The organism is Mucilaginibacter myungsuensis (genome assembly GCF_015222005.1).
In the GTDB taxonomy this organism is placed as follows: domain Bacteria; phylum Bacteroidota; class Bacteroidia; order Sphingobacteriales; family Sphingobacteriaceae; genus Mucilaginibacter; species Mucilaginibacter myungsuensis.
Genome location: NZ_JADFFL010000010.1, coordinates 115,343 through 169,366, shown reverse-complemented (window position 1 = coordinate 169,366; position 54,024 = coordinate 115,343). Strand labels below are relative to the sequence as shown.

The 54,024-nt window shown below is 46.5% G+C and carries 52 protein-coding genes (1 of these 52 running past the window's edge); 32 read left to right on the top strand and 20 right to left on the bottom strand.

Annotated features, from left to right (window positions below):
• Positions 1 to 144 precede the first annotated feature (144 nt).
• The 3 genes from IRJ16_RS20615 to IRJ16_RS20605 all read right to left on the bottom strand — a co-directional run bounded on the left by IRJ16_RS20615 (position 145) and on the right by IRJ16_RS20605 (position 2,386).
• Entirely contained in the window at positions 145 to 783 is a 639-nt protein-coding gene (locus tag IRJ16_RS20615) for a DsbA family oxidoreductase (protein ID WP_194113536.1), read from the bottom strand.
• A gap of 118 nt (positions 784 to 901) precedes the next feature.
• Positions 902 to 1,267 carry a hypothetical protein gene (locus IRJ16_RS20610; protein ID WP_194113535.1) on the bottom strand — a complete coding sequence of 122 codons (366 nt, stop codon included), beginning with the start codon at positions 1,265 to 1,267 and terminating at the stop codon, positions 902 to 904.
• Between the two features lie 210 nt (positions 1,268 to 1,477).
• Positions 1,478 to 2,386, bottom strand: coding sequence for a hypothetical protein (locus tag IRJ16_RS20605; RefSeq protein ID WP_194113534.1), 909 nt, complete (start codon positions 2,384 to 2,386; stop codon positions 1,478 to 1,480).
• A 156-nt stretch (positions 2,387 to 2,542) separates the two neighbouring features.
• Between IRJ16_RS20605 and IRJ16_RS20600 the strand changes: the two genes are divergently transcribed.
• Positions 2,543 to 2,737, top strand: a complete 195-nt coding sequence (locus IRJ16_RS20600; RefSeq protein WP_194113533.1) for a hypothetical protein — start codon at positions 2,543 to 2,545, stop codon at positions 2,735 to 2,737.
• A gap of 3 nt (positions 2,738 to 2,740) precedes the next feature.
• Here the strand turns inward: IRJ16_RS20600 and IRJ16_RS20595 are convergent, their stop codons facing one another.
• Both IRJ16_RS20595 and IRJ16_RS20590 read right to left on the bottom strand, forming a co-directional pair.
• Positions 2,741 to 3,745 carry an aldose epimerase family protein gene (locus IRJ16_RS20595; RefSeq protein WP_194113532.1) on the bottom strand — a complete coding sequence of 335 codons (1,005 nt, stop codon included), beginning with the start codon at positions 3,743 to 3,745 and terminating at the stop codon, positions 2,741 to 2,743.
• 39 nt (positions 3,746 to 3,784) lie between these two features.
• Positions 3,785 to 4,831 (bottom strand): LacI family DNA-binding transcriptional regulator, encoded by a 1,047-nt coding sequence (locus tag IRJ16_RS20590; protein ID WP_194113531.1) that lies wholly within the window; start codon positions 4,829 to 4,831, stop codon positions 3,785 to 3,787.
• Between the two features lie 147 nt (positions 4,832 to 4,978).
• On the opposite strand from IRJ16_RS20590, the gene IRJ16_RS20585 reads away from it, so the two are divergent.
• Positions 4,979 to 6,463, top strand: a complete 1,485-nt coding sequence (locus tag IRJ16_RS20585) for a xylulokinase (protein ID WP_194113530.1) — start codon at positions 4,979 to 4,981, stop codon at positions 6,461 to 6,463.
• Positions 6,464 to 6,609: 146 nt separating this feature from the next.
• Positions 6,610 to 7,935 carry a xylose isomerase gene (xylA, locus tag IRJ16_RS20580; protein WP_194113529.1) on the top strand — a complete coding sequence of 442 codons (1,326 nt, stop codon included), beginning with the start codon at positions 6,610 to 6,612 and terminating at the stop codon, positions 7,933 to 7,935.
• 173 nt (positions 7,936 to 8,108) lie between these two features.
• Here xylA and IRJ16_RS20575 read toward each other — a convergent pair whose 3' ends face one another.
• The 3 genes from IRJ16_RS20575 to IRJ16_RS20565 form a co-directional block, all read right to left on the bottom strand.
• The gene (locus tag IRJ16_RS20575) at positions 8,109 to 8,900 is read right to left on the bottom strand and encodes a DUF1835 domain-containing protein (RefSeq protein ID WP_194113528.1); all 792 of its coding nucleotides are present in this window, start codon (positions 8,898 to 8,900) and stop codon (positions 8,109 to 8,111) included.
• Between the two features lie 101 nt (positions 8,901 to 9,001).
• Positions 9,002 to 10,039 carry a DUF2157 domain-containing protein gene (locus IRJ16_RS20570; protein WP_194113527.1) on the bottom strand — a complete coding sequence of 346 codons (1,038 nt, stop codon included), beginning with the start codon at positions 10,037 to 10,039 and terminating at the stop codon, positions 9,002 to 9,004.
• Positions 10,040 to 10,184: 145 nt separating this feature from the next.
• Positions 10,185 to 10,520, bottom strand: coding sequence for a MerR family transcriptional regulator (locus IRJ16_RS20565; RefSeq protein ID WP_194113526.1), 336 nt, complete (start codon positions 10,518 to 10,520; stop codon positions 10,185 to 10,187).
• Positions 10,521 to 10,799: 279 nt separating this feature from the next.
• On the opposite strand from IRJ16_RS20565, the gene gatB reads away from it, so the two are divergent.
• The 3 genes from gatB (at position 10,800) to IRJ16_RS20550 (ending at position 14,161) form a co-directional block, all read left to right on the top strand.
• Entirely contained in the window at positions 10,800 to 12,245 is a 1,446-nt protein-coding gene (gatB, locus tag IRJ16_RS20560; RefSeq protein WP_194113525.1) for an Asp-tRNA(Asn)/Glu-tRNA(Gln) amidotransferase subunit GatB, read from the top strand.
• Positions 12,246 to 12,248: 3 nt separating this feature from the next.
• On the top strand, positions 12,249 to 13,370 hold the full coding sequence (locus IRJ16_RS20555; protein ID WP_194113524.1) for a TlpA disulfide reductase family protein: 1,122 nt from the start codon (positions 12,249 to 12,251) through the stop codon (positions 13,368 to 13,370).
• Between the two features lie 98 nt (positions 13,371 to 13,468).
• The gene (locus IRJ16_RS20550) at positions 13,469 to 14,161 is read left to right on the top strand and encodes a response regulator transcription factor (RefSeq protein ID WP_194113523.1); all 693 of its coding nucleotides are present in this window, start codon (positions 13,469 to 13,471) and stop codon (positions 14,159 to 14,161) included.
• A gap of 162 nt (positions 14,162 to 14,323) precedes the next feature.
• Here IRJ16_RS20550 and IRJ16_RS20545 read toward each other — a convergent pair whose 3' ends face one another.
• The 3 genes from IRJ16_RS20545 to uxaC all read right to left on the bottom strand — a co-directional run bounded on the left by IRJ16_RS20545 (position 14,324) and on the right by uxaC (position 16,600).
• Positions 14,324 to 14,674, bottom strand: coding sequence for a VOC family protein (locus IRJ16_RS20545; RefSeq protein WP_194113522.1), 351 nt, complete (start codon positions 14,672 to 14,674; stop codon positions 14,324 to 14,326).
• Positions 14,675 to 14,681: 7 nt separating this feature from the next.
• Entirely contained in the window at positions 14,682 to 15,074 is a 393-nt protein-coding gene (locus tag IRJ16_RS20540) for a hypothetical protein (protein WP_194113521.1), read from the bottom strand.
• A gap of 119 nt (positions 15,075 to 15,193) precedes the next feature.
• A complete protein-coding gene (gene uxaC / locus IRJ16_RS20535) occupies positions 15,194 to 16,600 on the bottom strand; it encodes a glucuronate isomerase (RefSeq protein WP_194113520.1) in 1,407 nt (468 codons plus the stop codon).
• Positions 16,601 to 16,788: 188 nt separating this feature from the next.
• On the opposite strand from uxaC, the gene IRJ16_RS20530 reads away from it, so the two are divergent.
• On the top strand, positions 16,789 to 17,952 hold the full coding sequence (locus tag IRJ16_RS20530) for an MFS transporter (protein ID WP_194113519.1): 1,164 nt from the start codon (positions 16,789 to 16,791) through the stop codon (positions 17,950 to 17,952).
• On the opposite strand, the gene IRJ16_RS20525 is transcribed toward IRJ16_RS20530, so the two are convergent.
• The 4 genes from IRJ16_RS20525 to IRJ16_RS20510 all read right to left on the bottom strand — a co-directional run bounded on the left by IRJ16_RS20525 (position 17,953) and on the right by IRJ16_RS20510 (position 21,747).
• A complete protein-coding gene (locus IRJ16_RS20525) occupies positions 17,953 to 18,174 on the bottom strand; it encodes a PspC domain-containing protein (RefSeq protein WP_194113518.1) in 222 nt (73 codons plus the stop codon).
• A gap of 1 nt (position 18,175) precedes the next feature.
• Positions 18,176 to 19,465: a DUF2851 family protein gene (locus IRJ16_RS20520; RefSeq protein WP_194113517.1), complete on the bottom strand. Its 1,290-nt coding sequence runs from the start codon at positions 19,463 to 19,465 to the stop codon at positions 18,176 to 18,178.
• A 135-nt stretch (positions 19,466 to 19,600) separates the two neighbouring features.
• The gene (locus tag IRJ16_RS20515) at positions 19,601 to 20,677 is read right to left on the bottom strand and encodes an Ldh family oxidoreductase (protein WP_194113516.1); all 1,077 of its coding nucleotides are present in this window, start codon (positions 20,675 to 20,677) and stop codon (positions 19,601 to 19,603) included.
• Positions 20,678 to 20,820: 143 nt separating this feature from the next.
• Positions 20,821 to 21,747: a cobalamin-binding protein gene (locus tag IRJ16_RS20510; protein ID WP_194113515.1), complete on the bottom strand. Its 927-nt coding sequence runs from the start codon at positions 21,745 to 21,747 to the stop codon at positions 20,821 to 20,823.
• A gap of 55 nt (positions 21,748 to 21,802) precedes the next feature.
• On the opposite strand from IRJ16_RS20510, the gene IRJ16_RS20505 reads away from it, so the two are divergent.
• The 6 genes from IRJ16_RS20505 (at position 21,803) to IRJ16_RS20480 (ending at position 28,796) form a co-directional block, all read left to right on the top strand.
• Positions 21,803 to 22,456: a LysE family translocator gene (locus IRJ16_RS20505; protein WP_228080365.1), complete on the top strand. Its 654-nt coding sequence runs from the start codon at positions 21,803 to 21,805 to the stop codon at positions 22,454 to 22,456.
• A 223-nt stretch (positions 22,457 to 22,679) separates the two neighbouring features.
• Positions 22,680 to 23,231, top strand: a complete 552-nt coding sequence (locus IRJ16_RS20500) for an RNA polymerase sigma factor (RefSeq protein WP_228080364.1) — start codon at positions 22,680 to 22,682, stop codon at positions 23,229 to 23,231.
• A 12-nt stretch (positions 23,232 to 23,243) separates the two neighbouring features.
• Positions 23,244 to 24,047, top strand: coding sequence for a zf-HC2 domain-containing protein (locus IRJ16_RS20495; protein ID WP_194113547.1), 804 nt, complete (start codon positions 23,244 to 23,246; stop codon positions 24,045 to 24,047).
• A 12-nt stretch (positions 24,048 to 24,059) separates the two neighbouring features.
• Positions 24,060 to 24,926, top strand: coding sequence for a DUF4097 family beta strand repeat-containing protein (locus IRJ16_RS20490; protein ID WP_194113514.1), 867 nt, complete (start codon positions 24,060 to 24,062; stop codon positions 24,924 to 24,926).
• Between the two features lie 18 nt (positions 24,927 to 24,944).
• Positions 24,945 to 25,754, top strand: a complete 810-nt coding sequence (locus tag IRJ16_RS20485; protein WP_194113513.1) for a DUF4097 family beta strand repeat-containing protein — start codon at positions 24,945 to 24,947, stop codon at positions 25,752 to 25,754.
• 513 nt (positions 25,755 to 26,267) lie between these two features.
• On the top strand, positions 26,268 to 28,796 hold the full coding sequence (locus IRJ16_RS20480; RefSeq protein ID WP_194113512.1) for a hypothetical protein: 2,529 nt from the start codon (positions 26,268 to 26,270) through the stop codon (positions 28,794 to 28,796).
• Positions 28,797 to 28,801: 5 nt separating this feature from the next.
• Here the strand turns inward: IRJ16_RS20480 and IRJ16_RS20475 are convergent, their stop codons facing one another.
• Positions 28,802 to 29,809 (bottom strand): chitinase, encoded by a 1,008-nt coding sequence (locus tag IRJ16_RS20475; protein WP_194113511.1) that lies wholly within the window; start codon positions 29,807 to 29,809, stop codon positions 28,802 to 28,804.
• Between the two features lie 114 nt (positions 29,810 to 29,923).
• On the opposite strand from IRJ16_RS20475, the gene IRJ16_RS20470 reads away from it, so the two are divergent.
• The 3 genes from IRJ16_RS20470 to IRJ16_RS20460 all read left to right on the top strand — a co-directional run bounded on the left by IRJ16_RS20470 (position 29,924) and on the right by IRJ16_RS20460 (position 31,057).
• Complete coding sequence (locus IRJ16_RS20470; RefSeq protein WP_194113510.1) at positions 29,924 to 30,472, top strand: cob(I)yrinic acid a,c-diamide adenosyltransferase; 549 nt, start codon at positions 29,924 to 29,926, stop codon at positions 30,470 to 30,472.
• An 86-nt stretch (positions 30,473 to 30,558) separates the two neighbouring features.
• Complete coding sequence (locus IRJ16_RS20465; protein WP_002996718.1) at positions 30,559 to 30,780, top strand: DUF2795 domain-containing protein; 222 nt, start codon at positions 30,559 to 30,561, stop codon at positions 30,778 to 30,780.
• A gap of 130 nt (positions 30,781 to 30,910) precedes the next feature.
• Positions 30,911 to 31,057: a lmo0937 family membrane protein gene (locus IRJ16_RS20460; RefSeq protein WP_194113509.1), complete on the top strand. Its 147-nt coding sequence runs from the start codon at positions 30,911 to 30,913 to the stop codon at positions 31,055 to 31,057.
• Between the two features lie 72 nt (positions 31,058 to 31,129).
• On the opposite strand, the gene IRJ16_RS20455 is transcribed toward IRJ16_RS20460, so the two are convergent.
• Positions 31,130 to 34,063: a T9SS type B sorting domain-containing protein gene (locus tag IRJ16_RS20455; protein ID WP_194113508.1), complete on the bottom strand. Its 2,934-nt coding sequence runs from the start codon at positions 34,061 to 34,063 to the stop codon at positions 31,130 to 31,132.
• A 292-nt stretch (positions 34,064 to 34,355) separates the two neighbouring features.
• Between IRJ16_RS20455 and IRJ16_RS20450 the strand changes: the two genes are divergently transcribed.
• The 15 genes from IRJ16_RS20450 to IRJ16_RS20380 all read left to right on the top strand — a co-directional run bounded on the left by IRJ16_RS20450 (position 34,356) and on the right by IRJ16_RS20380 (position 49,717).
• Entirely contained in the window at positions 34,356 to 35,675 is a 1,320-nt protein-coding gene (locus tag IRJ16_RS20450; RefSeq protein WP_194113507.1) for an MFS transporter, read from the top strand.
• A 10-nt stretch (positions 35,676 to 35,685) separates the two neighbouring features.
• Entirely contained in the window at positions 35,686 to 36,414 is a 729-nt protein-coding gene (locus IRJ16_RS20445) for a (Fe-S)-binding protein (RefSeq protein WP_194113506.1), read from the top strand.
• Positions 36,415 to 36,624: 210 nt separating this feature from the next.
• Positions 36,625 to 37,236: a fumarylacetoacetate hydrolase family protein gene (locus IRJ16_RS20440; RefSeq protein WP_194113505.1), complete on the top strand. Its 612-nt coding sequence runs from the start codon at positions 36,625 to 36,627 to the stop codon at positions 37,234 to 37,236.
• A 127-nt stretch (positions 37,237 to 37,363) separates the two neighbouring features.
• Positions 37,364 to 39,106, top strand: coding sequence for a M23 family metallopeptidase (locus tag IRJ16_RS20435; protein ID WP_194113504.1), 1,743 nt, complete (start codon positions 37,364 to 37,366; stop codon positions 39,104 to 39,106).
• Positions 39,106 to 39,567 carry a thioredoxin-dependent thiol peroxidase gene (gene bcp, locus IRJ16_RS20430; protein WP_194113503.1) on the top strand — a complete coding sequence of 154 codons (462 nt, stop codon included), beginning with the start codon at positions 39,106 to 39,108 and terminating at the stop codon, positions 39,565 to 39,567. The genes IRJ16_RS20435 and bcp overlap by 1 nt, the downstream gene beginning before the upstream one ends.
• Before the next feature lie 45 nt (positions 39,568 to 39,612).
• The gene (locus IRJ16_RS20425; RefSeq protein ID WP_194113502.1) at positions 39,613 to 40,458 is read left to right on the top strand and encodes a transketolase; all 846 of its coding nucleotides are present in this window, start codon (positions 39,613 to 39,615) and stop codon (positions 40,456 to 40,458) included.
• Between the two features lie 99 nt (positions 40,459 to 40,557).
• Positions 40,558 to 41,514, top strand: a complete 957-nt coding sequence (locus tag IRJ16_RS20420) for a transketolase family protein (protein WP_194113501.1) — start codon at positions 40,558 to 40,560, stop codon at positions 41,512 to 41,514.
• Positions 41,515 to 41,618: 104 nt separating this feature from the next.
• Positions 41,619 to 42,431 carry a hypothetical protein gene (locus IRJ16_RS20415; protein WP_194113500.1) on the top strand — a complete coding sequence of 271 codons (813 nt, stop codon included), beginning with the start codon at positions 41,619 to 41,621 and terminating at the stop codon, positions 42,429 to 42,431.
• Positions 42,432 to 42,632: 201 nt separating this feature from the next.
• Positions 42,633 to 43,187, top strand: coding sequence for an RNA polymerase sigma factor (locus IRJ16_RS20410; protein WP_194113499.1), 555 nt, complete (start codon positions 42,633 to 42,635; stop codon positions 43,185 to 43,187).
• 51 nt (positions 43,188 to 43,238) lie between these two features.
• Positions 43,239 to 44,261, top strand: a complete 1,023-nt coding sequence (locus IRJ16_RS20405; RefSeq protein ID WP_194113498.1) for a hypothetical protein — start codon at positions 43,239 to 43,241, stop codon at positions 44,259 to 44,261.
• A 1-nt stretch (position 44,262) separates the two neighbouring features.
• The gene (locus tag IRJ16_RS20400; RefSeq protein WP_194113497.1) at positions 44,263 to 44,760 is read left to right on the top strand and encodes a hypothetical protein; all 498 of its coding nucleotides are present in this window, start codon (positions 44,263 to 44,265) and stop codon (positions 44,758 to 44,760) included.
• A gap of 309 nt (positions 44,761 to 45,069) precedes the next feature.
• Positions 45,070 to 47,364, top strand: coding sequence for a glycosyltransferase family 4 protein (locus IRJ16_RS20395; protein ID WP_194113496.1), 2,295 nt, complete (start codon positions 45,070 to 45,072; stop codon positions 47,362 to 47,364).
• Positions 47,365 to 47,520: 156 nt separating this feature from the next.
• On the top strand, positions 47,521 to 48,522 hold the full coding sequence (locus tag IRJ16_RS20390) for a glycosyltransferase family 4 protein (protein WP_194113495.1): 1,002 nt from the start codon (positions 47,521 to 47,523) through the stop codon (positions 48,520 to 48,522).
• Between the two features lie 69 nt (positions 48,523 to 48,591).
• The gene (locus IRJ16_RS20385) at positions 48,592 to 49,176 is read left to right on the top strand and encodes a hypothetical protein (protein ID WP_194113494.1); all 585 of its coding nucleotides are present in this window, start codon (positions 48,592 to 48,594) and stop codon (positions 49,174 to 49,176) included.
• Between the two features lie 136 nt (positions 49,177 to 49,312).
• Positions 49,313 to 49,717: an EVE domain-containing protein gene (locus IRJ16_RS20380; protein ID WP_194113493.1), complete on the top strand. Its 405-nt coding sequence runs from the start codon at positions 49,313 to 49,315 to the stop codon at positions 49,715 to 49,717.
• A gap of 128 nt (positions 49,718 to 49,845) precedes the next feature.
• Here IRJ16_RS20380 and IRJ16_RS20375 read toward each other — a convergent pair whose 3' ends face one another.
• The 3 genes from IRJ16_RS20375 to IRJ16_RS20365 all read right to left on the bottom strand — a co-directional run bounded on the left by IRJ16_RS20375 (position 49,846) and on the right by IRJ16_RS20365 (position 53,352).
• Entirely contained in the window at positions 49,846 to 50,367 is a 522-nt protein-coding gene (locus IRJ16_RS20375; RefSeq protein ID WP_194113492.1) for an acyl-CoA thioesterase, read from the bottom strand.
• A 123-nt stretch (positions 50,368 to 50,490) separates the two neighbouring features.
• Entirely contained in the window at positions 50,491 to 51,753 is a 1,263-nt protein-coding gene (locus IRJ16_RS20370; RefSeq protein WP_194113491.1) for a type IX secretion system plug protein, read from the bottom strand.
• 90 nt (positions 51,754 to 51,843) lie between these two features.
• Complete coding sequence (locus IRJ16_RS20365; RefSeq protein WP_194113490.1) at positions 51,844 to 53,352, bottom strand: glycoside hydrolase family 130 protein; 1,509 nt, start codon at positions 53,350 to 53,352, stop codon at positions 51,844 to 51,846.
• 106 nt (positions 53,353 to 53,458) lie between these two features.
• Between IRJ16_RS20365 and IRJ16_RS20360 the strand changes: the two genes are divergently transcribed.
• Positions 53,459 to 54,024, top strand: partial view of a response regulator transcription factor gene (locus IRJ16_RS20360; protein ID WP_194113489.1) — the 5' portion only. It continues 112 nt past the right edge of the window; the window shows 566 of its 678 coding nt (coding positions 1-566); it begins with the start codon at positions 53,459 to 53,461; its stop codon lies off the right edge, out of view.

Genomic DNA, 54,024 nt, shown 5'->3' with positions numbered 1-54,024 from the left:
TACTATAATTGGGAGAGGCCACATCAAGGTATCAATGGTAAAAAACCTATCGACATGGCAGCCCTAAACAACAAATAAACACACCTGATTCTATTGCTGAATTACCTAACCCTTACAGCAATGACAAGTTTTATAATTTACTCCTTAAAACTCTTCTCCTTTCGCCTTCTCCAAAGTCTGTAAAAATAACTCCATCGGTTGCGCGCCCGATACCGCGTATTTACGGTCGAACACAAAGAACGGCACACCACGTACCCCTATCTGACCGGCTTCTAAAATATCTTGTTTGACCTCATCAGCGTATTTGTCTGATGCCAATACTCCCTCGATCTCTTCGGCCTTCAAACTGATGCTTACACCCAGTTGAGTAAGTACTTTAATGTCATCAGTATTTTTGCCATCAGTAAAATAAGCTTTAAACAGGGCCTCTTCGGCGGCATCGCCTAAGCCATTGGCCGTGGCCAGGTGCGAAAAGCGGTGCGCGTTAAAACTGTTAGCCACTACGGCGTTATCCATGTTAAATGTCAACCCCACACCAGCTGCCATTTCGGTCACCTGCGCGGCCATTTGTTTGGCGTAGTCTAACTGCCAGCCTTTGGCATCGGCCAGGTACTGGTGGATACTGATGGATGGATCGGTCACCATCTCGGGGTTCAGTTGGAAACTTTTCCAGGTGATCTCTACCTCATCGGCATTAGGGAATTTTGCTAATGCTTCTTCAAAACGGCGTTTGCCGATATAACAGAACGGACACATCACATCCGACCAGATCTCTACTTTCATATTGTAAATGTAGGTAACCGCCCCGCGCCTGCAACCTATGTCCTGCTGATATGACCTTAACTTAACAAAAAGCCCCGCCGTTACGGGCAGGGCATCCTGTGCCGCTATGCGATCTTAATTATTTTTTCTCTACCACTCGGGTAAGCACGGCATGTAAACGCTTCTCGTTCACTACCGCATCGATGGTGATGGAGTCACCGTAAAACTTGCCTACGTTCTTTAGTGGTGCACCATTATAATTCATGGTAAATACAAACTCGTTCCCGCTGATCTTACCGTCGGTCAGGGGTAATTGCCCTTGGCCGGTACTCATGGCACCGGTCAAGCTTTCGCCGTCAACCTTAAACAAGTATTCAACCGGATGATCGCCGCTCGGGGTTTTGTAAGCGCCCTTCCATCGGCCCGAAATATCGGCCATAAAAGCCAGGCAAACCAAAGCAGTGCAACACAGCAGCGCAATGGATAATAATATCTTCTTTTTCATGATCTTAAGTTTTTGCCCTAAGAGTAAAAGAGATATTTTGTAAGAAAGGTTTTAGGAAAGTGGAGATAGAGTATTGTTGAATTAACCACAAAGTGCACATTGGTTTTCAGAAAGGTCACAAAACTTTTGCTATCTACCAGGAGTGTTTCGGGGATACTGGCGATAAAATTATTGGCCAAGGCCCACAGTTAACTCACAAAGCCAACTAATCTACGGCACCTTATAATAGTAAATTGGCTGATCAAGCCCTTCGCTGGCCGTGTAATAGCCTTTACCGTCGTTAGTAAAACCTATAGCTTCGCCTTGCTTTTCTTTTTTGTAGTAAAGTTTCAGCGGTTTTTGGGTCATGGTTTCCCAGATCGGCATATCGCCGGTACGTTTCCAGTAAAATACCCGGTTGTAATTACGGAGCAGGATCTGGCTGCCATCCTTCGATATACTCCCGCCAGTGATCCACTTGAACGGCGGGATGCCGCCAAAGTGAAGGGTGGTGCGTTTGTCTAACGTAACGGTATCACCGGTTTTGTAGTTGAGTGGCGTAGTATAAACGATCACCGAGTTATTGCGCTTGGATACGATGTAGATCAGCTGACCTACCGGGTCTACCATCATGGTCTCGGCATCTTTGGGCTTATCAGGATATTTAAGATACAGCTGTTCGGCGGTTAAGCGCTTAGTAGGCTCCTCTACATCTAACTTCGGCTCCTCTATCCTGTAAATGGTAATGTACTTATGGCTGGCAGCGTTATCGCCAATATCGCCCAAGTAAACATAGTTTTTATCTTTCTCGGGGCCAGGACCAACGGCAATATCTTCCATATCCCGCACGCCATAAGGTGATCCTGAATGCGGTTCGGGGTTAAAGTTATACGTGGCCTTTAAAGTACCATCCGTGCTGATCGCAAAGAACCTGCTGGTATCGCCGCTATCGTTATGGATATAGAAGACACCGTTGTTAAGCGTAGATGCGGCAATACCCGATGTTTCGTCCATTATATCACCTTTGATATAACCGGTAATGATCTCTTTATCGCGAAATTTCTTTTGAGCGTAAGCAAAGATCAGCATAACACCAATGGCAATAACAGACAACGTGATCTTTCTTATCAAGGACATCATTCGGCGTTAATTAGAGAGCTGCAAATTTAATCTTTTTTAATACCCTACTAAGCGTATAGATATTCACAACACTCCGTTTTGTGTTAATAACTCCAAAAAAATAAATCAATTGCAGTGCCAAATGGTTATTACTGTACACCGTTAAAGCAAAACCTTATGAAAACGGATAGCAAACACTACCAGTTCGTCAACAGCCAAACCGGCAATACTATCTACTATCACTCGTTAAGCATTAGCTTTACCGAGGATGAATTGCGTGCCGAATTAGACAAAATAAAAGGCCAGGTAGCCACGCAGAACGGGCTACCCATAGGCATTATATATTGGGAAGAGGTTAAAAACGCTAATTAAAGCTTACGCCACGCCAAAACGATACTCGGTGGTCGACCTGAATTCGTCGCCATGTTTTAACACCGTCGACGGGAAATCGGGCTGATTTGGCGAATCGGGAAAATGCTGGGTCTCTAAACAAAAGCAGGTACGGCGGATATCTTTTGCGCCACCTTTAAATGTATTTTGCCCATCCATAAAATTACCGGTGTAGAGTTGCATCCCCGGTTCTGTGGTGAAAACTTCCACACTTATGCCCGTTATGTCGCCAATGGCTTTGGCAGCAAAGCTCAGTTCGTCTTCGCTCGTCTTGTTCAGCACATAATTATGATCGTAACCCTGACCAAAGCGGAGTTGCTCGTCATCAGCGTTAATATCCTGCCCGATAGCTTTAGCCGAACGGAAATCAAAAACACTTCCATCCAAACTTGCCAATTCGCCTGTCGGGATCAAATTGCCGGTGATCGGCGTAAAGCGATCGGCATTGATCTGCATGCTGTGCCCTAAAATATCGCCTTCACCCTCACCATTCAGGTTAAAAAAGGCGTGGTTAGTGAGGTTAATGATCGTGTCCTTATTCGTGGTCGCTTCATAGTCTATGCGCAAAGTAGCACCATCTATGGTGAACACTACTACCACTTTCATATCGCCGGGATAACCATCCTCCATATCTTCAGAATGATGCTGCATTACTGCGTACTGCTCATCCGAATCAATGATATCCCAAACCTTATTGTTGAATCCGCTTCCGCCATGCAAAGCATTCTCTCCATTGTTGATCGGCAGTTGATACTGCTCGCCATTTAAAGTAAACTGGCCTTTAGCTATCCGATTGGCAAAACGGCCAATGGTAGCCCCGTAGTAGGGTGCTTTAGCGTTCAGGTTATCATCAACGGTGGCAAAGCCCGCTACAACATCAACAGGGTTACCGGCTTTATCTTTAGTGATCAGTCCGGTGATACGTGCGCCGTAATTGGTGAGGTTTACTTGCAGGTGCTCGTTCTCGAGCGTAAGGATCTGTGCTTCCATAAGGTTTATTTATTCGGGTAGATGTTAATTGGTCGGTTTCTAAGTGGCGGTATTGGCCGGCCCGGCGGTTGACGGCCTGATGATCAGTTGCGGCTTAATGCTAACGACCTTGGGCTGCTCGGCAGTATCTTTTTTGCTGATACTGTTAAAATAAAGTTCGGCAATGGTCTTCCCGATCTCGGCACTATGCTGGTCGACGGTTGATATGGACGGACTGGTAATGCTTGTGAACGACTCGTTAGAATAGCCACAGATGCCCAATTGCTCGGGCACTTTAATACCCATATCATTAGCCACCTCCAACACCCGCAGAGCAGAAAAATCATCCCGCGACGCAAATACTGCATCCGGCGGGTTGGAAGAACTTAGCAAGGCACGTATCCGGTCGGCACTCTCTTCCCTATCCCAGCTGTTCGGGATGATCAGATCATGATCCAGATCTATTTTATTTTCCCACAGGGCCTTTACATAGCCCGCGTTACGCCGCTGGAAAATACCCAGATTCTGCGGGCCTTCTAATAGCGCGATACGGCGATACCCCTGCCCTATCATGTGCGATACGGCTTCCATCGCAGCCAGCTCGTTATCGTTCACCACTTTAAAAGTGTCCAGTTCATCAACCACACGATCAAACTGGATCAGCTGGATATTGTGATCGATCACGTTCTGTAAATGTGAGTGATCCGCACCGTCATCGGCAGCAACCGATACGATGATACAATCTACATGTTGATTGATGAGCGCGCTGATGCACTTCACTTCTTTCTCGTGCAACTCGTTAGATTGACAGATCACCAGGTTATAGCCTTTTTGATAGGTGACCTCCTCTATACCGGCGATCACGTTGGCAAAAAAGTTTTGATTGATACGGGGGACAACGATACCAATGGTTTGCGATCTGCCTTTACGCAGATTGGATGCCATGATATTTTGCTTGTAATTCATTTCGGCAGCGGTCTTCAGGATCAGCTGCTTGGTGTTCTCGTTCACATGGCTGCTGTTGTTCAGCGCGCGCGAAACGGATGAAGCGGTCAAGTTCAACCTTTCGGCAATGTCGTAAATGGTGACCCGTTTTTTCTGCTTCATAGATAAGTTGGCTAATATGGTAAAAAAGATGTGAAAATTTATTTCTGCAATCGATTGCCAAATAAAGAAATTAAATTTACTTTCGTTGAGTTGGATCACGATATTGACCAACCCTTAAAAACCAGTTGACCATTATTTTATCGCTATATGTTGTTAATAGGCATTGATGTAGGCACCTCTTCGGTTAAAGTTTCCGTTGTTGACGCGGCCACGCAGCGGGCCATCGTATCGGCGCAATATCCCGATACCGAGTCGCCCATAACCGCCCTTAAACCCGGCTGGGCCGAGCAATCGCCCGATATGTGGTGGGAGCAGGCACAACAGGCTATTAAACAATGCAATAACAGCGATAAGTACGATCCGCAAGATATTGCCGCTATTGGTATCGCCTATCAAATGCATGGTTTAGTATTGGTTGATAAAGATCAGAACGCTTTACGCGATAGCATCATTTGGTGCGATAGCCGCGCGGTACCTTATGGTGATAAGGCTTATAATACTTTAGGTCACGAATACTGCCTTGCCCATTATCTCAACTCGCCCGGAAACTTCACTGCCGCCAAATTAGCCTGGGTAAAGGCAAACGAGCCTGAGACCTACAGCAAAATAGATAAACTGATGCTTCCCGGCGACTACATCGCCATGAAATTGACCGGCGAGGTGACCACTTCGGCATCGGCATTATCTGAAGGGATCTTTTACGATTTTTTAAGCGACGGTCTATCGACCGAACTGCTTAGTTATTTCGGATTCGATAAAAGCTTTTTTGGCGATATCAAACCGCTGTTCTCTGAACATGGCAAGGTATCGACAGAAATGGCATCGCAACTTGGATTGAAAGCCGGTATCCCGGTAGCTTATAAAGCAGGGGACCAGCCTAACAATGCCTTATCATTAAATGTGTTGAAAGCCGGAGAGGTAGCCGCCACAGCAGGCACATCAGGCGTGATATACGGCGTGAGCGATCAATTAGCTTACGATCCGGAGTCGAGGGTGAACACATTCGCGCACGTTAACCATGCGGCCGATGATAAGCACCTTGGCGTACTGCTTTGCATTAATGGCACCGGCAGTATGAATCGCTGGGCTAAAAACACTTTCGGCACAGATCTTAACTATCAGCAGATGAACGACCTTGCCGCATCAGCACCTATCGGTAGCGCAGGTATCCGCATCCTGCCATTTGGTAACGGTGCCGAGCGTATGCTAAACAATAAAGAGGTCGGTGCGCATATCCATAATTTAGATCTTAACCTGCACGATCGCTCGCACGTGTTCCGAGCCGTGCAGGAGGGCATTGCCTGTTCGTTCCGCTATGGCTTGGATATTATGCGCAGCAATGGCATGAACCCAACTGTGATCCGTGCCGGACGCAGCAATATGTTCCTGAGCGATCTGTTCACCGAGGCTTTTGTAAATGTGACCGGCGTACCGGTAGAGCTATACGAGAACGATGGCAGTGTCGGCGCGGCTTTAGGTGCAGGTATTGGGAGTAGAATTTTTGCTAATGAGGCGGAGGCTTTTGCAAATATTGAGAGTTTGAAGACGGTTAGCCCGACGACGGATGCTTATGAGGGCGTTTATGCCGATTGGAAGGAATTGTTGTCGCAGCGGTTGGCGGTAACGAAATAAAAATTTGTCATTGCGAGGTACGAAGCAACCGCACACCCAAAGAGCGGCTCTGCTTATTCGCGGTTGCTTCGTTCCTCGCAATGACAAACTGTAATATAAAAAGTAAAATACATCTCCGGATCTTCCGGATCAAAAACTATAATTGAATGATAACCTTAGGACAAAAAGAATTTTTTAGCGGCATAAATCAAATCAAATTTGAGGGCCTGGAGAGCGATAACCCGATGGCGTTCCGCTGGTATGACGAGAACCGTGTGGTGGGTGGCAAGACCATGAAAGATCACCTGCGTTTTGCGTGTGCCTATTGGCATAGCTTTGTAGGCAATGGCGGTGACCCTTTTGGTGGCCCGACGCATGTTTTCCCTTGGGATGCTAAGGCCGATGCGGTAGAACGCGCGAAGGATAAGATGGACGCGGCTTTTGAGTTCATCACCAAAATGAATATCCCTTACTACTGTTTCCACGATGTCGACGTGGTGGACTATGGTGATGATATCAACGAGAACGACCGTCGCTTGCAGGCATTGGTGGATTATGCCAAACAAAAACAAGCCGAAAGTGGCGTGAAATTATTATGGGGTACAGCTAATCTGTTCTCGCACAAACGCTACATGAACGGCGCGGCTACTAATCCTGATTTCCATGTGTTAGCTCACGGAGCAGCCCAAGTGAAAGCTGCTTTAGATGCGACTATCGCTTTAGGTGGCGAGAACTACGTTTTTTGGGGCGGACGCGAAGGTTACATGAGTTTGCTGAACACAAACATGAAGCGTGAACAGGAACACCTGGCCAAATTTCTGCACACTGCTAAGGATTATGCCCGCAAGCAGGGTTTCAAGGGTACGTTCTTCATCGAACCGAAACCTTGCGAGCCTACCAAGCACCAATATGATTATGACGCAGCTACTGTTTCCGGCTTTTTGCAGAAATATGATCTGTTAGGCGATTTTAAGCTGAATTTAGAGGTGAACCACGCTACTTTGGCCGGTCACAGCTTCCAGCACGAGTTGCAAGTGGCTGCGGATAGCGGATTGTTAGGCTCGATAGATGCTAATCGTGGTGACCTACAGAACGGCTGGGATACCGACCAGTTTCCGACCGATATCAATGAAATTACCGAATCGATGTTAATTATTTTGCAAGCCGGTGGTTTTCAGGGTGGTGGCATCAATTTTGATGCTAAGATCCGCAGGAACTCTACCGATCCGGCAGATCTGTTCTACGCCCACATTGGCGGTATGGATACGTTTGCCCGCGGACTGATCACGGCGGATAATATCCTGCAAAAGTCGGACTTTACAAAGGTCCGCACCGACAGGTATGCATCTTACGATTCGGGTAAAGGAAAAGAGTTTGAAGAAGGGAAATTATCGCTTGAGGACCTGCGCGAATACGCGATCCAACAAGGCGAACCTGCAGCCATCAGCGGCCGTCAGGAATACCTGGAGAATACCATCAACAGGTATATATAAGGGTCTCCCTAAACCGATTTTTTTTACGGTGGCCGCCCATAGCGGTCACCGTATTTTGTTTTAGTGAGCGTTACCCCGCCCCCTGTCATCCTGAACGCAGTGAAGGACCTTCGCTACTATGCAAAAAGCCCTTCATATCGGATTTACTCAATGGTGAAGGTCCTTCACTGCGTTCAGGATGACATTGGTTTAAGATGTCCCTTCCCCCTCAACCCTTCCATATAAATATCCAGCTCCGTATCGCCAAAGCCGTAGATCTTTTCGGTATTCCAAAAGGTGCGATACAATTCGCCACGGTCGGTGATGCCGCTGTTATAAATATGTAGCAATTGTTGCTCGATATAGTTAAGTCCGAGCGCGTTGGTTTGTAAACGTTTTAGTTGAGCTGCGAGCGCGTCTTTCAAACAATGCAGGCTGCCCCAAAAGGTATTGGTGTTCAGATAGCGTTGCAGGTCGGCAGCGTTGCCATTTACGTATAACTCCCAGGCTTCGGCGGCTATAACAAAGTCGGCCTCACTCAATTGCACGCGGATGTTATCGTACAGATATTCTAATTCTTCGCCATTGAGTTCTCCCATACCGCGGAAATCGGGTTTATTAGGATATTCAGCCGGACAGATCAAACAAATAGCCGGAGAGGATAGGCTGCTGAGTTGGTTAAAGTAATTCATCACCCCTAACATATTCACCTGGCAATGCAGATCAAATTCGAACCAAAGGTTCACTTCATCATAAGCTTCGCTCAGCATGGCCAGCTGATCGATCATATCCTGCTGATAGGTGTCGGCCTTAAAAACATCGCGGATAAACTCAGCCCGCGTACGCCAAAAATCAGCAGAGGTGATCTTGGTACTCAACGGCCCTTGCGACAATACCTCGCGCCAGACCATGGTGTCGCCATCGATGTCGGTCTGTTTGAAACTGTAAAGCGTAGAATCGCCGTTGAGGATATGCAGTATGCTCATAGTGGTCGTTTGTTAATATACTCTGGGTTTAAAGAGAGAACAGGTAAAGGGCAGAAAGTTCTGTGCCAGCGTACTCCTTTTCGCCATCCTGAAGAAAATTGTTACTTTTTTAAATTCCAGATCTTTTCCGCCTTTCGGCCGATCACCCAAAACGAGAGCGCCAGAATAGTGAAAAATACCGCCGTGTTGGTATGCCGCCAAAAGTACTCGAAGTATTTGGTGTAGAGGAATATCAGCAGGAAAGTGATCCCGAATTCGCGGGCGATAACGTCGTTGCTTTTCAACCCGTAGAAAAGGAAACCTCCGGCCACAGCGGCAGATATGATACCCCAATAAAACAGGCTGATCTGCTTCACCTGCCACCAAACCTCCAGTTCGCCCAAGTTGCCGAAAACGGTCAGCATCCAAAGAGATAGGAACAGGTACAGCAAACCTACCACATAGGTAAGTTCCCAAAAGTAGCCGATCCATTTTTTGTCTTTCAGCAGGTAGCAAGCGGCAAGCAGGAGCACGCCAAAAGCTACAAAACGCAAAGGGTAATTCATCCCTAAAAAGTAATTGCTCCATTGGGTTTGGTAGCCTGTCTCGGTACCGAACCAGCTACCTAAGGATATCAGCGCGAACAGCCAGATCAACCGCGAATTGAACTTGTAAGCCAAAAAACCGTACACAAATACCGATAGCAAAAAAAGTATAGAAAAATGCCCGGAGCCATTATCAAAGGTCTTGCCCAGGTAAGCTATGCAAACAGCCGTGAACAGTATCCCGGTAAATCTCAGTGCTTCGTTACTGAACACCCGTTCGGGGTTCTTTTGCTGCATACGCCTGCCATAATAGTACATCACAGCAGCCAACAACCCTGAACCAATGCTGATCACAATATCCGGCGTATCGTATAAACTCCGGATCCATTTAATAATGCTATCGTTAATGATCATGGATCCGAAAGCGATTGCTCCGCAAACCAGCGCTATCCAGAACGAATACTTGGCCAACCGCATCCAGTCGAAACCTTTCACCTCAATAGTGCCGCGCAACTTTTCAGCGGTATCAGCATCAAGCACACCGTCAGCCTCCCATTGCCCAATGGTTCTGGTCAAAAATTCGCCTTCTTGTTTATCTATGTTCAGTTTAGACATGGTGGTTCGCTACAGCCATGGATCACCATCGATAGCTCATGGCCTGTCAATATAGAGATAATTCGGAAATAGCGGTTTTGTTCTGTTTTTGAAACGAGAGGTAAAAGAAAGGATAGCAATGACCCCGAAATCATCCGAAATTTGCCTACAACTCGTCCCTAACCTCTAACAGAAACTTCTTCAGGTTCTCTAAAGATGAGATAACCGTTTGGGTATCCTTGGTCTCGTTGCCGTTGCTTTTCAGGTGTTCTTTGGCACCGGCAAGGGTAAAGCCTTTGTCGCGGATGAGGTGGAAGATCACCTTCAGGTTCTCTACATCCTCGGGGGTGAAATAGCGGTTGCCTTTTTTATTCTTTTTAGGTTGCAGCACATCAAACTCGCGCTCGTAGTAACGCAGCAGCGACTGGTTCACATCAAACATGGCCGATACCTCGCCCATGGTGTAATACATTTTGCTGATCTCCCTTTCCTTATAAGGCATAATACAAATGTATATTTTTAGACCGAAAGTCGGAAAGACCGCAAGTGAGAAAGTTTTCTTTTACTATCCAATGGTTTTGAAAATGAACGTTCTACATTTCATCGGTACCGGCGGTCCCGCTATCTGTCCAAGTTTTGCCCCTCGCACAAGCCAACGCTTCGCAAAAGCTTCCCGTCTATCGGGTTTAGGGTGAGCGGTCTGCTTATAAAGCGAATTAAACACTTCTTACCCAAAAAAATTCTATTTTTGGCTTTGGTACAAACAAACATCTAAACTATAATGGAAATTTCGGGGATAGATAAGTACGAACTGGTGGTTGGTTTAGAGGTCCACGCGCAGTTATCTACTCAAAGTAAAATATTCTCGGCCGATTCGGCCGCATTTGGTGGTGGGCCTAACCAGCACATCAGCATGGTGTCCTTAGGTCACCCCGGCACGCTACCTTTTCTGAATAAAAAGGCGGTAAGCTACGCCGTTAAAATGGGCTTGGCCTGCAATTGCACCATCAATCTGAATAACCATTTTGCCCGTAAAAATTACTTCTACGCCGATCTGCCTAAGGGTTACCAGATCAGTCAGGATCAGGCACCGATATGCCTTGGCGGACGTGTCCCGGTAAAATTAAGCGACGGCACTAAAAAAGACATCGCCATACACCACATCCACTTAGAAGAAGATGCGGGTAAAAGCATGCACGACCAGCATGAAGCTAACTCGCTGATCGACCTTAACCGTGCCGGTGTCCCCCTGATCGAGATCGTATCCGAACCCGACCTGCGCAGCGCCGAAGAAGCCGGCCAATACCTGACGGAGATACGCAAACTTGTACGTTACCTGGATGTATGCGACGGCAATATGGAAGAGGGTAGCTTGCGTTGCGATGCCAATATCTCTGTAAGATTGAAAGGTGCGCCCGAATACGGTAACCGTTGCGAGGTGAAAAACCTGAACTCGATTCGTAACGTGCAGCGCGCCATAGAGCATGAGTTTAAACGCCAGGTAAGCGTGATCGAGGCTGGTGGCCGCATAGATCAGAACACTTTGAACTTTGATGCTGATACCGGCGAAACATCGGTACTGCGCAGCAAAGAGATGGCTAACGATTACCGCTACTTCCCCGAGCCGGATCTGCCGCCTTTGGTGTTGACGCAAGAATATATCGACGGTATACGTGCAGAGATGCCCGCCTTGCCTGCCGAACTATATCAAAAATATACGGCCCAATTTGGCCTGTCTGAATATGATGCAAGTGTACTCACCAATGATTACCACGTTGCCCATTATTACGAGCAGGTGATCAAACATACCAACAATTATAAAGCTGCAGCCAACTGGTTGATGGGGTCGTTAAAATCAGCGGTTGATCATAGCGACACTTTCGTATTAAAGCCTGAGGCCCTTGCCGGGATGATCGCTTTGGTAGATACAGGCAAGATCAACCACACCACCGCGTCGCACAAATTACTGCCCGAATTATTAAAGGGCGGCGACAAGACCGCCGAACAGGTAGCTACCGAGCTGAACCTGTTCATCAGCGATAGCGGTGATGAGCTTGACGAATTTATAGCCCAAGCCTTAGCCAAATTCCCTGATAAGGTAGCGGAATACAAAAAAGGCAAAAAAGGCGTTCTTGGTTTGTTCATGGGCGAGATCATGAAAAGATCAAAAGGCAAAATAGATCCGCAAAAAACCAATCAATTGCTTATCAAAGCATTAGAAAAATAATTTATGAAGAACCGTTTTATTGGCGCCGCGGCGCTGCTTTCTTTAGCTATCGCATCATGCGGCGATAAAGATAATTTCCACATCAACGGCGAGTTGCAAAACCCCGGCGAAGTAAAAAAAGTGTATTTGTTAGAAGCTGACAGCGCCCGCGTTAATGTGGTAGATTCTACCAATCTGAGTGAGGATGGCAAATTCAGCTTTAAACGCCCAAGCTTGTTTGCCAATTTATACAAGTTGCGCATTGGCAACGCGGTGTTTGACATGATCGCGGAGAACGGTGATGATATTAAATTTAAGACCGACCTGAAAGACGAGAAACACGCTTATGAGATATCGGGATCTAAGGAGTCTGAAAAGATACAGGAGTTTAATAAGATCAATAGTTCGTTCGGGGCCAAGCTGGAGAAAATATCGACCGATTATCAGGCTGCTGCCGAAAAGGTCGGCGGCGAGTCGGACTCACTTATCAACATCTATAAACCGCAATTTATGGCTTTGATGGATGAGCAGAGCAAGGAGATACTAAAATTTGTTAACGAAAATAAAACCTCGTTGGCGGCTTTTTACGCAGCTACTTCGCTTAATCCTACACGTTACGAGAAAGAGCTGGTGACCTATGCCGATGATATCAAGGACGAGTTTAAGACCAATAAAGGCGTGCAAAGCTTTATAAAGCAAATGGAACTGATCAAGCCGATATCGGTAGGGCATAAAGCGCCTGATTTTGAGATACCAGGGCTGAATAACAAGCCGTTGAAGTTATCTGACTATAAAGGTAAATACGTACTGATCGACTTTTGGGCATCATGGTGTGCACCCTGCCGTGCCGAAATGCCTAACGTGGTTAAGCAGTACAATAAGTTTAAAAGCAAAGGTCTGGAAGTGATCGGCGTATCGTTGGATAAAGAGAAAGCCCCTTGGGAAGCATCGGTAAAAACCATGAATATGACCTGGCCGCAAGGCTCGGAGCTGTTGGAGTGGGAAGGCCCGACATCCCGCGCTTACATGGTTCAAGCTATCCCTGCTAACTTTTTGTTAGACCCTCAGGGTAACATCGTTGCGAAGAATTTGGTAGGTACCGACCTTGAAGATTTCTTAAACAAAACGTTCAGCAAAGGTGAATAACAAGTTACGTAAAAGTAACGTTTAACAATTTGTTAATATTTCTTTAACCGCCAAGTGTGGTTAAGCACATACTTTTACGTCAAAATTCAACCGCAAAGATGAGCACAACAGCAAAGCAGAAGATACTGATCGTAGATGACGAACCGGATATCCTGGAACTTATCGAGTATAATCTGAAGAAAGAAGGCTACCAGGTTTACACCGCCCGTAACGGGCAGGAGGCCGTTGCCGAAGCTAAAAAAGTTCAGCCCGATCTGATCGTGCTGGATATTATGATGCCCAAGATGGACGGCATTGAGGCTTGCCGCATTATGCGTACCATGCCCGAGTTCAAGAGCACTTTTATGGTGTTCCTGACCGCCCGCAGCGAGGAATATTCAGAAATTGCCGGCTTCAACGTAGGTGCCGACGACTACATAGCTAAGCCTATCAAGCCGCGTGCCTTGGTAAGCCGGATCAACGCCATCCTGCGCCGTAACGCGACTCCAGAAGAGGTGACCGATAACAAGCTTGAAATAGGCGACCTGGTGATAGACCGCGAAGCTTACCTGGTTTACCAGGGCGGCAACAAAGTGGTGTTAGCTAAAAAAGAATTTGAATTACTGTACCTATTGGCTTCGAAACCCGGCAAGGTTTACACCCGCGAAGTGATCCTGAAAAACATTTGGGAAGACTCGGTAGTAGTGACCAACCGTACCATCGACGTCCACATCCGCAAGATCCGCGAAAAACTGGGTGAAACTTATGTATCTACTGTTAAAGGGGTAGGATATAAGTTTGAACTTAGTTAATTAGAGGTTAGGAATAACCTTGAGATATAAACGATTAGAGGAGGCTTAGGCCTCCTTTATTCGTTTATAGGTTGTCTGAAATGCTGATTAAATGATTATTTTGAACTCGCTGATCGCCGACTTTGCCACCGCGATCAGCGAAAATCAACGGTTCAGACAACCTTACTCGTGCAAACTCAACTCATTACCATCGGGGTCAATGATCTTGGCAAATTTACCCCAAGGCATTTTCTCTATTGGGCCAACATCAACGCCTTTGGCTTTTATAGCCTCGACCGACGCTTCAATATCATCCACATCTATCACCAAACCGCGTAAACTCCCGGCCTGCATTTGCGGGAACCAGTTAACCAGTGTGACAGAAGTTTTGGCACCGGGGATACCTAATTGTATCCAGGTTTGGTTGGGGCCGATCGCACTTTCTACCCTCAGTTCAAAACCAACTTTCAGGTAAAAATCTTTGGCCCGTTGCGGATCGGTAACGGGGATGGAGACGATGCTGATATGTTTCATAAAAGTCTTATCGTTTACGGAAAACCAATAACCAGATCAACAAGAAGTAAAACACAGCAAAGCCGATGTTGACCGCAATAGTCAGCAAATAGCTTTGAAGATGCAGAATAAGTACACAAACCTTGCTGACCAGATTAAACGTTACAGCCGCTAATAAAATGTAAGCGATGCCTAAAGGCTTTCGGTAGTTCAGGAAGTTTTTACCTTCCATTAGTGCGTAAAGCGTAAGTGCACCTACCGGGATAAGCACTAACCCGGCGTACAGGAACGGCCATACAATAAATGAACCGAAGAACATGATCCCGAACAAGTATATGATCCAGATCATCCGCATCTTATTCCGCACCCGGATATTCCGACTGCTGTCTATATCAAAGTAATTTTTGATGCTAATTGCCATGCCCTAATATAGTGCTAACGCTACGCCTTCAACAAGTAAAAAGTCAAAATTAAAAAGTAAAAATCCCTGCTACTGCCACTCGCCACGGTTACTTCCTATCTGCCAACTCAAACTGCTAACTAAACCTGCCACCCAAAATACTCGCGGGCATTGTAGAAACAGATATCCTGTACGATCTTGCCTATCCACTCAATATCGTTAGGCAACTCACCGTTCTCTACATCATCGCCGAACAGGTTACATAATATTCTGCGGAAATATTCGTGACGAGGATACGACAGGAAACTACGCGAATCCGTCAGCATACCTACTAAACGGCTCAGCAATCCCATGTTAGACAGCGCGTTCAGTTGCTTGATCATTCCATCCTTTTGATCCAAAAACCACCAGGCCGAACCGAACTGGACCTTGCCCGCTACCGAACCATCGTTAAAGTTACCGATCATGGCGGCTATCATTTCGTTATCGGCCGGGTTGAGGTTATAGATGATGGTCTTTGCCAGTTTATCTTCAGTATCCAACCTGTTCAGGAATTTGGAAATGGCCCGGGCCTGACAAAAATCGCCTATCGAATCCCAGCCCGTATCAGGACCAAGCATCGACAGCATCCTGGTATTATTATTACGTAAAGCACCTAAGTGATACTGTTGCACCCAACTTTTCTCGTGCCCCCATTTGGCAAAGTACACCAGCATGGCCGACTTAAACTTGGTTACCTCGTGCGGTAACAAAACACCGTGTGCACGAATGGTACGGAAATAGCCCGACACCTCCGCTTCGGTATAGTCTTCAGCATAGATCTGCTCCAGGCCATGGTCGGACAGGGCGCAACCGTGCTCGGCAAAGTAATCGTGGCGCGCCTTAAGGGCTTCCAGATATTCATCAAAAGTATCGATGCTGGTATTGGTGATCGTACCCAGCTTATCAATATAAGCGTTCAGCGCGTTAAGGTCGTCGGCCGCCATGGCTTTGTCGGGGCGGAAGGTGGGTAATACCTTTACTTCAAAGCCATCGGAAGCTATCTGTTTATGGTATTCCAGGCTATCCAGCGGATCATCGGTAGTGCCGATCACCTTCACATTCATGCGGGTGATCAGATTGCGCGTTCTGTATTCGGGTTTTTGCAGTTTGGCCGTACACTCATCGTAAATGGCCTTAGCCGTCTTGGGCGACAGGATCTCGTGTATATCAAAATAACGTTGCAGTTCCAAATGCGTCCAATGGTACAGCGGGTTGCGCATGGTGTAGGGCACAGTGGCTGCCCAGGCCTCAAATTTCTCGTAGTCGGTCCCGTTACCGGTGATGAATTTCTCGTTCACGCCGTTGGCACGCATGGCACGCCATTTATAGTGATCACCGTATAGCCAGATCTGTGTAAGGTTGGCAAAGTTGCCGTTAGCCGCAATCTGATCGGGCGGCAAGTGGCAATGGTAATCTATAATAGGCATCTGTTTGGCATAGTCGTGATAAAGCCGACGCGCCGTTTCGGTATGCAGTAAAAAATTCTCGTCTAAAAATTGAGCCATATTAGGTTGGTGCAGGGGCGGGATATACATGCCCCGTGTAAGGCTAAGGTATTAATTATTCTTTTGGATAGCATGTGCAGGAGCTTGCGCACGGCGGGATTATTTACGGTAACGTTCCCGAAGATCTCAATTACACTAATAAATTCTTTTATCGATAGCATCTGACCTTGATACCTTATTTTTGCCCCATGCCGCACGATGCTGTCATCCGTTACCGAACGCCGCGCCGCACGCGTATCTCGGGGATCGTTTTCTACTTTATTTCGGGTTTTGGTTATGCCGCCTGGGCATCAAGGATACCCTCGGTGCAGCACCAACTGGGCCTTAACGAGGCCGAACTTGGCGGTGTACTGTTCGCCATGCCCGTTGGCATGATGCTCACCATGCCGCTGACGGGCCATTTGCTCACCCGCTTTTCCAGCAAAAGCATTATGCTGTTCGGTGCTACCATATTTTCGGTGATGCTGGGGATGCTGGCCTTCGCTACCAAGACCTGGCATCTGGTGGCTATACTGCTATTCCTGGGTTCGTCGCGTAATTTGTATAATCTGTCGGTCAATTCGCAAGCGGTGAGCATCCAATCGCTGTACGATCGTTCCATTATGACCTTTTTCCATGGCGTATGGAGCATGGCAGGCTTTGCCGGAGCCGCCCTGGGTTATGTTCTCATCCGTAATAATGTACCCATCGGTTGGCACTTGCCGTTGGTGAGTGCGTTAATGATCGTCACCACATTTATTTTTTACCCCGATGCGATCTACCACCGCCCATCGGCGCAGCAGAAACGACCTGTATTCTCTCTGCCCGATAGTTCGCTGATCAAATTCGCGCTGATCTGTTTTGCATCTATGGCATGCGAAAACACCATGTACGATTGGGCGGGTATTTATTTTGAGAAAGCTTTGCACGTAAGTAAGGAGTCGGCCACTACGGGGTTCGTGTTCTACATGGTGGCCATGACCATCGGCCGCTTTGCCGGCGACCCGTTGGTTAACCGTATCGGCATTAAAAAGATATTGAACTACAGTGGTTGGCTGGTATTGTCCGGGCTGATGATCGCTGCTGTTGTCCCTCACCCTATTGCCGCCGTTATCGGCTTTGTATTGACGGGCGCAGGGGTATCGTGTGTGGTGCCGTTGGTATTCAGCATGGCTGGTAAATCAAAAACGATGAGCGGGGCCTCGGCACTGGCTGCTATATCTACCGTTGGTTACTTAGGCTTTTTGGTGATACCTCCATTTGTTGGTTTCATCGCACACTGGGCGGGATTAAAAGTAGCGTTCGGACTGGTAGCTTTATTGGGTGGACTGATCGTTTGGATGGTGCGGGGGATAGAGGAGGATGGTGTCTGATCACAGATCCGTAACCCCACGCCGCATACGTTTAACGTAATTGCGGATATCCAGCACAATGCCGGCGAAGAAGTAAAATACCAACGGGAAACCCACCGCCAAAAACGACGAGTAGATAAAGAACAGCCTGATCTTGTTGATAGAAATATTGAAACGCTCGCCCAGGTAGGTGCAAACCCCAAAGGAGTACCTTTCAAAAAATGTAAGGATGCGCTGTAGCATGTCAGGCCAGTTTTAATAATTTGTTACCGATGCCGCATTGCAGGCATTTTTTGGTGTCGCAATAATGTTTCTTCAGCTCCAAAAGTCCCTGCGAATCGAACGCGGTGCCGATCTTCAGCCCTAAATTAACAAATCCATCTGTAATATGGTTCTTTTCGGCCGGTAAAAATTCTAATAAAGCGATGGCTCTGCTAATGTAGTGCTGCTTTTTAAGGTGCGTACCGAAACTGAACAAAGTCACCGCCACAGCATTCAGCAGGATAGTATCGATAGCGCCCGTGCCGAGGTTTTTAGGTGTGGCTTTACTCTCTGCGTCAAAACGGTAGTGCGTCCGCCAGTATTCAATCACTTCGGTGCCGTCAAAGAGTTTGCGTAATTCCTTCGGGTCAGATAGCTCCAATATTTTTGAGAACAGGTGACTGCTGTTGACCACGAGTGCCGCGAACTGCGCCAGCCTGATAGTAGGAAAATTTTGCGGCCGCATCCTCAGGAATTTCCACAGATGTTTTTCGATCGGCATTAGCCCGTGCTTTTTACGGAGGAAGTTGTATTCCTCTTTTAGCTTGCGCGGATATTCATCGTTAAGGTCCTCCTCCAAAAAACCAGCCTGACCAAAGATCAAAGCTTCTATCTGCAAAGGATAATTTTTATGCTTGGCCAAAATGATCTGCGGTAACGAGCGGGCCATTAACTCAAAAGGGACCGCATTGGTCTTAAAGCCAAAGTTACCGGCCAGTACGCGGTAAAAGGTCTCCTCCCAATCGCCCTTGGTCAGTTCCAGTTCAGCCATGACGGCTTTGGACTTTTGATCCAGGCGTTCTACCAGTGCCCTGCTAAGCCAGTTGTGCATGGTCATGCCGTCGACGCTGCTGATCGTTCCTTCGCAAGGGATAAATTGCTGATTAGCGAAAATGAGTTTATGATAACGCTGGTAAAGTTCTTCGGGGATGCGGTCGTGCAATTCAAGGGTCTGGATCTTGCGGTTATCGTCGGACCAAACTACGGGGCGGTCGTCCTTATAGACCACATGCAAGATCACACTGCCGTAAGCGTTATCCGTCTGGTGACCGTGGCGTTCCCAATCAGCCGATGATACATGTAACTCTACATTGCCTGCCCATTCCGTATCGCCGATCCGGACACGCGCGTTCTGAAAATCTGGCCCGCCATCCTGATGCGCCATGCCTGCCGAGAATATCTCGACCTCTTCCCCATCTGTAGTTTTCAACCCCGCCTTATCGAACAGGCGAAACTTCCAGATATAATGCAGCAGGTCTTCGGTGATAAGCATGCTGTGAAAATAGTTGTTTGTGGGGACACAAACAAAGGGAAATATGCTATTTGTCATTGCGAGGAACGAAGCAATCGCGAACTATGCAAGACGGCTCTGCCTATCCGCGATTGCGTCGTTCCTCACAATGACAAATTACTTTAGCTGCTGCACTCCAAACCTAACTGCCAACTCATTCAGATCATTCACCACCGCATCAACCAGCGGGATGCCGTTCTGCATGCGATCGATCTCAGCCTCCAGTTCAGGTTCACCGGGGATGATGACATTTTGCGATGGATCTACCGTAGTGGCCGACTTGAACCGCTCGATCCAGTTATCCAGATGATGCTTAAATTCATCTACCGGGCGGAAACCGTCTACCCGCATAGCTCCTACAAAATGTCCGATGCCTTCGCCCACCGGATCTTTAGCCGGATCCATAAAGGCCACAAACGGCGGCACCCAAGGGCCATAGTTAGCCCCCGACAATACCGCCGATAAGATATCTACCGTGGCACTCAAGCCGAAACCTTTGTGGCTGCCGTGGTCACGGTCGCTGCCGAGGGGCAATAAAGACCCGCCGCTTTTTAGCGCATGCGGATCAGTGGTGAAATTACCTTCAGCATCCTGTATCCAACCTTCAGGCACTTGCTTGCCACTGCGTTGGGCTATCTCTAACTTACCGTTTGCCGCCGCCGAGGTAGCCATATCAACGATCACCGGGGGGTAATTACCTGCCGGGAAGGCGTAACACATGGGGTTAGTCCCCAGCAAACGTTCGTTACTAAAGGTCGGTGCCACCAGCGGACTGGCATTGGTCATGGCAAAGCCGATCATGTCTTTTTCTACCGCCATCAGCGCATGGTAGCCCGCTATGCCGAAGTGGTTAGAGTTACGTACCGATACCCAGCCCGAGCCATACAACTCTGCCTTTTGCAAGGCTACCTGCATGGCAAATGGTGCTACTACTAAACCAAGTCCAGCATCACCGTCAACAGTAGCTGTGGTAGGGGTTTCGTGTACTACGCGGATGTTGGGCGTAGGGTTAATGCGGCCTTTTTCCCACAGCCTTACATAGCCTGATAGACGGGCTACGCCGTGTGAGTCTATGCCCCGCAGGTCAGACTTGAGTAATACATCCGCAGCCAATTGGGCATGCTCTTGGCCACAGCCTATGGCAAGGAATATGTTTTGGGTGAATTTGCGGATGGTGGGTTCGGTGATGATCATAGGTAGTACTTTTACATCATTCCGTCATTTTGAGGAACGAAGCAATCTCTACGATAGCAGAGCGGCCCTGCATATCCCACCTTTATGTGTAGAGATTGCTTCGTTCCTCGCAATGACGTGCGTATATATTTGGCTGGTATTTATTAAACACTAAACTTCATCCACCCCTGCCCTTCATATCCAAAAATGAACTGCTTAGGGTTAATGATCTCGGCCAGTATCTCTAAAGAATCAATGATCCTTGGGCCCGGGCGGTTAAAATATTGGTTACCGTCGGCAATGTACAGGCGGTTGTTCTTTACGGCTTTCAGTTCGGCAAAACCTTCCTGTCCCAATAGCAGACCGACTTCTTTCAGAGTACGATCCAAACTAAAACCGCAAGGCATCAGAATGATCACATCCGGATCCTCGAACTGTAATTTTTGCCAGCTTACATAAGGCGAATGTTCGCCGGCTGTGGCCAATACAGGCACGCCGCCAGCTATTTCTACCAGTTCGGGTATCCAATTACCCGATGTCATGATCGGGTCAAGCCATTCTATGCAGGCCACGGTAGGCTTGTTCTCTAAAAACTTCAGTTTGTGTTTGATGATATTTACCCGCTCGTCCAGTTCTTCTAACAATTCGTAACCTTTTGGGGCGATGTCGAAAGTGTTAGCCACCGTGGCAATATCATTCAGGATATCCTTCAGGGTATCCGGGTGGAAGGATATGATCTTAACAGGTTTATCTAATAGGCCGGCTAATGAATTTTCTACCTCACTTAGTGATACCGCACATGCCTCACATTGATCCTGGGTGATGATGACATCAGGCGCTAACTCTTTGATCACATCGCGCTTAACGGTGTAGACAGACAAGGCATCGGCTAATAACTCCTTTACTTTACTGTCTATCTGGCGGCTGCTCAGGCCGTCTTCCACCATGGCTTCGGTGCAAACCGGCAGGGCTTTTACGGCTTCGGGGAAGTCGCACTCGTGCGATCGGCCTACCAAGTTTTCCTGCAGACCTAAGGCGTATATCATTTCGGTAGCGGCCGGTAATAAACTAACAATTTTTTGCCCTTGCATTAGCGCTGTGTTAAGTGTGGTGCAAATTACGGTAAATCATTAAAGAAACTAAAGCATGATATTGTGCCATATCGTATTTTTGCGCCCGATGATCATCCTGGCCTTTTTTATCGGCGTTGTGGTAAACTTCATTGGTTACATCCCGCCGGGCAACATTAACCTTACGGTGGTGCAGATCACCATTAACCGGGGCATGCGCCAAGCCATGCAGTTCATCATTGCTTTTGCCATAGCCGAACTCATTTTTACCTTCGGTGTAATGCAAGGCGCCAAATGGCTATCAGAGCAGATCCATTTGGATACCATCATCGATCGGGTGATGATCGTTCTCTTCGGCACGTTAGGTACGGTCACCTGGCTGGCCCGCAACAAGCCGCCCAAAACCAAATACTCAGCTAAAGACAGTATCCAGTACGGTCTTTTACTCGGCTTCATTAACCCCATGCAGATCCCATTCTGGGGTGTGGCGGGCACCTATCTCATATCTCACGAATGGATCCCAAGCGGACTTGTTGCCTTAACCATCTTCAGCGCCGGATCTGCTGCCGGGGCTTTTATTTGTCTGTTCCTTTATGCCCGCTTTGCCAAATACATCCAAAGTAAGTTCGAGATCAGTAACCGGGCGCTGAATACAGGGATCGCGATCTTGTTCTTCGCTTTCGCGGCTTATCATGTGGGGAAGCAGGTGTATTTGACATTTGTTAAGTAGTTATTTTACCACAAAGGACACAAGTTTTTCACAAAGAACACAAAGCCTTATAAACTGACATGCAAGACCTTTGTGTCCTTTGTGTGTTCTATCTTTTGTGACCTCTGTGGTTGAATCGCCATCTTGTATCATCAGCAATAAAAAATTCTTTAGATTTCCTGTAACCAATATTTTTTGGTGGTGTCTTTAATATCAGAATGCACACAATTAATACCGAACCTGCTTGAATACGCTGACCGACAACGCTATTATGCTGAAAGTGAAGGCCGGCGAACTGGACCTCATGGGCTTGCTGTTTCAGCGGTACCATAGGCAGCTGTATGGGTTTTTATTCCATATGACGTACCAGAAAGAGGCAAGCGAGGATATGGTTCAGCAGGTGTTCTATAAGATGCTGAAATACCGCGCCAGTTTTGCGGGGACAAGCGAGTTTGTCCATTGGATGTATGCCATTGCCCGCAATGTGTTGAAGGATCAGGGCCGTAAAAAGAAATTGACCATGGCAGGCATAGCGGTTGATGAACTGGCTGACGTGATCCCCGGCGGTGTGGAGGTGAACGGACAGATAGAACGCAAGCAAGCGGCCCAGACCCTGCAAAAAGCGATGGCTAAATTGAAAGAGGACGACAGGGATATACTATCGTTAAGCCGTTTTCAGGAATTGAAACATGGCGAGATAGCCCAGATCATGAATATTAGCGAGGGCGCGGTAAAGGTGCGGGTGCACAGGGCCATGTGCCAGCTAAAAGAGATATACACAAGAATTGAACGTTAAACAGATACAGAGATGGATTGCGAAAAGTATGAAGAACTGTTTACCGGTTGGATAAACAAAGACATCTCCCCTGCCGAGCGGGAGAAACTGGAAAAGCACCTGGCTACCTGCAATGGTTGCCGCGAAGAGTTGGCCTTTATGCAAGCCATGTGGACCGACATGGGCGAAATAGCTACGCCCGAACCATCGGCACATATGGAGGTAAAGTTCCGGGCGATGCTGGATACCTTTAAAACACAGGAGGCCGAGAAATTCAGCTTTAAGAACTGGCTGGGCAACCTTTGGCAGATGCAGCCACGCTGGCCAATGGCTTACAATTTGGCGGTGATCTTGGTGGCCTTCGGCTTTGGTTTTTGGGCGATGAACAAAGGCACCAATAACCAGGATAAAGGGCAACTGCAAGAGTTGAGCGCCCAGGTACACGAACTGAAACAGACCATGGTGCTGGCCATGTTAGAGAACCCTTCGGCATCCGAACGGATGAAGGCGGTAAGTTACACCAGCGAGATGAAGCATGCCGATGATCAGGTAATAGAAGCACTATTATCGACCCTGAACAACGACCCTAATGTGAACGTGCGCCTCACCACCCTGGAGACCCTGAGCGAGATGACCCGCTACCCCGAGGTGCGCGAGGGACTGATCAGGTCTATCAAAGGGCAGGATTCGCCACTGATGCAATCAGCCATTGCGGATGTGATGCTGAAACTGCAAGAGAAAAAGTCGGTAGGTTCATTTAAGGAATTATTAAAGCAAAAGGACCTGGACAACGGCGTCAGGAACAAGATCGAGCAAACGATAAGTCATTTAATTTAACCAACACACATCATGAAAAAATTAATTATGATCCTGCTGATAGCGGGATGGGGCCACGCCTTTGCCCAAAAAACAAAGCCGGGCTACCTGGAAGCTAAGGAGCATATCAGCAAGCAGTTCCCCGTGCAAAAGGCATCAGCAACAGTTTTCGCCCTGCACAACATTTGGGGCAATGTAAAAATAGAGGGTTACAATGGCGATAAGATCTTGATCGAGATAGACCAGACCATATCTGCCCGCGATGCCGCCGAAATGGACCGCGCTAAAAAGGAGTTCCAGTTAGGATTCGACATAAAGCCGGACAGTATCATCGCATATACAGCTGAGCCGTATGACACCCGCCCTCGTCACAGCAGATCAGGTAATAATGAAAGCGAAAAGCGCTATTACACCGTCCGTCTGGATTATGTAGTCAAGGTACCGAACAATATCAACCTAAATGCCGGCACGGTAAATGACGGTTATGTAGATATTAAAGACGTGTACGGCATTTTGAAGGTCAACAACGTGAACGGCGCGGTAAGTATCGCCAACGCTAAAGGAACGACCACGGCGCGGACCATCAACGGTAACCTGACCATCAATTACCTGAGTATCCCAACAGAGTCATCAAGTTACTACACACTTAACGGAAAATTAGAGGCTACCTTCCCGGCCAACCTATCGGCCAACGTGCAATTCAAAAGCATGAACGGGGGGGTCTATACCGATTTTGAAGACACCGAAACACTGCCGACCGAAGTGGTGAAAAGCCAAAGCAAAAACAACCAGGGCACTACCTACAAGCTAAACAAAGCCTCGGGCGTAAAAGTGGGCAAGGGCGGCCAGGTACTAAAATTTGAGACCCTGAATGGTAATATATATCTAAAAAAAGCATAATTTAAACACACGATAAAAATGAATAAGATAAAATTAATAGTGGCTTTAGTGGTTTTGCTGGGTAAGGCCGCATCGGCACAGGATAGCCAGCAATTGTCGGTGCCGTTAACAGATCCCGGCAAGCCTTTTAAGTTAGAAGTAAATCTTACAACAGGTTTTATAAAATTGGCGGTGCATAGTGGTAAGGAGATCTTGATCAATGCGTCGACCATGAAAGAGAAAGCTAACTACCGTAACCTGCCAAATAATATGAAACGTATTTCGGGAGGAGATAACCTTGAAATAACGGCTACTGAGAATGGCAATGCAATAACGGTCGGCTCAAATCGCCCATCCCGTAATATTATGCTTACGATCCAGATCCCGCAAAATGCCAGTAACATCAAGTTGCGCACAGTAAATGGCGGTAACATAGATGTACACGATGTAGTGAGCGATATGGAACTTAATAACACCAATGGCGGCATATACTTACACAACGTAGGCGGATCAGCGGTAGTTAATACTACCAACGGGCACATCGACGCTGTTTTTAGATCGGTTAAGTCGGATGCGGCGATGGCTTTTACCTCTCTTAACGGCGATATTGATGTAACATTGCCCGCAAGCTACAAAGGCAACCTTAAAGCACGATCGGACCAGGGCAACGTGTATTGCGAACTGGATTTTGTACAAGATAAAAGCCAGCCGAAGGTTACCAAAACGGCACTTGGCGGCATGTATCATTTAAAAGTAGAAGATTGGATCTATGGAAAGATCAACGGCGGGGGGCCGGAGTTGATGCTTAAAAATATGCATGGCAATATCATGGTCAAAAAAGCGAAGTAAAAGGTGATAGCTTATTTATCAGCCGTACAAAGTTTTAAAGAACTTTGTGCGGCTTTTTTGTAGATGGCCGAACCTTAAACTTCCGCGGTGATCTCTCGCCAGGTAAAGCATGCAACATCCCAAATGTGTCATACTATAAAGACCAAACCTTTCCTCCTCGCCCAGCTAATCCGGAGACGAAATAATTTAAACTTTACTACTCCATTTTGAAGTGCCGGGTGTTGCAATAAACTCATCCGGCTTTTTTGGTTCAACCGTAAAGCTATAGATTTTAGCGAGTTGGCTATAATATGCTGTATTCACCATATCGGTTTTGTTCACGAAAAATATTTTCTGTTCATTTTGTTCATTCAACAAATCTTAAAACCAGGGGCTATATTTAGGCGTAAGTCTGTTCACATCGCCCGTATAAGCTAATGCGAAGCTTTTACCGATCATAAACTATTTACCGACAAAAAATTATTTTATTGTTATGCTAAACTTTTAAGTTCACCACTTATAAACCTACACGCTATGACTACCTTCTCGCACCAAACCTTTGAGAGTCTGAAATGCGCCGTGCTCGACGTTTCTGGCTTGACAAACATTGTTACCGCGGATTGTAAAAAACTGGAAAAGCTGATCTTCGACAAAACCAAGTTGCAGGTTAGCGAAACCACGCTAAAAAGGGTATTTGGATTTGTTTACTGCAAGTTCAACCCTTCTATGTACACCGTAAACTCCATGGCCAAGTATTGCGGTTATGTTGGTTGGGGCGACTTTTGCCAACAGCAAGAAAAGTCAGCCGTTAAAACCACTACTTGCAGCGCCGATTGGGATGCCCTAAAACACAACGCCAACAAGATCACCGCATTTACCCTGCAAGCGCTCAAAAACAAGTCGGGCATTCCTTACCCGCTTACCATTAAACGTGGTTTTATTAACCAGCACCTGGATGATTTTTTAGAGACCGGGCTAACCGCTACTGTATTGGCATCGCCGGCAGGCTACGGAAAAACCCTGGCCTTATGCCACTGGGTGGAAGAGAAATTAGAGGACGGATCTAACGATATTGTGCTGTTTTTCAGCAGCAACGCTTTGATGAACGTTTTCCTGACCGGTCGGGATATGAACAGCTGGATGCTGGCCTTGCTTGGCTATAGTAACGAAGATGACCTGATGACCCTGTCAGACATCAGCCGCCGTAAAGAAGGCAACTTTTACCTGGTGGTCGACGGTATAGATGAACATATGTATAAAGGCGATCAGTTCCAAATGGTGCTTAATCAGCTTACCGATATTTTCTCGTTCTATCAGGCCCAAAGCTGGTTCAAAATGGTATTGAGCATGCGTGCTGCTACCTGGGTTAACAACCGGCACTATATAGAACTGGGGCAATATGATGTTTACAAAGGCTTCGGCATCACTACCGACGAAATGTCTAACGTGCCGATGTTGACCTATCATGAACTGAACGAAATTTGCGCACGCATTAACCCTAATGTGCACCATCAGGTAGATGTAGAGATGTACGAGTCGTTCCGCCACCCGCTGTACCTGCAATTTTATTTTAAGCAAAACCAGGTCAATTTTTCGCTGAATAATATCGACCATACCAGCATCTACGATATCATTTCGGGTTTCATCCTGGATAAGGTTTACATGGGGCAATGTTCGGCCGAAAAGATGATGCTGATCAATGCCTTCGTCAAACATATGGATCTGCCTGCACGCCGGTACAACGTGCCTAAAACGGAGGTGGTAGATATGATCAAACAATATCCGCAAGCCTACACCGAACTGCTGAGCCTTGGATTTATCCGTGAGTTGAATACCAGCAATAGTTTTAAATACCAGGCCAATATCGAGTTTGTTTGTAACCACTTTCTCAACTTCTCGTTAACGCAATATTTGCTATCGGCTAACGATCGGTCGTTTAACGGCACCATGGTGACTACCTTAAACGATCTGTTCGGGGATACCGCGCTGCCATTGTTAAAATGGGGTGTTTACTATATGGCTAAGAATGACCAATTACAAAACCTGCAATTTTTGGCGGATGCAGATCTTAAACCTAACGATAAGCTTGACCTGATCAACTTTACAGGCGAGATACTGAAGAAGGAATGGATACGCCTGAGCAAGACCGCTACACTATCACCGTTCTTTAACCAGGATCTGAGCGATAAATTGTTCAATTTTATGTTCGGGATGCAGTATATGGGGGCTCGTTATGTTAAAACGCTGCAGATGATGCTGAAGTTCCGCCTGTCGGGACGTAAAAAGATCCTGATTTATACCAGTTTAGCTATTCGGGATATTGCTACGCTGGATATGGCAAAAGCAGAAGAGCATATCCACGCCCTGCGCTACATCCCTGCCTACGAGTATGATGATATGACCATCAACCCGCTAAATTGCCTTAACGCTATCTTCAATTACTATAAACACGGCATTATTGATAAAACTGTACTTACTACTTTAACCAAATATCTGTTTGAACCCAAGAACAATCTCAGCACCAATAAAACGGCCGAAAATGATCTTTTATACATGGTAGCGTTATTCACCTTAAAGCTGAGCCAAAATCCGGCTAAGGGTTTACGTTTTAGCAAGATATTGGACAAACTTTATCAACCTATTAACGGCCCGGTAAACTTTATGAGCGTACAATTAAGCCGCCTGCTGATAGAGGACTATATGGCTTTAGGTAAGTTTGAGCAGGGGCTTGCAGCGTTTGAGGAACTGAACACCAAATACACCAATCAACGCGAGCACTTTACGCCTTTCATGGCAGCCATATTTAAATGCGCCAAGATCATTGTTAGCTTTTTCCCTAACGAGGCAGGCGAGCTGAAAAATTCGCATAATACCATCAAAATGCTTAGTGCCGATCAGGAGTACCCGAATATCAAACTGTACGTAATGGCCTTCCTCTTCAGGTATCAGCGGGTGCTGGATGCCAGCAATGTAGTTTACCGCCAATTTGGGTTAGATTATGCCAAGATCATCCGCGATAATGGCCTGCACAATTCTATTTACGAGCACAAGCGTATAGGCTGAACCGATCAGAACGGGTAAGGGTGCATACTGCCGCAACTACAGGCACAATTGGGATCAGCAATACCCATCAAGCCTAAAAAATGCTGATAAAAACCGATGCGATCGGCCATAGTGCCCTTCGCATCGCCTTTATTACACTCCAATGCACCATTGATAATATTAATGGTCATACCAAAACCCGGTTTGCGGCCTTTGGCGGTATCATCAGCCGTTGGCTTCCACTGTCCGGTCATCACATCATGTGCCGACGGTTTTTGGCCTTGCGGGGTCATCCAAAAAAACATGGCGGCTTTAAAAGCGGCAACCGCGTCGCGCTCTAAAAGCTCAGGGTCTTTCAGCAGTTTATTTTTATCGCCATAGATCAATAACGAAGCATAGCCGTAATTCCCGTTATAGCTCAGTTGCAGCGGACCACGGCCGTAATATTTTTTCCCGGGGACGGCAGGATAATCATTATTAGGATAAACATATTGCAAACTGGTATCGCCCTCTGTGATCAGCATCAGGCCGTCATTGTATTTAGCGTTCTCGCCCTTGCGGGTCTCGTGTCCAACGTTAGCAAAAAAAGCTACCAATTCTTTTTTATTGGTGGCAGCATCTTTCTCGTTACAAAACCTGCCAAAGTCTATCGTGTGCACCACCGCGGGCTTTTCGGTCACCCAGGGTTTGTTCCAGTCGCCGTCCTGCCGTAGGATGGTCTGCTTATTCTTATCCTTATCTGTGCGGATGATCTGGAATACGTAATCGGATTGCTGGGTGATTTTGATCTTGATGTTGGCCATTTCATCCACAGCCTTAATGAACGAGGCATAGGTATAGAACGACAACCGCTTAGGGAAGAAAGCATTGAATTGCTGTTGGGACAGGAAACTGCTGAAGCTTGGGTTCATGTTGACCTGTTGCGCCTGTAATTGAACTTTATCCGCTTTACCTGTGTTACCACAGCTGACGCTCACTATAAGCAAAGCTGCCGTGATCAGCGCAAAGCATCCTGTAAATATTCTTCTATTCATTTATAGATCCGTCTTTTGTGGGGCCGCACTAAATTAACGCTTTTACCCATCCCCTATTTTAACCTCTTTAACTATTTTAATTACGTCCCCCAATTTAACTACCTTTAACTGATCATGAAAATATATACCAAAACAGGCGATAAAGGTTTAACCTCGCTCATTGGCGGTACGCGGGTGCCTAAGCACCATATCCGTATAGATAGCTATGGCACGGTGGATGAACTGAACTCGTGGGTGGGCCTGATACGGGACCAGGATATCGATGGGCATAGCAAAGACATGCTGAAACTGATACAGGATAGGTTGTTCACCGTTGGGTCATCGCTGGCGACCGATTCGGACAGATCTAAAATGGTGATACCCGACCTGCACCCGGCCGATATCGAACTGCTGGAACAGGAAATGGACACCATGAATTTGAACTTGCCCGAATTAAAACATTTTATTTTGCCGGGCGGAAGTAATGCTGTATCTTACTGCCACGTTGCACGCTGTGTTTGCCGAAGGGCCGAACGGCTGACCGTACAGTTGGCCGACGAAAGCAGTGTAGACGACAAGGTGATCATTTACCTGAACCGCCTTAGCGACTACCTTTTTACCTTAGCGCGCCACGTTGGCCACCAGCAAAATGTTGCCGAAAACATATGGCTGCCAAGGCTTTAAATGTTATTGAAAAAATAATTTGATTATTAGATAAAAAATATTATACTTTTGCAAAAATTGTAAAACTCAAGAAAACTTAGATTAATATGTATTGGACACTTGAACTGGCTTCGCATTTAGAAGATGCACCATGGCCCGCAACTAAAGATGAGTTAATTGATTACGCTATCCGTTCAGGTGCGCCTGTTGAGGTTATCGAGAATTTGCAAGCACTGGAAGACGACGGCGAACCGTATGAAAATATAGAGGAGATATGGCCTGATTACCCTACAAAGGACGATTTCTTTTTTAACGAAGACGAATACTAAAAACACCGTTTTATAGCTAAAAAACATCCTGCCCGGTAAAAACTGTGCGGGATGTTTGCGTTACAGCGCTTTTTGGAATGGTTTTGGCATAGCTCTCAGTACATCTATCTATAACTAAAAACATAAAGACATGAGAGGTTTATTGTACATAATCGCCGTTATCCTGATCATCGGTTGGGCATTAGGAGTATTTTACTATTCAGCAACTGGTTTGATCCACGTGTTGATCGTAATAGCTGTTGTAGCGTTACTTTTAGGCATCATCCGCCGGGCCTGATCAACTATATTATCCCAAATATCAAATTACGAGCCGCTTTAATAGCGGCTTTTTTTGTGGGTGACAAGTACCCTAACGGATAATGGTAACACTACCGGCATGCAAGTGTGAAAACCCATTTATCTTGTAATAATAAGTCCCGGCAGGCAGGGGGCTACCTTTAGCTGTACCATCCCATGGCATGCCGTAACCGGTAGACTGATAGATAAGGCCACCGCCACGGTCAAATACCGTTACCTGTGCTCTCTCATCTAAGGAGAGGCCTTCAATGTTCCAGCGATCGTTTATACCATCGCCGTTGGGGGTAAACACCATAGGGATCTTTAGTGAGGTAGCGTCATCATCAATAATGTTTACAGCGATGCTTCGCGGATCCAGCGTTATGGCTTTACCGGCTGCATCTGTCGCCGTAAAATTTAAGCTATAATTATTGTTCGCGTTGATCTGCTTATCGTTACTAACGCTTACCGGGATGATTAGCTTATTTTGCTCTTTAGGCAGGGTGATACCGCCTACGCTTGGATCCGTGATCCTTTTATCAGCGGCAATGTTACTCCCTCCCCAGTTGTAAGCGATAGTTACATCAGCATCGAATATCTTATTACCGGCTACCTGTATGTTTACATTGCCCGAAAAACCCTCACGTAAACTTAGTACCGACGGCGACACGATGAGCTTTGCAGTCGCCAGGTCATCATCAGCGGCTGTCATATTTAGCATATCTACTATCTGGCCGTTCCACCTAAAACGAAATGTCCCCATGTGCGGGTCGATAGCGGTCAACCCCAATTTTATCGCTTCATCATTCCTGATAACGTTATCAGTTGGATAGGTGAACGTAAGAGCCGCCGTTACGCTGGCCTGGCTTAGCTGAACGCTGGTGTTGTTTTGCTGCAAGAACGGCAACCATTGCACCTTTGCCGAGTTGATATTTAGCGGGTACTGAACCGAGTAAGGCGATGCTATTTTAAACAAAAAAGTATTAGAGCTACCCTCTCTCAACGTAGTAGTAGTCGACGTGATATCGATGATGCGGTTATCAACTGTATTATCGGCATCCACTATATTGATCTTGATATTATCGTCGGCACTGGTAAACTGCCCGTAGGTGGTGCTTTTGGCAATGATCTTACCCGAGATGAACTCATCCCCCTCTATCAGTTTATCCTCGAGCGCGTTCACATTATAAGTGACCGAGTTGCTGCCGGCCGGCAAGGTTATCAGTATTGGGTTGTGATCGGCGCCGCTGGTTGCCGAATATGGACTGGCATCGGACTGATAGATAAACTCAAGCGGTTCTCCCAATTTAATGTTTGGTAATAGTGATACAGTGATAGTGCCGGATGCGCCCTCTCTAACCTCGGGCTGATAGGTCACATTGAATACGCGGTTAGCAGCCGTATTATCGTTATCGGCAATACTGAAAGTGAGCGTAGCGCCAGAAGCTATTTTATAAGATGCAGTTGTTGGGGCAAGTGTAAGTTGGACATCAAAATGTTCGTCGCTTTCAAATTCGTTGTCATTGGTCACGTTAATGATCGCCTCGGTACTGTTCATTCCTTTCTTAACAACCACTGGAGCGGGAAGTACAAAGTCACCCGCGTTATCAAAACCATCGGCCAATTTAATTCCCACTGTAAGGTCCTCGGCGGCCACACAATTATCCGGTAGCGATACCCTGATCACTGCGTCTTGCCCACCTTCAATACCGTTCTTAACTACGGTAGCGATCAGCTTTAAACATGGGTCGGTAGGTTTATAGAGGTACTTAACCCAAAAATAGCCATCTGTGCCGGCTGCCCTATCAACATAGGTCTTATCGTAAAAAGAATATCGTACCTGCCCAGGGTCATTATGGCGGACCAGCATATTCACCGTATCGCCAACCACCTGCATAAAACTGCGGGTAAAGGTTTGCAAGCCCTGATCGTTAGGTTTCTCGGGCGGTAGCGTAGTTGGGGTGCCTTTATCGTTCACCAGCCAATCCTGTACCTGGCCTGCAAAACCGCCGCGTGTATAAAAAGCGGTTGCCGTATCAAAGCCTATCCCCTCGGCCACACGGTCGGCCATACTACCAGGCATGGCAAAAACTTTGTTGGCGCTGCTCACATTCAACTGGTCATCTAACCGCACATCGTAATAGCCGGTACTCTCTCTGTCATATCCAAAAAGTTGGTAACCATATGGCGTCGTCCAGACGGTTGAATTAGACCCCGCATATCTAAAAAATGAACCTTGCGAGATCTTTTTTCCATCCTTACCTACCAACAGCTTAACAGGCCCCCCATCCCCATTGATCACGGCAACGGCATGGCCTGTATTAGTGGTTTTTAATACCTGCACCAAAGCACCTGACATGGGGTGATGGTAAACACCAGCAACCTCACCCGCCGGCGTAACACGGGCCACAAAAGCTTCGGCAATAGTGCTTGCAGGATCAGTGGCCGAAATATTGCTGCTTTGTATCCGCAAGCGTTTTACAAACCCGGCCGACCAATATAACCCCTCATTGTCCAGTGCGATGAGGCCGGGCGTACCCACATCTTTTTGATCCGCATCAGGGCCAATGCTCCATTGCACATCACCTGCCTTGTTCAGTTTAATAAGAAACGGACCCGGGTTAAGAGTGGTGCCGTTATCCAGCATAACATTATCACCTGTACCTGCCAGATAAATATTCTGATCTTTATCTACCTGCAGATCGCTCACCACATCGGCCCCGGTGTTTACAATATAAGCACGCGTCCAAACTTGGCTCCCATTGGCGGCTATCTTGGCTATAACTGAATAATTGGTACCACGTTTGCGATAAGTCATGCCCCGCACCTCGATATCTTCGGTACTGTTGATCACAAAGTAGGCATTGCCGGCATTATCCATACGGGTAATATTTACCGACGAGTTTTTTGATGAACCGATTTGGGTTATACGCACATAATTATTTTGCGCTACAGAAAATAGCGGCATAATAATGCACAGTAAAAGGGCACGTAAAAATGGGTTCATTTAATTGGTTATCACAAGATAGGAAAATCTATCGATGTTACACCATTTATTAAAAAAAGTTCATTTTTATTATTGGGAGGGCATAAAACAGAACAGCAGGATGCCCCTCGCGGGAGTCCTGCTATTCACACTAAACTATTGTTTGAAACTATTAAGTAAACAGTTCAAATGTCGCTTACTACTAAATTTTAAACAACCGTGTTTTCACGGTATTTAACCGTTGAATTACTCAAATGAGTAATTTTTGGCATCCCTCGGGGTTGAATTAAATTTTCCTACTTTTAATTCGTCAATGGAAACAAAAAACAACCCTAAAGTTATCCGCGCCTGGGCTATGTTCGATTGGGCCAACTCGGCCTATAATCTGGTCATTACCTCTACCATATTCCCGGCTTACTATGTAGCTGTCACCAAAAACGATGCGACCGGCGATAAGGTCAGCTTTTTTGGCCATAGCTTTATCAATACCGCCTTGTCCACCTACTCGTTGGCGGTCGCTTATCTGGTGATGGTGTTACTGTTACCCATACTGTCATCCATAGCCGACTATCGTGGCAGCAAGAAAAAGTTTATGCAGTTTTTCACCCTGATGGGGACCGCAGCCTGTGCCAGTTTATATTTTTTTGATAGCAGTAATATCGAGTTCGGCATCATTTGTTCGGCCATAGCGGCCATTGGTTACAGCGGCGGTTTTGTATTCTACAACTCCTACCTACCGCAGATAGCCACCCTGGATATGCAGGATAAAGTGAGCGCCAAGGGATTCACGTTCGGCTATATTGGCAGCGTGATCTTACAGGTGATCTGCCTGGTATTTGTGCTGCTGCCTGGCAAATTCGGCCTTACCGGCGGTCAGGCTGCGCAGCTATCTTTCTTATTGGTAGGCATTTGGTGGCTGGGATTCTCTTTCATCCCCTTCAGCACGCTGCCTGCCGGAGTGCCTAACGCGAAGGCCGAGAAATTCAACATCATTAAAGGCGGATTCATAGAGTTAGGTAAAGTGTGGCGGCAGGTAGTGCAGATGCCGCTGCTGAAACGCTTCCTCCCGGCCTTCTTTTTTTACTCGATGGGTGTGCAGACCATTATGCTGGTAGCCGCCGGCTTTGGGGCTAAGGTTTTAAATATGCCTACCGGGTTACTTATAGAGGTTATCCTGATCATTCAACTGGTGGCTATTGCGGGGGCCACGCTGATGTCGCGCTTATCGGGCCAATATGGCAACATCAAGGTTTTGGCCTGGGTAGTGTTGGTTTGGATCTTTGCCTGCATAGGCGCATATTTTACCACAACCATTCTACAGTTTTTCTGTTTAGCGGTATTGGTGGGCCTGATCATGGGTGGCATACAGTCGCTGTCGCGGTCTACCTATTCAAAATATCTGCCTCAGGATATCGAGGATACGGCATCCTATTTTAGTTTTTACGATGTGGCCGAGAAGCTATCTATCGTAGGCGGGATGTGCACGTTCGCGTTCATCGAGGAACTAACGGGCAGCATGCGTAACTCGGCCCTGGCGCTGTGTATATTTTTTATTATTGGTGGGGCATTATTGCTTTGGTTGCTGGCAGCCGAAAAAAAGGTGCGCAAAAATGCCGACCTTAGCGCCGCGTAATTAGTTTTTGATGAAGGTAGAGTTATTTGTCCCTTGCTTTATGGATCAGCTGCATCCGGATACTGCCATGAATGTGGTGAAGGTATTAGAAAAAGCGGGGTGTGTTGTAGACTATAACCCCGAGCAGACCTGCTGCGGTCAGCCTGCATTTAATGCTGGTTTTTGGGACGATGCCAAAGAAGTAGGCAATAAATTCCTGTCCGATTTTTCGGAAGAGAGCATCATCGTTAGCCCGTCGGCATCGTGCACGGGCATGGTGCGTAATTACTATACCGACCTGTTCCTGAATACTACCAAGCACAACAAGTGCCGCGCCGTACAAGGCAACATCTTTGAGCTGTCGGAGTTTTTGGTGAATGTGCTGCAGTTTGAATATTTTGGTGCCGAACTTGGCGCCCGCGCCGTTTACCACGACAGTTGTGCCGGCCTGCGCGAATGCAAGATCAAAGACGAACCACGCAAGCTGTTAGAGCAAGTTCATGGCCTGGAGCTTGTCCCCCTAAAAGATAACACCACCTGCTGTGGCTTCGGCGGAACGTTCGCGGTTAAGTTCGATGCCATATCCAGTGCTATGGCCCAGCAAAAGGTTGATAACGCTTTAGCCGCCGGCGCCGAGGTGATCATATCTACCGATACCTCCTGCCTGATGCACCTGCAAGCCTATATCGATAAAATGGGTTCACCGATCCGGACCATGCATTTGGCCGACGTGTTGGCTAATGGGTGGGGGAATGTTTAAATATTTATAAATTTATTTTCGAATAAAGATTTTTATTTATATCTTTGTTTATGTCTGTAGAATACCGGACAAACGAACTTGGTTTAACCAAGTCGATATAAAATGTAATGGCAAAATACAAAGGCAAGTACGGGTTGCAGATCGCAACAAACCTCTTACCTTTCGCCTTTTACCTTTCACCTTTCCTTTCGATAGCTTAGTTTTGCTTTTATGAAGATAATTGCCATAGGCCGCAACTATGCCGAGCATGCTAAAGAACTGAACAATCCTGTACCAACTACTCCGGTGATCTTTATGAAACCGGATACCGCCGTACTGAAAGAAAATAAACCGTTCTATCATCCGGATTTTTCGGAGGATATCCATCACGAGATAGAACTGGTGCTGAAAGTTTGCAAAGAAGGTAAACATATCGACGAAAAATTTGCCGGATCATATTTTGACGAGATAGGCCTGGGTATCGACTTTACCGCCCGTGATATCCAAAGTCGCCATAAAGAAAAAGGTTTGCCTTGGGAGTTGGCTAAAGGCTTTGATGGCTCGGCCCCGATCAGCGAGTTCGTCCCTAAAGCTAATTTTGCCGATCTGTACGATATCAACATCAAACTGGACATTAACGGACAGACCCGTCAGGATGGTAACACCAAAGATCTCCTGTTCTCGTTTGAGCGCCTGATCGCGTTCGTAAGCAAATACATCACCCTAAAAAAAGGCGACCTGATATTTACCGGCACCCCGGCAGGTGTAAGCAAAGTAGCTATCGGCGATCATTTGGAGGGCTATCTGCAGGGAGAGAAGATGTTGGATTTTTGGATCAAGTAATAACGTTTTCTTTTCATCCACTCCCCAAGGAGGGAATTGGGAAAACATCCATCTATCGCGAACTTTCTCTGATCTGCCGAAACTACAACGGCCCGATCAACGTTATCATCGCGACCAACTGAAAAACATGACCAAACGCATCTATCTATTTCTAATATTAGCTGTATTAACTTACGCGGCTACCGGGCAAGATCTGCTAAGCCCGCCAAGCTATCTGCAAGGCTTCTCACGCTCTAAAGAATATCCCCAATTCATATTCTCGTACCCGCTGGAAATACCGCCGACAACCGCTGGTTCTTTTGGCGAGTTAAGGCCTAACCACTTCCACTCCGGTCTGGATTTTAAGACCCAACAACGTACTGGCATCCCGGTACACGCGCCGGCGGCGGGTTTTATATCGAGGTTGAAGATCCAGTATGGTGGTTTCGGGCAGGCGGTTTACATCGACCATCCGGGAGGTTACACTACTGTTTATGGTCACCTGGATAGGTTTACGCCGGAGATACTGCAATACATTCGTTCGGAGCAGGCCAAACAACAGAAGTATGATGTAGACCTGTATCTAAAACCCGAAGAAATGCCGGTCTACAAAGGTCAGGTGTTTGCCTGGTCGGGCAATACGGGCGCATCCGGCGGACCGCATCTGCATTTTGAGATACGCGACGCTGCTACACAGCAGACCATCAACCCGCAATTATTCGGGCTGACCATACCTGATAAAGTACCGCCGACCATCACCAGCGTAAGCGTTTACCACTTGAACGGCCGCCCGTTCGATGAGAACACCTTCCGCCAAAGCTATGCGGTGCGCGGAGCAAATGGTGAGTATAGCCTTTCTCAACCTCAAACGTTGGAGTTAAGCGGTAGTATCGGCTTTGGTATCTCCGCTTCGGATATGAACAGTACCTCGTTCAATAAGAACGGTGTTTATTCTATTGAACTGAAAGTCGATGATAAAACGGTGTTTACTTTCGCTGTGGAGCGTTTCGGGTTCGATCAGACCCGTGGCATTAACGCTTACATCGACCTGCCTTACCAAATGCGTACAGGTGGCTTTATCCAAAAATGCTTTGTACCACCAGGTTCTAAGGCTACTATCTACCCGCAATCGGTCAACAAAGGCATCGTGACCTTTGCAGATACAGCATTGCATAACGTGGAGTATGTGGTTAAAGACATTGCCGGCAATACATCGACCGTAAAATTGAAAGTCCGTTCAAGTATCGCTAAAGACCGCGGCATTTTCACGCCTAAAGGTTTTCTGCTCCGCTACGACAGGCATAACGAATTTGTGAACGACAAAGTGAAACTGGTTGTTGAGCCAAACAATATTTACGACGACCTGGACCTGATGTACCGCACCTTACCAAAGCGCGCGGGCAGCTTATCGGAGTTACACGGTATTCATAATCGATTTACACCTATACACGATAGCCTGTATCTGTACATTAAGCCCGATGTTGATATCAGTCAATTGGCTAATAAAGTTGTGGTGACCGGTACGGTATCCGGCGCGGTGGAGACCGACGTTGTTGATGGCTGGGTTCGTGGCAAGATCCGCTCATTTGGCGACTACGATATTAAGGTGGATACCATCCCTCCTACTATCTCGGGCGTGAATATCCGTAACGGTAGTAACCTGAGCAAAGTAAGCCGGATCACGCTGAGGATCAGTGATGGCCTGTCTGGCGTAAAAAACTATGTTGGTAAAATAGACGGTAAGTGGGTTTTGGTTGAACACGATTATAAAAGTAAAGCCTTTATTTATACATTTGATGGCAGTATAGGTTCGGGCAAGCACACGTTTGAACTGACCGCTACCGACTACAAAGACAATGTTTCACAATTTACCGCTGAATTTACCCGCTAATGTCAACATTAAAAGAGGGCGATAAAGCCCCTAACTTCACAGCCAAAGATCAGAACGGCAAGGAAGTTTCTTTATCAGACTTTAAAGGAAAAACCACCATCCTGTATTTCTATCCAAAGGACGATACCCCGGGCTGCACTGCCGAAGCTTGCGATTTCCGTGATAACTACCAGTCCTTGCTATCAAAAGGCTATGAGGTTGTTGGTGTAAGCACCGACAGCGAAAAGTCGCACAAAAAGTTCGAGACCAAGCATAGCTTGCCGTTCACCCTTATTGCCGACGAGAGCAAAGAGATAAACGAGGCTTATGGTGTTTGGGTAGAAAAGAACATGTACGGCAAAAAGTATATGGGAACTGCCCGCCTGACGTTCATTATCGACGGCGACGGCATTATTAAAAACATCATCCAAAAGGTCGACACCAAAAATGCATCACAACAGGTGCTGGATCTTATCGGCTAATTTATATTCAACAGACATCACAGTTTTTTACTTCTTATTAAAATAATGACTACAAACATCGACGAATTAAAAAGCGTAGCATCACAGGTGCGCCGCGATATTGTACGCATGGTACATGGTTGCCAGTCGGGTCACCCAGGCGGCTCTTTAGGCTGTACCGATTTTTTGGTTGGCCTTTACTTCGCCACCATGAAACACGACCCTAAATTTAACATGGACGGCATTGGCGAGGACCTGTTCTTCTTGTCTAACGGTCACATTTCACCGGTATTTTACAGCGTTTTGGGGCATGCCGGATATTTTGGTAAAGCTGAGTTAGCTACGTTCCGCAAGCTAAACACAAGGTTACAAGGTCACCCAACTACACACGAGCACCTTCCTGGTGTACGTATCGCGTCAGGGTCATTAGGTCAAGGTCTTTCAGTCGCTATCGGTGCTGCTTTGGCTAAAAAGCTGAATGGTGATGATAGCTTGGTATTTACTTTACACGGTGATGGCGAGCTGCAAGAAGGTCAGATCTGGGAAGCTGCGATGTTCGCTCCGCACAATAAGGTTGATAATTTGATCGCTACGGTTGACGTGAACGGTCAGCAGATAGACGGCCCTACCGATAAGATTTTAGGTCTGTTGGATCTTGCCGCTAAATGGACCGCTTTTGGCTGGGACGTTTTGACCATGAATGGTAACGACATGACCGAGGTAGTAAGCACATTGGCCGAGGCTAAGTCGCGCACAGGTAAAGGCAAGTCTATCGTAATATTGATGCACACGGGCATGGGCTATGGTGTCGACTTTATGATGGGCAGCCACAAATGGCACGGCGTTGCCCCTAACGACGAGCAATTAGCCGCCGCATTAGCACAATTAGAGGAAACTTTAGGAGATTATTAATTTAGTCATGAGTTCTGAGTTGTAAGTTCTGAGTTAAAAAACAATGCCTTTCGAATACTCAAAACTCACTACTCACCACTCAAAACTTATCACCACACAATGAAAAAGTACACATACACAGATAAAAAAGATACTCGCTCGGGCTTTGGCGCGGGCTTACTGGAAGCCGGTAAACGTAACGACCAAGTGGTTGCACTTTGCGCCGACCTTATCGGATCGTTAAAAATGCAGGACTTTATTAAAGAATTCCCTGAGCGTTTTTTCCAGATCGGTATTGCCGAGGCTAACATGATGGGCATTGCGGCAGGTCTGACCATCGGCGGTAAAGTTCCTTTTACAGGTACCTTCGCTAACTTTTCTACCGGTAGGGTTTATGACCAGATCCGTCAATCGATCGCTTACTCGGACAAGAACGTGAAGATCTGCGCGTCTCACGCGGGTTTAACTTTAGGCGAGGATGGTGCTACCCACCAGATCTTAGAAGATATAGGCCTGATGAAAATGTTGCCGGGCATGACAGTGATCAACCCTTGCGATTATAACCAAACTAAAGCAGCTACTATTGCCATTGCTGAATATGAAGGCCCGGTTTACCTGCGTTTTGGTCGCCCGGTGGTGCCTATCTTTACAGATGCTGATCAAAAATTCGAGATCGGTAAAGCGTGGATGGTGAACGAGGGTAAAGACGTAAGTATCTTTGCTACAGGCCATTTGGTTTGGGAAGCTATCCAAGCCGGTGAGCAATTGGCCGAAATGGGTATCGATGCCGAGATCATCAACATCCACACCATTAAACCTTTGGACGCTAAAGCGATCTTAGAGTCGGTTGCAAAAACAGGTTGCGTGGTAACTGCCGAGGAGCACAACCGTTTGGGTGGCTTAGGTGACAGCGTAGCACAAGTATTGGCTACCAACACCCCTGCCCCTCAAGAATACGTTGCAGTTAACGACAGCTTTGGCGAGAGCGGTACACCTGAGCAACTAATGGAGAAATACGGCCTTGACGCTAAACATATCGTTGAAGCTGCTTTACGCGTTATTAAGCGTAAAGGATAAGACACTATTTAAAAGTCCTCTCCTGTGTGGGAGAGGTCTTTTAAGGTCCTCTGTTCTCCGCAATCGAAACCTTAACCCAATAACAATAGATGGCCCACTTGAACATGAAAAATGTATCAACCGTGTTATTAAGTATCCTTGCGATAGTTCTATCTCTTTTTATCAAAGAGACGTCCGCCCAAAAACTTCCGGATACGCAAACCGCAGGTTTACGGGCACCCGCAAATATTAAGATCGATGGTAAATTGGGCGAATGGGAGAATAAGTTTGGTGCATATAATAAGACGATACCTTTGTTTTATACTATTGCCAACGATGATAATAATTTATATATAGTTCTACATTCAAAAAACTCCTTGATCACATCCAAAATATTAACCGGCGGTGTGCGATTAACTTTTAATAGCTTAAAAAGAGATAAGGGAATGGTTGCGATAACATTCCCCATTGTCGGCCGCAACGATGTAGCAAACTTATATAAGCAGATGCCAGCCGGATCAGTAGACGCTAACGTTAACAACGGCGGACAGCAAACACGTGATACTCAAATAGCAAGAGTAAATAGTAAAGGCATAGAAAGTTACAAGCTCATTAGAATTGACGGAGTGAAAGCCATCGATACGCTTATCTCGATCTATAACGAAGAAGAAGTAAGGGTGGGTCTGAAAATAGATGATACGCATGCGCTAAATTATGAATTAGCCATTCCGTTGAAATATTTATCTTTAAACGAAGATCAGCGGAAATTATTTTACAACATTAAGGTCTTAGCCAAGGTCCTGCCGCCTGGGTTTGAAGTGCCGATAATAAAAACCCAAAATGGCGGCCCACCTTTGGGAGCTGGTGGGGTTGACTTACGTTCGCTTAGTGCAGATACTGACTTTTCGAGCGAATACATATTCGCAAAAAAACCATAATTTAGCGCGACGAGTGCGTTGTATCTCGTTACAAAACAATTTAAGGCGTTTACGCTTTAGGTAAGGTGGTTTGGAAACAAGCCACCCTTGTCATTGCGACGAACGAAGCAATCGCGAATAAGCAGAGCAACTCTGTAAAGTCCGCGGTTGCTTCGTTCGTCGCAATGACAAAAAAGAATATTTTTAATAGAACAAGTAAAAATGGCACAACCGGTAGAGGATGAGGAGATATTAAGCAAGTTCAGGGAGGAACGTACCCGGAACGAGGCCTTTAATTTGCTCATTAAAAAATATCAGCAAAAAATATACTGGCACGTGCGCCGCATGGTGATCGATCACGACGATGCCGACGACGTTACCCAGGACGTGTTTGTAAAAATTTGGAAAAGCCTGATCAACTTTCGTAGTGATGCCCAGCTTTATACCTGGATGTACCGTATTGCCACTAACGAATGCATCACCTTTTTAAACAAAAAGAAAGCTAAAAATAATATTCCGCTGGATGATGTATCGCACGAATTAGCCGAATCATTAGCTGATTCTACGTATTTTGACGGCGACAAAGCGCAACGCAAATTACAGGAAGCCTTGTTGACCCTGCCCGATAAACAGCGTTTGGTATTTAACATGAAGTATTACGACGACATGAAGTACGAGGAAATATCCGACGTTTTGGGGACCAGCGTAGGGGCACTAAAAGCCTCGTTCCACTTAGCGGTGAAGAAAATTGAAGCGCATTTGCTATCTCACGAATAATTTTAATTTTGTGATTAAACCTTTTCATTTAATTTTCATCTATCCCAATGTATGAAAAGTGATATAGACATGGAGCAGTGGGCAAACGAATATCTGTCAAAACTACAGGTTAAAACAGATAACCCGTTCACCGTGCCCGAGAGCTACTTTGACGAGCTGCATCAAAGGACACTTTCGCGCGCTGTGGTGGATGGAGTAAATGATCAAACGGAAACGGGATTTACCGTTCCGGAGGGATATTTTACGGAGTTTGAAGCACAGGTCACGTGTCGTATCAACATAGAACAGGCAACACAAAATGCAACTGGGGACCTAACCGTTCCCCAAGGTTATTTTGAGCAGATGCAAGCCGACATTCAAAGTCGCATCAATATCGAAGCTGCTTTAGAAAATACTACCGGTGACCTAACTATTCCTGCTGATTATTTTGAGCAAATGCAGGCTAAACTGCAAAGCCGTATCAATATCGAGGCTGCTTTAGAGCACACAGCAGGTGATCTTACCGTTCCGGATAATTACTTTGATAAGATGCAGGCCGAATTGCAAAGCCGTATCAATATTGAAGAAGCCATGCTGAACACCACCGGCGACTTTACCGTTCCGGAAAATTACTTTGAAGATCAGCATCAGCAGATCAGCGCCACTATCGCGGTGGACGAGATATTGAACGGACAAGAAGCAGGCTTTACAGTTCCCGAAAATTACTTTGAGGACATGCAGGCGGCCATTGCAGCTAAAACGATGCAACCAGCCAAAGTGGTGCCAATAGGTGGCAACAAGCGTAATGCTATTGTACGCAACCTGTTCACCAGCAGCACTTATAAATATGCTACGGCGGCTTGTTTTGTGATGGCGATCGGTGCAACTTGGTTCTTTAATAATTTTCAGGATCCTAAGAATGTGCACAAGCGTTCGTACATTCACCAGGCATTATCAGATATCCCGGCTCAGGATCTGGAAGCTTATTTAAAGCTGAACGGCGAGCAAGGCAGTTTACCGGCAGGCAACGAGCCTACCAGCGAACTGAACACCCTTGACCCCGAAGCGCTTAAACTATCTTTACATATACAATAATTTGAAAACGCTGCAAAAGCATATCATTATACTAACGGTTATTCTGCTTAGCGCGGGCTTAAAGGGCTACGCCCAAAATTTGCAACCGCCGTCATTCAGGGCGGGAAGCAATAAAACGGTCGTACAACCGAACAAGAAAGCGACCGTGCCGCATGTGAATAAAAAGATACTAGAGATCAAGAAAGAATATATGTCGCGCCAGTTGGGTTTAACACCCGAGCAGGCCACGCGTTTCTTTGCCAAGTTGGATGAGTATCAGGAAGACCATAATTCCATCACTCAATTGATGTTGGAGAACACCGAGAAAAAAGATAAAGACTTTTTCCAGAAAGATGCCAAGCTGAACCAGCAACTCATCAGCATTAAAACGCATTATTACGAGGAGTTCCTGAAAATAATGCCGGCCGAAAAGGCCGCCAACGTTTTCCGCTTAGAGCAGCAATTCAATCTTGAAGTGATGCGCGTGCGTCAGGGTAAAGACAAAGACCCGCAAGATTAATGGCCATTACGGATGTCGGAATTTCGATCTCGGATGTTGTTAAAGATATCATAACTGAAGCCTTCCTTACGGGAGGCTTTTTTGTTTTTGCTCTCTCACACTCGTACCCTTGCAGGCCTTTATCGTATCAATATCTTGGTACGGTTAATGCATTATATCATACAATTATAATGATAAAGGGGCTTTGAGCAGAAAAACCGCGATGAGCATATCGAAAATGCCCTTTTTTTAAGCCGATCGCTGTCGAAATTTTAGGAATTACTTACGAATAACATACATCTACAAAACAACCTGTATATACATCTACCTATGAAAATTGCCTACATCTCTACTTATCCGCCGCGCGAATGCGGTATCGCAACCTTTAACCAGAACCTGATGGCTGCTATCGGCAGCAATTACCCCAAACGTACGGATATTTTAGAGGGCGGCTTTGTGGTAGCCCTGAACGACTCGGAAGACCTGCAGGAATACAAGTACCCTAAGGAGGTAAAGTATGTGATCCGTCAGAACCATCAAAAAGATTATATCCGCGCGGCCAATTATATTAATACAAGTGATGTGGATACCGTATTGCTGGAACACGAATTCGGCATTTACGGTGGCGAGAGCGGTATCTATATTCTGCCTTTATTAAAGCGCTTGGAGAAACCATTGATATCGATCCTGCACACCGTACTAAAAGAGCCAAGCTATGTGCAACGTGTGATCATTCGTGAGATAGCCGAGCAATCATCAAAAGTAGTAGTGATGAGCAAACGCGCGGTCGAGTTCCTGACCACTATTTACGATATCCCTGAAGATAAGATCCAGATCATTGAGCACGGCGTACCAGATCTGGAAGCACCGGAGATTAATCCTGTGAAGAATCTGGCAGCATTTAAGGACCATCGGGTATTACTGACCTTTGGTCTGTTGAGCCGCAATAAAGGGTTAGAGACCGTAGTTAAAGCTTTGCCGGCTATCGTAGCCAAACACCCTGATGTAGTTTATGTGATCTTAGGCAACACCCACCCCGGCGTATTAAAGCACTCGGGCGAAGAGTATCGCGACTATTTAAAAAGCCTTGCGGCGCAATTGGGCGTATCGCAACATCTGGCTTTCATTAATAAATTTGTGACCGACGAGGAACTGATCAATTACCTGACAGCTTCTGAAATATACGTTACCCCTTACTTGAACGAAGCGCAGATCACCAGCGGTACTTTGTCGTACGCTGTTGGTGCAGGTTCGGCGGTGGTATCTACCCCATACTGGCACGCGGTGGAACTGTTGGCGCATAACCGCGGCCGTTTATTCGATTTTAAAGACCATGAAGCTTTAAGCGACATCATTAACGAGTTGCTTGGCGATAATGACGCTTTAGAGCAAATGAAAGCCAACGCTTACGAGTATGGCTTGCATTTACGTTATCCACAGATCGGTGCAGAGTTTATTAAAGTAGCCAGCGATTGCTGCCGCACCCACGATTTCAGCGCTAAAATCTTAAAAAATAGCATTGTAGACCCGGAGATACTGCCGAAATTCAGTTTGGCGCATGTTACCCGTTTGACCGATGATACCGGTATCGTTCAGCATGCTAAATATGGCATCCCCAACTTAAAAGAAGGTTATTGTTTGGATGACAACTCACGTGCGCTGATCATGGCGCTGATGGCTTATCAGCGTAACAAGAGTGCCGAAGCATTGCGCCTTTTACCCATCTATCTAAGCTATATCCACTACATGCAAAATGATGACGGTAACTTCAGGAACTTCCTAAGTTTTAGTCGCCAGTATTTGGATGAGGTTGGTTCAGAGGATTCTTTCGGTCGTACCATTTGGGCCTTGGGTTACCTGATCGGTTGCGCTCCTAATAACTCGTACCGCGAGTTTGCGATGGAGATATTCCAGCGTTCGATCGGTCATTTTGATAATTTAAAATACATTCGCGGACAGGCCAATACCATTATAGGTATCAGCCATTACCTGCGTGTCTATCCTTCTGATGAGGGTATGGTACGCATATTGATCCGCCTGACCCAACCATTGATAGACGCTTACGAACAGACCGCCACGCCTGATTGGCAATGGTTTGAGGAGAGCATGACGTATGATAATGCTATCCTGCCATTGGCTATGCTTCACTCATCAGAGATAACCGGTGATGAGAACGTTAAACGTATCGCCCTTGCTACCATGAAATTCCTGGATGACCTGACGCTGTCTAACGGCTATCTAAGTCCGGTTGGCAATGATGGTTGGTATTATCGTGGCGGCACTTTCCCAACCTTCGATCAGCAGGCTATCGAGACCATGGCCATGGTGTTGATGCACTTTGAGGCTTATAATACCTTCCGTCAACCGGAGTATATCGAGAAGATGTTCCTAAGCTACCGCTGGTTCTTGGGAGAGAATACCCTACGTGCACCGCTATACGACCACGAGACCAAAGGCTGCTGTGATGGCTTGCTACCTACCGGCATCAACCGCAACCAAGGGGCTGAAAGTACGTTAGCTTATCTACTATCGCACCTGACCGTGTTGCGTGCTTTTGAATTAGAGTATGAATATAACAAGCCTACCGCAACTGTAGCAAGTTCGGGGATGGAGATCTGTAAGTAACTCAACATCATAATACGAGGGTGTCACCCTGAGCCCGTCGATGGGTGGAGCGCAGAGGCCCTGCCCACCATGCTTCGACAAGCTCAGCATGACACCCTTTTTTGTCAGCACTGTCGGTAGCAATACTCACACCGATAACTCAAATAAACTACATAAATGAAAATAGCCATTTTATCACCCGTGGCCTGGCGTACCCCGCCAAGGCATTACGGGCCTTGGGAACAAATAGCCAGCACCATAGCCGAGGGCATGGTCAAAAAAGGCGCTGATGTTACCTTATTCGCTACAGGCGATTCTATCACCGCCGGTAAACTATCATCGATATGCGATACGGGATATGAGGAAGACCGCACCCAAGATGCTAAAGTTTTGGAATGCCTGCATATCAGCAACCTGATGGAGCAGGCGGGAGATTTCCATATCATCCATAATAACTTCGACTTTTTGCCGCTGACGTATTCCGGCTTGATCAAAACGCCGCTGATCACTACAATACATGGTTTTTCGTCGCCAAGGATCGTCCCCGTATATAAAAAGTATAACCATTCAGGGCATTATGTGTCCATAAGTAATGCCGACCGTAGTCCCGATCTGGAATATCTGGCAACGGTTTACAACGGTATGGACCCAAAGGATTTTGACTTTGTGGCCCAGCCGGATGATTATCTGCTTTATTTCGGGCGCATCCACCATGATAAAGGCTGCTGGGAAGCTATACAGATCGCTAAGCAAACCAAACGCCGACTGTTGATCGCCGGTATTATTCAGGATGAAGGCTATTACAAAAACAAGATTGAACCCGAGTTGAACGACCAGATCCAATACGTGGGTCATGCCGGTCCGGATAAACGGAAGGAATTATTAGGTCACGCTCTTGCCCTGCTCCACCCCATCAATTTTAACGAACCATTTGGTATGAGCGTAGCCGAATGCATGCTATGCGGCACACCAGTGATTGCTTTCAACCGCGGATCGATGCCTGAACTGATCGAGCATGAAAAGACCGGTTTTTTAGTGAGTAATGTTGATGAAGCGGTTACCGTGGTGAATGATCTAAAAAATATAGACCGAGGTTATTGCCGTGAACATGCCGTAGCTAAGTTTAGCGGAGATAAAATGGTGGATGATTATTGGAAGTTGTACGAAAAGATCTCTTAAATGCATTTTAACCAAGGTTTAACTGAACAACTATAACCTTATCGTGTTACTAAACAAAACATATCTATTATGAAAAAATTTACTTTTATTGCCTTGGTCACTCTATTGGCAGGCACATTTACTGCAAAAGCACAGATCCAGGAAGGTAACGTGATGGTTGGCGGTAACTTAAGCAACATCAACTTTGGATTGAACTCGCCAAACGTTTTTAGCCTTAACATTACCCCAAAAGCCGCCTGGTTCGTGGTGGACAATGTAGCCTTAGGTGGTTATGTAAACCTTGGTGTACAAACCGCAAAAGGATCAAGCACCGTGTTTGATTATGGTGCAGGTGGTTTAGGTCGCTATTATACCGGCAACGATGTTGCGGTATTAAAACATGGTCGCTTTTTTGGTGAGGCCAATGTAGGTATCGGGGGTCGTAACGTAAGTAACGGCGGTGCTAATACCAACGGTCTTGCATTGGGCTTTGGCCCTGGTTTTGCCTACTTTATTACCCCGAACATTGGCTTAGAGACCTTACTGAAATATAACGGCAACGTTGGTTTCGGTAGCCAAACTTATGCTCATGATCTGAACCTTTCTTTCGGTTTCCAGATCTACCTACCGGGCAGAAGCACAGCCAACAAAGTTAAGGGCGACGTGAGGATGTAGATCGGAGAGGATCAAGAGAAAAGAATCAGGAATCAAGACTTGAGTTCAACAGTACTAAGCCGGGAAGCTACAAGCTTTCCGGCTTTTTTATTTGGCTGCTTTTGTTCATTTTTACAGCTTCAATATTGATCTGCAAATGAACCATTGGTTAGTAAAATCCGAACCTTTTAAATATAGCTGGGATAAATTTTTAAGCGATGGCCGCACTTTTTGGGATGGCGTGCGTAACTATCAGGCTCGCAACAACCTGCGTGCTATGGCCGAGGGCGACCTGGTGCTTTGGTATCACAGTAACGAGGGTAAAGAGGTTGTCGGTATAGCAAAAGTGGTTAAGACCGCTTATCAGGATCCTACTACCGAAGATCCGAATTGGGTAGTAGTTGACCTATCCCCGGTGGAAACGCTTAAAAAAACAGTGACCTTAGAGACCATTAAAGCCGACCCATTCCTTAAAGACATTGGCCTGGTGCGCCAGGGCCGTTTATCGGTAATGAGTGTTAAGCTTGAGGAATTTGACAGGATATTAGAGCTGGGTAGTTAGCATCCATACTATTTTGTTATCCTGAACGTAGTGAAGGACCATCATCATTAAGTAAATCAGACCTGCTTAGCGGTCTTGTATAGTGGAAAAGTTTCTTCGCGATGCTCAGAGAATGACATGTTTTTATTCTACTGCTTAGCTGCAAAAAATAAAGCCTTCAATTCCGTCGCGTCATCGGGATCCATTTTGCCGCCTAAGATCAAACGCAACTGACGGCGGCGGAGTGCGCCTTCATATAACACTTGTTCTTCGTCGGTATCAGGCACTAACTCCGGCACTTTAACTGCTTTGCTATTCGCGTCAAGCGCGACGAAGGTGTAATAAGCTTCGTTACTTTTCACTTTAGTACCCGATGGAATATTTTGCGCCCACACGTCCATCCGCACCTCTACCGAGGTGTTGAAAGCGCGGGTCACTTTAGCTTCGATGCTCACAACATCGCCCAGCTTGATCGGGTTTTTAAACGATACATTATCTACCGAAGCCGTCACCACAATGCTATTGCAGTGCTTTTGGGCAGATATGGCCGCAGCGATATCCATCCAGTGCAACAGGCGGCCACCCATCAGGTTATTAAGCGTGTTGGTATCGTTGGGCAAAACCAACTCATTCATAATGGTAAAAGATATTTTCGGCGAGCGTGGCTCCATAGGGCGTTAGTTAAGATGTAAAAGTAATGGTTTAGCACCGTTTTATCATTTCGCAAATGGCTCCCGATAACTATCGGGACAGCCCTTCGCATTTTTACTCCCCCTTTAGGGGGCTGGGGGGGGCTATTTCTTCACTCCCGTATTCAGCAACCTATATCCTACCAACTCATCCCAGCGGGCGTTGGCCGGGCGGAAATAGACCAATAACTGGTAATCGTTCTCGGTCTCGAAATGGGTACCCTCCAACATAATACGGTCCACCTTTTTGCTCGACTGGTCTACCCAGATATATTCGTAATCGTAAACGCCCTGCTTCAAGGATATGTCGGTATAAAAACGGTTACTCAGGTTGTCGAAACTCATCTTGCTCTGTTCGTTCAGCTGGTAGTTATTGAACTGCCCGACCACGTAGGCTGTACCTTCCCTATCCGTCTTATTGGCGGCAAGATTAAAATAAACATGCGCATAATCGCCATCTGTCCGGGCATCGCGGCCATCCTGATTGCCAATGAAGTATTTACCGTTATTGTCGAACAAGAATGTGTAGTTCGGTTTATCGCGCGGGCGGTCGGTCAGCAGCATTACTGTATTGGCGGTATCACGATAGATGCGCTCGACCCGTTCGGAGTTTAATCTTAAAGTCCGCGTATCAAAGCGACGAAACTCGTTGCCGCCCGCAAAATCGTTAATATTAACGTCGTTATAGATCAGTTGCGTGCCACGGATCATTGTCGGTTTCAAGTTCATTAATCCCCATGGCGAACGGGCGTTCTGCATAATGAACACTTTGATATCGTTATAAGCGCTGCTCACCGGCAGGCCGGTATAGTCTAACTGAAAATTCACTTTTTGATTGGTCTCGCGCAAGGCCGTGTTTGGCGATGCCACAATGTCGGCAGCTACGCTCACGCGTGTGTTCACCACGTAAAACCGGCGGGTAAGCACAGGCTTATCTTTATCAAATTCAAAAACCTTCAACAGATAATTACCTGATATTTTCGGCATCATGCTGCGGTCGGGGAATTTCAACTCGTAATGCACATATTTTTTTCGGGTGACCGATGAATAGCTATAGTCCCGCAACCTGTCGTCCTGAAACCCGGCGATATATTCCAGCGGTGTTAATTTTGATGGAATCCATTGCGCGTCGCAGTGTTGAAAGGTGTAGTTATAAGTGCGCGAGCTATTGCTGATCTCATCAAAAGATAGGAGCAACTGTTCCGAACTATTCAGGGCGATGACGGGCAGCACGCTCTCTTTCCCTACGGGATAAAGCTGTACACTTTTTATAACGGGCGAGAACACGCGGTCATCCTCCGTAACAAGCGTTTGCGCCGATGCCGCCAGTCCGCTCAACAAACAAAAAAATAGAAATATCCGCTTCATAAATAGTGGAAGCAAAGTAATCAATTAAAAACAAAAGCGGCGCAAGGACAACCCTGCACCGCTTGGTATAACGATATTTTATGATCAGAATTATGATGTCGCCAATTGGGCTGCCGGGGCAGCATCCGGAATAGCCGGACCATCTTTCAGCAATCGATTCACCAACGCGTCCATATCCACTTCGGCAAATGAAGTTGAATAATCAGACAAGCCATAAGGCACGATCAGTTTATTGTTGTGCACGATAGATCCACAAGAGTAAAGCACATTAGGAACATAACCTTCGCGCTCGTCATTATTTGGGATTAGCAGTGGTTCTTTTAAGCGACCGATCTCTTTAGTTGGGTCTTCCAGATCCAGCAGGCTGGCCCCTAATACGTAGCGACGCATTGGACCAACGCCGTGGGTAATGATCAGCCAGCCTTTCGCATGCTCTATCGGTGAACCGCAGTTACCTATCTGAACGAATTCCCATGGGAAGTATGGTTTTTGCAGCAGCTGAGGTTTCTCCCATACGTTGATCTTGTCCGAATACATGATGTAGTTATTGCAGCCGTCAATGCGGGACATCATAGCATATTTTCCATTTATCTTACGAGGGAACAGCGCCAGGTTCTTATTCTGTGCACCATCGCCATAAAGCGGCATAATGCGAAAATCGTAAAAATTGGTGGTCTGCAACAGTTTCGGCATGATCAGCGAACCGTCGTAAGCCGTATACGTTGCGTAGTAAATGAAGGTGCCGTCCTCTTTAACGAACTTTACAAAACGGGCATCCTCAATACCTTTACGTTCGTATTCGGATATCGGGAAGATCACCCGGTCGGATATATCGGTATCCATCGAGAAAACGATCTCGTAATAACTATCGGCCAGCCAAAGCACTTTATCGTACTCCAAACGGGCCATATCATCTTCCTGCAATTGCTGCGAATCCTGAATGATGCGGCGCAGATTGGCATATTCAAAGTGGTGATCCAATTTAGATTCTAACTCGCTCAATACCGATACGTTGATCTGAGTAGACACCGCTTTCTCAAAGAACAATTTCTTATTATAAACGGCATTCCTAACGATCTCGGCCTCGTCAATATAATCGCCGGCCGGCAGCACGGTAATATTATTATGCTTATCCAACAAAGCACGGCGGAAAGTGATAGATGATATGTGTCCCTCGCCCACTGCGCGGAAACTCATGATCACGCGGCGTTCGCCATCCTCTAATTCGGATTGGTCAGGATCGTCCACGATAGAAGGATTAAAGAATGCTGCCGATTCGATAGAATATTCGTGCGTGAAGTAAGATCCGATCAGCAATTTGCGGTAAACCGTCAGGCTGTCAAAATCGATGCTGAGTTCCTCAAAAAGGTTCTTCAGTTTGGCGCAGTGGCGGTTAAGTACGCGGGTGATATTACGGTGGCGTTTAGAATACTCCTGCAATATGGGGGATACGATGCCGAAAGCCTCGTCCTCGCTAATGTTCATCACGCGTTGCAGCACCTCTTTGGCGCGGTCGTTACCGTTAAAGAAAAAGCGGGCTATTACACGTTTACTATCGGGATTTACTCTTACGGGCTTTCGTTCGATGGCTATTCTCATAATGCGAACAAGTTTCTGTTGTTTTTGGGAGCTGTATGCTGTTTATTCTTACCTACAAGACAAACGCAATTACCATAAGTTTTATGTTTTTGTAAATTGCATCGCTATGAATGTATTGATCGTTGAGGACGAAAAGGGGCTTGCGCTCGAAATAGACGAGTTTTTGAGTCGCGAAGGGTTTACTGTGGAACACGCACGCACCAGCAAAAGCGCGAGCGAAAAGATATTTGTGAACAATTACGACTTTATTTTGCTGGATCTGGGCTTACCTGACGGCAACGGTTTCGACCTGCTGGCCACCTTTAAAAAAATACCCGGCAGGCAGGACGCAGTGATCATCCTGACCGCACGTGGGGCAGTGGACGACCGTGTCCATGGTTTGGAACAAGGTGCCGACGACTACCTGCCCAAGCCATTCAGTCTGAACGAGTTGCTTGCCCGCATGCATGCCATCACCCGCCGCAAGCATAAGCTGGAAAGTAATGATGTGGTGGTGAAGGAATTTAAGATCAACATCCAGAACCGGACGGTACAATTTAATAACGAACGTGTCAACCTCACCAAAAAGGAATTTGAGATATTCAACTACCTGGTGCTGAACAAAAATAAAGTAATATCGCGCACCAACTTGACCGAACACGTTTGGGGCGATGTGCTGGAGATCAATTCCGA

Coding starts and splice junctions, on each gene's coding strand:
- IRJ16_RS20615 (WP_194113536.1), bottom strand. CDS start 783: ATGAAAGTAGAGATCTGGTCGGATGTGATGTGTCCGTTCTGTTATATC.
- IRJ16_RS20610 (WP_194113535.1), bottom strand. CDS start 1,267: ATGAAAAAGAAGATATTATTATCCATTGCGCTGCTGTGTTGCACTGCT.
- IRJ16_RS20605 (WP_194113534.1), bottom strand. CDS start 2,386: ATGATGTCCTTGATAAGAAAGATCACGTTGTCTGTTATTGCCATTGGT.
- IRJ16_RS20600 (WP_194113533.1), top strand. CDS start 2,543: ATGAAAACGGATAGCAAACACTACCAGTTCGTCAACAGCCAAACCGGC.
- IRJ16_RS20595 (WP_194113532.1), bottom strand. CDS start 3,745: ATGGAAGCACAGATCCTTACGCTCGAGAACGAGCACCTGCAAGTAAAC.
- IRJ16_RS20590 (WP_194113531.1), bottom strand. CDS start 4,831: ATGAAGCAGAAAAAACGGGTCACCATTTACGACATTGCCGAAAGGTTG.
- IRJ16_RS20585 (WP_194113530.1), top strand. CDS start 4,979: ATGTTGTTAATAGGCATTGATGTAGGCACCTCTTCGGTTAAAGTTTCC.
- xylA (WP_194113529.1), top strand. CDS start 6,610: ATGATAACCTTAGGACAAAAAGAATTTTTTAGCGGCATAAATCAAATC.
- IRJ16_RS20575 (WP_194113528.1), bottom strand. CDS start 8,900: ATGAGCATACTGCATATCCTCAACGGCGATTCTACGCTTTACAGTTTC.
- IRJ16_RS20570 (WP_194113527.1), bottom strand. CDS start 10,039: ATGTCTAAACTGAACATAGATAAACAAGAAGGCGAATTTTTGACCAGA.
- IRJ16_RS20565 (WP_194113526.1), bottom strand. CDS start 10,520: ATGCCTTATAAGGAAAGGGAGATCAGCAAAATGTATTACACCATGGGC.
- gatB (WP_194113525.1), top strand. CDS start 10,800: ATGGAAATTTCGGGGATAGATAAGTACGAACTGGTGGTTGGTTTAGAG.
- IRJ16_RS20555 (WP_194113524.1), top strand. CDS start 12,249: ATGAAGAACCGTTTTATTGGCGCCGCGGCGCTGCTTTCTTTAGCTATC.
- IRJ16_RS20550 (WP_194113523.1), top strand. CDS start 13,469: ATGAGCACAACAGCAAAGCAGAAGATACTGATCGTAGATGACGAACCG.
- IRJ16_RS20545 (WP_194113522.1), bottom strand. CDS start 14,674: ATGAAACATATCAGCATCGTCTCCATCCCCGTTACCGATCCGCAACGG.
- IRJ16_RS20540 (WP_194113521.1), bottom strand. CDS start 15,074: ATGGCAATTAGCATCAAAAATTACTTTGATATAGACAGCAGTCGGAAT.
- uxaC (WP_194113520.1), bottom strand. CDS start 16,600: ATGGCTCAATTTTTAGACGAGAATTTTTTACTGCATACCGAAACGGCG.
- IRJ16_RS20530 (WP_194113519.1), top strand. CDS start 16,789: ATGCCGCACGATGCTGTCATCCGTTACCGAACGCCGCGCCGCACGCGT.
- IRJ16_RS20525 (WP_194113518.1), bottom strand. CDS start 18,174: ATGCTACAGCGCATCCTTACATTTTTTGAAAGGTACTCCTTTGGGGTT.
- IRJ16_RS20520 (WP_194113517.1), bottom strand. CDS start 19,465: ATGCTTATCACCGAAGACCTGCTGCATTATATCTGGAAGTTTCGCCTG.
- IRJ16_RS20515 (WP_194113516.1), bottom strand. CDS start 20,677: ATGATCATCACCGAACCCACCATCCGCAAATTCACCCAAAACATATTC.
- IRJ16_RS20510 (WP_194113515.1), bottom strand. CDS start 21,747: ATGCAAGGGCAAAAAATTGTTAGTTTATTACCGGCCGCTACCGAAATG.
- IRJ16_RS20505 (WP_228080365.1), top strand. CDS start 21,803: ATGATATTGTGCCATATCGTATTTTTGCGCCCGATGATCATCCTGGCC.
- IRJ16_RS20495 (WP_194113547.1), top strand. CDS start 23,244: ATGGATTGCGAAAAGTATGAAGAACTGTTTACCGGTTGGATAAACAAA.
- IRJ16_RS20490 (WP_194113514.1), top strand. CDS start 24,060: ATGAAAAAATTAATTATGATCCTGCTGATAGCGGGATGGGGCCACGCC.
- IRJ16_RS20485 (WP_194113513.1), top strand. CDS start 24,945: ATGAATAAGATAAAATTAATAGTGGCTTTAGTGGTTTTGCTGGGTAAG.
- IRJ16_RS20480 (WP_194113512.1), top strand. CDS start 26,268: ATGACTACCTTCTCGCACCAAACCTTTGAGAGTCTGAAATGCGCCGTG.
- IRJ16_RS20475 (WP_194113511.1), bottom strand. CDS start 29,809: ATGAATAGAAGAATATTTACAGGATGCTTTGCGCTGATCACGGCAGCT.
- IRJ16_RS20470 (WP_194113510.1), top strand. CDS start 29,924: ATGAAAATATATACCAAAACAGGCGATAAAGGTTTAACCTCGCTCATT.
- IRJ16_RS20465 (WP_002996718.1), top strand. CDS start 30,559: ATGTATTGGACACTTGAACTGGCTTCGCATTTAGAAGATGCACCATGG.
- IRJ16_RS20460 (WP_194113509.1), top strand. CDS start 30,911: ATGAGAGGTTTATTGTACATAATCGCCGTTATCCTGATCATCGGTTGG.
- IRJ16_RS20455 (WP_194113508.1), bottom strand. CDS start 34,063: ATGAACCCATTTTTACGTGCCCTTTTACTGTGCATTATTATGCCGCTA.
- IRJ16_RS20450 (WP_194113507.1), top strand. CDS start 34,356: ATGGAAACAAAAAACAACCCTAAAGTTATCCGCGCCTGGGCTATGTTC.
- IRJ16_RS20445 (WP_194113506.1), top strand. CDS start 35,686: ATGAAGGTAGAGTTATTTGTCCCTTGCTTTATGGATCAGCTGCATCCG.
- IRJ16_RS20440 (WP_194113505.1), top strand. CDS start 36,625: ATGAAGATAATTGCCATAGGCCGCAACTATGCCGAGCATGCTAAAGAA.
- IRJ16_RS20435 (WP_194113504.1), top strand. CDS start 37,364: ATGACCAAACGCATCTATCTATTTCTAATATTAGCTGTATTAACTTAC.
- bcp (WP_194113503.1), top strand. CDS start 39,106: ATGTCAACATTAAAAGAGGGCGATAAAGCCCCTAACTTCACAGCCAAA.
- IRJ16_RS20425 (WP_194113502.1), top strand. CDS start 39,613: ATGACTACAAACATCGACGAATTAAAAAGCGTAGCATCACAGGTGCGC.
- IRJ16_RS20420 (WP_194113501.1), top strand. CDS start 40,558: ATGAAAAAGTACACATACACAGATAAAAAAGATACTCGCTCGGGCTTT.
- IRJ16_RS20415 (WP_194113500.1), top strand. CDS start 41,619: ATGAAAAATGTATCAACCGTGTTATTAAGTATCCTTGCGATAGTTCTA.
- IRJ16_RS20410 (WP_194113499.1), top strand. CDS start 42,633: ATGGCACAACCGGTAGAGGATGAGGAGATATTAAGCAAGTTCAGGGAG.
- IRJ16_RS20405 (WP_194113498.1), top strand. CDS start 43,239: ATGAAAAGTGATATAGACATGGAGCAGTGGGCAAACGAATATCTGTCA.
- IRJ16_RS20395 (WP_194113496.1), top strand. CDS start 45,070: ATGAAAATTGCCTACATCTCTACTTATCCGCCGCGCGAATGCGGTATC.
- IRJ16_RS20390 (WP_194113495.1), top strand. CDS start 47,521: ATGAAAATAGCCATTTTATCACCCGTGGCCTGGCGTACCCCGCCAAGG.
- IRJ16_RS20385 (WP_194113494.1), top strand. CDS start 48,592: ATGAAAAAATTTACTTTTATTGCCTTGGTCACTCTATTGGCAGGCACA.
- IRJ16_RS20380 (WP_194113493.1), top strand. CDS start 49,313: ATGAACCATTGGTTAGTAAAATCCGAACCTTTTAAATATAGCTGGGAT.
- IRJ16_RS20375 (WP_194113492.1), bottom strand. CDS start 50,367: ATGGAGCCACGCTCGCCGAAAATATCTTTTACCATTATGAATGAGTTG.
- IRJ16_RS20370 (WP_194113491.1), bottom strand. CDS start 51,753: ATGAAGCGGATATTTCTATTTTTTTGTTTGTTGAGCGGACTGGCGGCA.
- IRJ16_RS20365 (WP_194113490.1), bottom strand. CDS start 53,352: ATGAGAATAGCCATCGAACGAAAGCCCGTAAGAGTAAATCCCGATAGT.